Annotated in this window: 55 protein-coding genes (1 of these 55 running past the window's edge); 33 read left to right on the top strand and 22 right to left on the bottom strand. The window is 72.1% G+C overall.

Features of this window, described 5'->3' with window-relative positions:
- Both AMK29_RS00275 and ypfJ read right to left on the bottom strand, forming a co-directional pair.
- On the bottom strand, positions 1–325 hold the 5' portion of the coding sequence (locus AMK29_RS00275; protein ID WP_073806557.1) for a VOC family protein. Its footprint begins 77 nt before the window's first position; the window shows 325 of its 402 coding nt (coding positions 1–325); it begins with the start codon at positions 323–325; the stop codon falls past the left edge of the window.
- A 68-nt stretch (positions 326–393) separates the two neighbouring features.
- Entirely contained in the window at positions 394–1,284 is an 891-nt protein-coding gene (ypfJ, locus tag AMK29_RS00270) for a KPN_02809 family neutral zinc metallopeptidase (RefSeq protein ID WP_073806556.1), read from the bottom strand.
- A gap of 265 nt (positions 1,285–1,549) precedes the next feature.
- On the opposite strand from ypfJ, the gene AMK29_RS00265 reads away from it, so the two are divergent.
- From AMK29_RS00265 to AMK29_RS00255, 3 genes are all read left to right on the top strand, one after another.
- A complete protein-coding gene (locus AMK29_RS00265) occupies positions 1,550–3,148 on the top strand; it encodes an ABC-F family ATP-binding cassette domain-containing protein (protein WP_073806555.1) in 1,599 nt (532 codons plus the stop codon).
- Between the two features lie 343 nt (positions 3,149–3,491).
- Positions 3,492–3,713, top strand: a complete 222-nt coding sequence (locus AMK29_RS00260; RefSeq protein ID WP_005477683.1) for a helix-turn-helix domain-containing protein — start codon at positions 3,492–3,494, stop codon at positions 3,711–3,713.
- Positions 3,714–3,841: 128 nt separating this feature from the next.
- Positions 3,842–4,642, top strand: a complete 801-nt coding sequence (locus tag AMK29_RS00255) for an enoyl-CoA hydratase/isomerase family protein (RefSeq protein WP_073806554.1) — start codon at positions 3,842–3,844, stop codon at positions 4,640–4,642.
- A 21-nt stretch (positions 4,643–4,663) separates the two neighbouring features.
- Here the strand turns inward: AMK29_RS00255 and AMK29_RS00250 are convergent, their stop codons facing one another.
- Entirely contained in the window at positions 4,664–5,308 is a 645-nt protein-coding gene (locus AMK29_RS00250) for a hypothetical protein (RefSeq protein ID WP_073806553.1), read from the bottom strand.
- Positions 5,309–5,401: 93 nt separating this feature from the next.
- On the opposite strand from AMK29_RS00250, the gene AMK29_RS00245 reads away from it, so the two are divergent.
- From AMK29_RS00245 to amaP, 5 genes are read left to right on the top strand one after another with little or no spacing between them, the layout of a single operon-like run.
- The gene (locus tag AMK29_RS00245; RefSeq protein ID WP_073806552.1) at positions 5,402–5,878 is read left to right on the top strand and encodes an Asp23/Gls24 family envelope stress response protein; all 477 of its coding nucleotides are present in this window, start codon (positions 5,402–5,404) and stop codon (positions 5,876–5,878) included.
- A 52-nt stretch (positions 5,879–5,930) separates the two neighbouring features.
- Positions 5,931–6,122, top strand: coding sequence for a hypothetical protein (locus AMK29_RS00240; RefSeq protein WP_073806551.1), 192 nt, complete (start codon positions 5,931–5,933; stop codon positions 6,120–6,122).
- Positions 6,123–6,125: 3 nt separating this feature from the next.
- On the top strand, positions 6,126–6,482 hold the full coding sequence (locus AMK29_RS00235; RefSeq protein ID WP_073806550.1) for an Asp23/Gls24 family envelope stress response protein: 357 nt from the start codon (positions 6,126–6,128) through the stop codon (positions 6,480–6,482).
- Positions 6,479–7,108 carry a DUF6286 domain-containing protein gene (locus AMK29_RS00230; RefSeq protein ID WP_073806549.1) on the top strand — a complete coding sequence of 210 codons (630 nt, stop codon included), beginning with the start codon at positions 6,479–6,481 and terminating at the stop codon, positions 7,106–7,108. The genes AMK29_RS00235 and AMK29_RS00230 overlap by 4 nt, the downstream gene beginning before the upstream one ends.
- A gap of 5 nt (positions 7,109–7,113) precedes the next feature.
- Positions 7,114–7,701: an alkaline shock response membrane anchor protein AmaP gene (gene amaP, locus AMK29_RS00225; RefSeq protein WP_073808093.1), complete on the top strand. Its 588-nt coding sequence runs from the start codon at positions 7,114–7,116 to the stop codon at positions 7,699–7,701.
- 22 nt (positions 7,702–7,723) lie between these two features.
- Here amaP and AMK29_RS00220 read toward each other — a convergent pair whose 3' ends face one another.
- The 5 genes from AMK29_RS00220 to AMK29_RS00200 all read right to left on the bottom strand — a co-directional run bounded on the left by AMK29_RS00220 (position 7,724) and on the right by AMK29_RS00200 (position 12,535).
- Positions 7,724–8,479 carry an SDR family oxidoreductase gene (locus AMK29_RS00220; protein WP_073806548.1) on the bottom strand — a complete coding sequence of 252 codons (756 nt, stop codon included), beginning with the start codon at positions 8,477–8,479 and terminating at the stop codon, positions 7,724–7,726.
- Positions 8,480–8,483: 4 nt separating this feature from the next.
- Entirely contained in the window at positions 8,484–10,274 is a 1,791-nt protein-coding gene (locus tag AMK29_RS00215; protein WP_073806547.1) for a glycoside hydrolase family 15 protein, read from the bottom strand.
- A gap of 34 nt (positions 10,275–10,308) precedes the next feature.
- Complete coding sequence (locus tag AMK29_RS00210; RefSeq protein WP_073806546.1) at positions 10,309–11,124, bottom strand: SURF1 family cytochrome oxidase biogenesis protein; 816 nt, start codon at positions 11,122–11,124, stop codon at positions 10,309–10,311.
- Between the two features lie 126 nt (positions 11,125–11,250).
- On the bottom strand, positions 11,251–11,484 hold the full coding sequence (locus AMK29_RS00205; protein WP_073806545.1) for a hypothetical protein: 234 nt from the start codon (positions 11,482–11,484) through the stop codon (positions 11,251–11,253).
- Between the two features lie 64 nt (positions 11,485–11,548).
- Positions 11,549–12,535 carry a DEDDh family exonuclease gene (locus AMK29_RS00200; RefSeq protein ID WP_073806544.1) on the bottom strand — a complete coding sequence of 329 codons (987 nt, stop codon included), beginning with the start codon at positions 12,533–12,535 and terminating at the stop codon, positions 11,549–11,551.
- A gap of 351 nt (positions 12,536–12,886) precedes the next feature.
- On the opposite strand from AMK29_RS00200, the gene AMK29_RS00195 reads away from it, so the two are divergent.
- Genes AMK29_RS00195 through AMK29_RS00185 form a run of 3 tightly spaced genes read left to right on the top strand, consistent with a single transcriptional unit; the run spans position 12,887 to position 15,531 of the window.
- On the top strand, positions 12,887–13,783 hold the full coding sequence (locus tag AMK29_RS00195) for a sterol desaturase family protein (RefSeq protein ID WP_073806543.1): 897 nt from the start codon (positions 12,887–12,889) through the stop codon (positions 13,781–13,783).
- A complete protein-coding gene (locus tag AMK29_RS00190) occupies positions 13,780–14,469 on the top strand; it encodes a lysoplasmalogenase (RefSeq protein ID WP_079196704.1) in 690 nt (229 codons plus the stop codon). Before AMK29_RS00195 ends, AMK29_RS00190 begins: the two co-directional genes overlap by 4 nt.
- Positions 14,470–14,487: 18 nt before the next feature.
- The gene (locus tag AMK29_RS00185; RefSeq protein ID WP_073806542.1) at positions 14,488–15,531 is read left to right on the top strand and encodes a zinc-dependent alcohol dehydrogenase family protein; all 1,044 of its coding nucleotides are present in this window, start codon (positions 14,488–14,490) and stop codon (positions 15,529–15,531) included.
- 13 nt (positions 15,532–15,544) lie between these two features.
- On the opposite strand, the gene AMK29_RS00180 is transcribed toward AMK29_RS00185, so the two are convergent.
- Positions 15,545–16,846, bottom strand: coding sequence for a CoA transferase (locus tag AMK29_RS00180; RefSeq protein ID WP_073806541.1), 1,302 nt, complete (start codon positions 16,844–16,846; stop codon positions 15,545–15,547).
- An 85-nt stretch (positions 16,847–16,931) separates the two neighbouring features.
- Positions 16,932–18,470: a S8 family peptidase gene (locus tag AMK29_RS00175; protein WP_073806540.1), complete on the bottom strand. Its 1,539-nt coding sequence runs from the start codon at positions 18,468–18,470 to the stop codon at positions 16,932–16,934.
- 273 nt (positions 18,471–18,743) lie between these two features.
- On the opposite strand from AMK29_RS00175, the gene AMK29_RS00170 reads away from it, so the two are divergent.
- From AMK29_RS00170 to moaA, 3 genes are all read left to right on the top strand, one after another.
- Positions 18,744–19,118 carry a DUF485 domain-containing protein gene (locus AMK29_RS00170; RefSeq protein WP_073806539.1) on the top strand — a complete coding sequence of 125 codons (375 nt, stop codon included), beginning with the start codon at positions 18,744–18,746 and terminating at the stop codon, positions 19,116–19,118.
- Complete coding sequence (locus AMK29_RS00165; RefSeq protein ID WP_073806538.1) at positions 19,115–20,755, top strand: solute symporter family protein; 1,641 nt, start codon at positions 19,115–19,117, stop codon at positions 20,753–20,755. The genes AMK29_RS00170 and AMK29_RS00165 overlap by 4 nt, the downstream gene beginning before the upstream one ends.
- A 165-nt stretch (positions 20,756–20,920) precedes the next feature.
- Positions 20,921–21,910 (top strand): GTP 3',8-cyclase MoaA, encoded by a 990-nt coding sequence (gene moaA, locus AMK29_RS00160; protein ID WP_073806537.1) that lies wholly within the window; start codon positions 20,921–20,923, stop codon positions 21,908–21,910.
- A 12-nt stretch (positions 21,911–21,922) separates the two neighbouring features.
- On the opposite strand, the gene AMK29_RS00155 is transcribed toward moaA, so the two are convergent.
- Together AMK29_RS00155 and AMK29_RS00150 are read right to left on the bottom strand one after the other, a co-directional pair.
- Complete coding sequence (locus tag AMK29_RS00155; protein WP_073806536.1) at positions 21,923–22,153, bottom strand: hypothetical protein; 231 nt, start codon at positions 22,151–22,153, stop codon at positions 21,923–21,925.
- A 134-nt stretch (positions 22,154–22,287) separates the two neighbouring features.
- Complete coding sequence (locus AMK29_RS00150) at positions 22,288–22,614, bottom strand: DUF3099 domain-containing protein (protein ID WP_073806535.1); 327 nt, start codon at positions 22,612–22,614, stop codon at positions 22,288–22,290.
- A 168-nt stretch (positions 22,615–22,782) separates the two neighbouring features.
- Here AMK29_RS00150 and AMK29_RS00145 point away from each other — a divergent pair, with 168 nt between their 5' ends.
- Positions 22,783–23,058 carry a GlsB/YeaQ/YmgE family stress response membrane protein gene (locus AMK29_RS00145; protein ID WP_073806534.1) on the top strand — a complete coding sequence of 92 codons (276 nt, stop codon included), beginning with the start codon at positions 22,783–22,785 and terminating at the stop codon, positions 23,056–23,058.
- A 79-nt stretch (positions 23,059–23,137) separates the two neighbouring features.
- Here AMK29_RS00145 and tyrS read toward each other — a convergent pair whose 3' ends face one another.
- Genes tyrS through AMK29_RS00130 form a run of 3 tightly spaced genes read right to left on the bottom strand, consistent with a single transcriptional unit; the run spans position 23,138 to position 27,378 of the window.
- Positions 23,138–24,412, bottom strand: coding sequence for a tyrosine--tRNA ligase (gene tyrS / locus AMK29_RS00140; protein ID WP_073806533.1), 1,275 nt, complete (start codon positions 24,410–24,412; stop codon positions 23,138–23,140).
- A gap of 54 nt (positions 24,413–24,466) precedes the next feature.
- Entirely contained in the window at positions 24,467–25,858 is a 1,392-nt protein-coding gene (locus AMK29_RS00135) for a metallopeptidase TldD-related protein (RefSeq protein WP_073806532.1), read from the bottom strand.
- Positions 25,855–27,378, bottom strand: a complete 1,524-nt coding sequence (locus AMK29_RS00130; protein WP_073806531.1) for a TldD/PmbA family protein — start codon at positions 27,376–27,378, stop codon at positions 25,855–25,857. The genes AMK29_RS00135 and AMK29_RS00130 overlap by 4 nt, the downstream gene beginning before the upstream one ends.
- Before the next feature lie 213 nt (positions 27,379–27,591).
- Here AMK29_RS00130 and AMK29_RS00125 point away from each other — a divergent pair, with 213 nt between their 5' ends.
- The 5 genes from AMK29_RS00125 (at position 27,592) to AMK29_RS00105 (ending at position 37,672) form a co-directional block, all read left to right on the top strand.
- Positions 27,592–33,723, top strand: a complete 6,132-nt coding sequence (locus tag AMK29_RS00125) for a hypothetical protein (protein ID WP_143202876.1) — start codon at positions 27,592–27,594, stop codon at positions 33,721–33,723.
- A gap of 1 nt (position 33,724) precedes the next feature.
- Positions 33,725–35,407: a hypothetical protein gene (locus tag AMK29_RS00120; RefSeq protein ID WP_073806529.1), complete on the top strand. Its 1,683-nt coding sequence runs from the start codon at positions 33,725–33,727 to the stop codon at positions 35,405–35,407.
- Between the two features lie 190 nt (positions 35,408–35,597).
- Entirely contained in the window at positions 35,598–36,302 is a 705-nt protein-coding gene (fabG, locus tag AMK29_RS00115) for a 3-oxoacyl-[acyl-carrier-protein] reductase (protein ID WP_073806528.1), read from the top strand.
- A gap of 5 nt (positions 36,303–36,307) precedes the next feature.
- Positions 36,308–37,084, top strand: a complete 777-nt coding sequence (gene fabI, locus AMK29_RS00110; protein WP_073806527.1) for an enoyl-ACP reductase FabI — start codon at positions 36,308–36,310, stop codon at positions 37,082–37,084.
- Between the two features lie 177 nt (positions 37,085–37,261).
- Positions 37,262–37,672, top strand: a complete 411-nt coding sequence (locus AMK29_RS00105; protein ID WP_073806526.1) for a hypothetical protein — start codon at positions 37,262–37,264, stop codon at positions 37,670–37,672.
- On the opposite strand, the gene AMK29_RS00100 is transcribed toward AMK29_RS00105, so the two are convergent.
- Positions 37,617–38,378: a FadR/GntR family transcriptional regulator gene (locus AMK29_RS00100; protein WP_241845041.1), complete on the bottom strand. Its 762-nt coding sequence runs from the start codon at positions 38,376–38,378 to the stop codon at positions 37,617–37,619. The genes AMK29_RS00105 and AMK29_RS00100 overlap by 56 nt on opposite strands.
- A 62-nt stretch (positions 38,379–38,440) precedes the next feature.
- Between AMK29_RS00100 and AMK29_RS00095 the strand changes: the two genes are divergently transcribed.
- The 4 genes from AMK29_RS00095 (at position 38,441) to AMK29_RS00080 (ending at position 41,025) form a co-directional block, all read left to right on the top strand.
- Positions 38,441–39,907, top strand: coding sequence for a CynX/NimT family MFS transporter (locus AMK29_RS00095; protein ID WP_073806525.1), 1,467 nt, complete (start codon positions 38,441–38,443; stop codon positions 39,905–39,907).
- Positions 39,908–39,924: 17 nt separating this feature from the next.
- Positions 39,925–40,041, top strand: a complete 117-nt coding sequence (locus AMK29_RS37565; protein ID WP_260461994.1) for an SGM_5486 family transporter-associated protein — start codon at positions 39,925–39,927, stop codon at positions 40,039–40,041.
- A gap of 223 nt (positions 40,042–40,264) precedes the next feature.
- A complete protein-coding gene (locus AMK29_RS00085) occupies positions 40,265–40,471 on the top strand; it encodes a hypothetical protein (protein ID WP_073806523.1) in 207 nt (68 codons plus the stop codon).
- Between the two features lie 35 nt (positions 40,472–40,506).
- Positions 40,507–41,025 carry a SixA phosphatase family protein gene (locus tag AMK29_RS00080; protein ID WP_073806522.1) on the top strand — a complete coding sequence of 173 codons (519 nt, stop codon included), beginning with the start codon at positions 40,507–40,509 and terminating at the stop codon, positions 41,023–41,025.
- Between the two features lie 121 nt (positions 41,026–41,146).
- Here the strand turns inward: AMK29_RS00080 and serB are convergent, their stop codons facing one another.
- Positions 41,147–42,361, bottom strand: coding sequence for a phosphoserine phosphatase SerB (gene serB, locus AMK29_RS00075; RefSeq protein WP_073806521.1), 1,215 nt, complete (start codon positions 42,359–42,361; stop codon positions 41,147–41,149).
- Positions 42,362–42,627: 266 nt separating this feature from the next.
- Here serB and AMK29_RS00070 point away from each other — a divergent pair, with 266 nt between their 5' ends.
- Positions 42,628–45,186: an ABC transporter ATP-binding protein/permease gene (locus tag AMK29_RS00070; RefSeq protein ID WP_073806520.1), complete on the top strand. Its 2,559-nt coding sequence runs from the start codon at positions 42,628–42,630 to the stop codon at positions 45,184–45,186.
- An 81-nt stretch (positions 45,187–45,267) separates the two neighbouring features.
- On the opposite strand, the gene AMK29_RS00065 is transcribed toward AMK29_RS00070, so the two are convergent.
- Entirely contained in the window at positions 45,268–46,053 is a 786-nt protein-coding gene (locus tag AMK29_RS00065; protein ID WP_073806519.1) for a transglycosylase SLT domain-containing protein, read from the bottom strand.
- A 428-nt stretch (positions 46,054–46,481) separates the two neighbouring features.
- Between AMK29_RS00065 and AMK29_RS00060 the strand changes: the two genes are divergently transcribed.
- The 3 genes from AMK29_RS00060 to AMK29_RS00050 all read left to right on the top strand — a co-directional run bounded on the left by AMK29_RS00060 (position 46,482) and on the right by AMK29_RS00050 (position 48,660).
- Positions 46,482–47,627 (top strand): GAF domain-containing sensor histidine kinase, encoded by a 1,146-nt coding sequence (locus AMK29_RS00060; protein ID WP_073806518.1) that lies wholly within the window; start codon positions 46,482–46,484, stop codon positions 47,625–47,627.
- Complete coding sequence (locus tag AMK29_RS00055) at positions 47,620–48,264, top strand: response regulator (protein WP_073806517.1); 645 nt, start codon at positions 47,620–47,622, stop codon at positions 48,262–48,264. Before AMK29_RS00060 ends, AMK29_RS00055 begins: the two co-directional genes overlap by 8 nt.
- 153 nt (positions 48,265–48,417) lie before the next feature.
- Positions 48,418–48,660 (top strand): chaplin, encoded by a 243-nt coding sequence (locus AMK29_RS00050; protein ID WP_073806516.1) that lies wholly within the window; start codon positions 48,418–48,420, stop codon positions 48,658–48,660.
- A gap of 105 nt (positions 48,661–48,765) precedes the next feature.
- On the opposite strand, the gene AMK29_RS00045 is transcribed toward AMK29_RS00050, so the two are convergent.
- Positions 48,766–49,557, bottom strand: coding sequence for a hypothetical protein (locus AMK29_RS00045; RefSeq protein WP_073806515.1), 792 nt, complete (start codon positions 49,555–49,557; stop codon positions 48,766–48,768).
- A 135-nt stretch (positions 49,558–49,692) separates the two neighbouring features.
- On the opposite strand from AMK29_RS00045, the gene AMK29_RS00040 reads away from it, so the two are divergent.
- The 4 genes from AMK29_RS00040 (at position 49,693) to AMK29_RS00025 (ending at position 52,903) form a co-directional block, all read left to right on the top strand.
- Positions 49,693–50,490, top strand: coding sequence for an ABC transporter ATP-binding protein (locus tag AMK29_RS00040; RefSeq protein WP_073806514.1), 798 nt, complete (start codon positions 49,693–49,695; stop codon positions 50,488–50,490).
- Between the two features lie 76 nt (positions 50,491–50,566).
- Positions 50,567–50,998 (top strand): NfeD family protein, encoded by a 432-nt coding sequence (locus tag AMK29_RS00035; protein WP_073806513.1) that lies wholly within the window; start codon positions 50,567–50,569, stop codon positions 50,996–50,998.
- Positions 50,999–51,092: 94 nt separating this feature from the next.
- Positions 51,093–52,037 (top strand): SPFH domain-containing protein, encoded by a 945-nt coding sequence (locus AMK29_RS00030; RefSeq protein ID WP_073806512.1) that lies wholly within the window; start codon positions 51,093–51,095, stop codon positions 52,035–52,037.
- A gap of 92 nt (positions 52,038–52,129) precedes the next feature.
- Positions 52,130–52,903, top strand: a complete 774-nt coding sequence (locus tag AMK29_RS00025) for a sulfite exporter TauE/SafE family protein (RefSeq protein WP_198942158.1) — start codon at positions 52,130–52,132, stop codon at positions 52,901–52,903.
- 81 nt (positions 52,904–52,984) lie between these two features.
- Here the strand turns inward: AMK29_RS00025 and AMK29_RS00020 are convergent, their stop codons facing one another.
- From AMK29_RS00020 to AMK29_RS00010, 3 genes are all read right to left on the bottom strand, one after another.
- The gene (locus tag AMK29_RS00020; protein WP_073806510.1) at positions 52,985–53,491 is read right to left on the bottom strand and encodes an HNH endonuclease; all 507 of its coding nucleotides are present in this window, start codon (positions 53,489–53,491) and stop codon (positions 52,985–52,987) included.
- Positions 53,492–53,655: 164 nt separating this feature from the next.
- Positions 53,656–54,195 (bottom strand): YbhB/YbcL family Raf kinase inhibitor-like protein, encoded by a 540-nt coding sequence (locus AMK29_RS00015; RefSeq protein WP_073806509.1) that lies wholly within the window; start codon positions 54,193–54,195, stop codon positions 53,656–53,658.
- Positions 54,196–54,248: 53 nt separating this feature from the next.
- A complete protein-coding gene (locus tag AMK29_RS00010) occupies positions 54,249–55,031 on the bottom strand; it encodes a sporulation protein (protein ID WP_073806508.1) in 783 nt (260 codons plus the stop codon).
- Between the two features lie 87 nt (positions 55,032–55,118).
- On the opposite strand from AMK29_RS00010, the gene AMK29_RS00005 reads away from it, so the two are divergent.
- Positions 55,119–55,781, top strand: coding sequence for a DNA-3-methyladenine glycosylase (locus AMK29_RS00005; RefSeq protein ID WP_073806507.1), 663 nt, complete (start codon positions 55,119–55,121; stop codon positions 55,779–55,781).
- Positions 55,782–56,087: the final 306 nt, after the last annotated feature.

The following is a 56,087-nucleotide window of genomic DNA, read 5'->3' as shown; positions in this document are numbered from 1 at the left end:
AGCCGTACTCCTGGTCCGTGGGCGGCATCACGATCTCGACGCCGTGGGCGACCGCCCGCGCGTGGTGCTCGTCGACGTCGGCGACGTGCACGAAGACCCCCACCGGGCCCGCGTCCGTCATCAGCTTGTCGAACTCGCTCCCGGTGCCCTTGCTGCCCAGCATCACCATGCCGTTCCCGTACGACAGCTCGGCGTGCGCGATCCGCCCGTCCTCCGCCTCGTACACGGCGGTCGCGGCGAAGCCGAAGCCCTCCGTGAGGAGGGTGATCGCCGCCTTCGCGTCCTCGTACGTCAGCGTCGGACAGATGTGGGGGGCCTCAGCCATCCCGATCACTTCCCTTCGATGCAGCCGCATGTGACCTGGGTCTCAGTCTGGCAGTCGGGACCGACAACTCAGCGGAAGGTGTCGCACCGGGCCATGTCACCGGTCCGGTACCCCTCGTGGAACCACCGCTGCCGCTGGGCCGCCGAGCCGTGCGTCCAGCTCTCCGGAGTGACCCGGCCCTGGAACCTCTCCTGGATCCGGTCGTCGCCCACCGCGGCCGCCGCGTCCAGGCCGTCCCGGATGTCCGCCTCCGTGAGCGTGGTCAGCAGCGGTCGGCCCGTCCGGTCGTCGGGTGTGGTCGTGGCGTGCCGGGCCCACACGCCCGCGTAGCAGTCGGCCTGGAGCTCGACCCGCACGGCGCCGGAGCCCGCGCCGGTCCGCCCGTCCTGGGCGCGGCTCAGGGTCCCCATGAGGTTCTGGACGTGGTGCCCGTACTCGTGCGCCACCACGTACGCCTGCGCGAACGGCCCGCCGCCGGCTCCGAACGTGGTCCGCAGTTCCTCGAAGAAGCCCAGGTCCAGATAGACCTGCCGGTCACCCGGGCAGTAGAAGGGCCCCACGGCCGAGGTCGCGGTGCCGCATGCGGTCCCGACCTGCCGGCTGAACATCACGGTGGCGGCGCTCCCGTAGGTGCCGCCGCGGCGCGCGTACTCGGTCCGCCAGAAGTCCTGGACGCTGTTGACGACGGCGACGATCCGGCAGTCCTCGCGCGTGTTGGCGTCCGAGCCCTTCCGGCAGGCCTGGTTCACCTGCGCCGCGGAGGAGGAGCGCGCGGCGGGCTCCTCGCCGCCCGAGGAGAGTCCCAGCTGATCGGGCCCCACCCCGAAGAGCACGCCCAGGACCAGCGCGATGAGGCCGACGAGTCCGCCGCCGACGGTCGCCCTGCCACCCGGGACGCGGCTGCCGCGGACGTCCCGTACCTCCGAGGTGTCCAGATCGGCGTCGTCGTCGAACTGCACGGTCCACCACCCTCCGCGTCACCGCCGCGGCAGTGGCCGCCGCCCTGCGCCGAGTATCGAACCATCCCTCCGCGTTCGCCCCTTTTGCTGAGCATCGGAAGGAATGTGAGAAAAGTCCGATCTGGCCTTCAGGGACCGCGTGGCCGAAAAGCAGTTGCAGGGGCCCGTTAGACTGGCCGTATGGCCATTCTCCCCGTGCACTAGCGGCGTCGAAGCCCTCCACCCGTCGTCCTTCCGCCGTTTCCCACCGCCCTGGAGTCTGTCCGTGATCACCGCTTCCGGCATCGAGCTGCGCGCCGGCGCCCGTGTCCTCATCGAGTCCGCATCCTTCCGCGTCGCCAAGGGCGACCGCATCGGCCTCGTCGGTCGCAACGGAGCGGGCAAGACCACCCTCACCAAGTGCCTCGCGGGCGAAGGCGTCCCCGCCGGCGGCTCCATCGCGCGCTCCGGCGAGGTCGGCTACCTCCCGCAGGACCCGCGCACCGGCGACCTCGACGTCCTGGCCCGCGACCGCATCCTCTCCGCCCGCGGCCTCGACGTCCTCCTCAAGAAGATGCGGATGAACGAGGAGCGCATCGCCACCGGCTCCGGCGGCACCCGCGACAAGGCGATGAAGCAGTACGAGCGCCAGGAGACCGAGTTCCTGACCAAGGGCGGGTACGCGGCCGAGGCCGAGGCCTCCACCATCGCCGCCGCCCTCGGCCTCCCCGACCGGGTCCTCGGCCAGCCGCTGCACACCCTCTCCGGAGGTCAGCGCCGCCGGGTCGAGCTCGCCCGCATCCTCTTCTCGGACGCCGACACGCTCCTCCTCGACGAGCCGACGAACCACCTCGACGCCGACTCCATCGTCTGGCTGCGCGACTACCTGAAGACCTACCGCGGCGGCTTCATCGTGATCTCCCACGACGTCGACCTCGTCGAGACCGTGGTCAACAAGGTCTTCTACCTGGACGCCAACCGCTCCACGATCGACGTCTACAACATGGGCTGGAAGCTCTACCAGCAGCAGCGCGAGGCCGACGAGAAGCGCCGCAAGCGCGAGCGCCAGAACGCCGAGAAGAAGGCCGCCGCCCTCAACTCGCAGGCCGACAAGATGCGCGCCAAGGCCACCAAGACGGTCGCCGCGCAGAACATGGCCAAGCGCGCCGAGCGGCTGCTCTCCGGTCTGGAGGCGGTGCGCGCCTCCGACAAGGTCGCCAAGCTCCGCTTCCCGGACCCGGCGCCCTGCGGCAAGACGCCCCTGACGGCCGAGGGGCTCTCCAAGTCCTACGGCTCGCTCGAGATCTTCACCGATGTGGACCTCGCCATCGACAAGGGATCCCGCGTCGTCATCCTCGGCCTCAACGGCGCGGGCAAGACGACGCTGCTCCGGCTGCTCGCCGGCGCCGAGAAGCCCGACACGGGCGAGGTGACCCCGGGCCACGGCCTCAAGCTCGGCTACTACGCCCAGGAGCACGAGACCCTCGACCCCGAGCGCAGCGTCCTGGAGAACATGCGCTCGGCCGCGCCCGACCTGGACCTCGTGCAGGTCCGCAAGACGCTCGGCTCCTTCCTCTTCTCGGGCGACGACGTCGACAAGCCGGCCGGGGTCCTCTCCGGTGGCGAGAAGACCCGGCTCGCCCTGGCGACCCTGGTCGTCTCCTCGGCGAACGTGCTGCTCCTGGACGAGCCGACCAACAACCTGGACCCGGCGAGCCGCGAGGAGATCCTCGGGGCCCTGCGCACCTACAAGGGCGCCGTCGTCCTCGTCACCCACGACGAGGGCGCGGTCGACGCGCTGGAGCCGGAGCGGATCATCCTGCTCCCCGACGGCGTCGAGGACCTGTGGGGCCCGGACTACGCGGACCTCGTGGCGCTCGCCTGACCCGGAGAACGCCCGGGTGATCATTCCGGGCTGGATCATTCGGCTCATGCGTGATCCTTCATCTGAGTGAGGGCGTCTCGTACCTCCCGGCGCGGTGCTCTGCCGAATCCTTCCGGCAGACCCGCGCCGTACCCGTGTTCCCGGCGCGTCGCTGACCTGGCACTTCCCGCGCCGAGCGCCGTGGAGCCGCCTTTCCGGCACACCGGAATCAGAGGTTCCGGTCGTGACGGCGCCGCACCTGTTCCCGAACCCGGCGGCATGGACCTTGTCGAATGGGTGGCCAGGACGGACGGGAGGGGTGATCATGAGAAGTCCAGAGCGCACTTCCCATGAGGAGGCACGGGTGGCCGAGACTCTGAAGAAGGGCAGCCGGGTGACCGGCGCCGCGCGCGACAAGCTCGCGGCAGACCTGAAGAAGAAGTACGACTCCGGTGCGAGCATCCGGGCGCTGGCCGAGGAAACGGGCCGCTCCTACGGATTCGTCCACCGGATGCTCAGCGAGTCCGGAGTCACGCTGCGCGGACGCGGCGGAGCGACCCGGGGCAAGAAGACAGCCTCGGCCTGACATCGGGGCGGCTCGACCGGCCACCGGGACTCTCGGTGGCCACCCGGTCGGTCCCGCGACGGGCCAGGTGGTTACTGTGCAGTCACTTAGCATCGGATGCAGTGCTGCACCGGAACCGGAGGCGCCCCATGACTACGCTCGAAGACTCTGAGCTCGTATTCGACAAGGACGGTGTACGGCTCACCGTCGAGGACGCCGTTGCCACGGTGACCCTGACCAATCCGGCGAAGCGCAACGCTCAGTCTCCCGCTCTGTGGCGGGCGTTGACGGAAGCCGGACGGTCGTTGCCCGGCAGCGTGCGGGTCGTCGTCCTGCGCGGCGAGGGCAAGTCCTTCTCCGCCGGTCTCGACCGGCAGGCGTTCACGCCCGAGGGCTTCGACGGAGAGCCGTCCTTCATCGATCTCGCGCGCGGTTCCGACGAGGACCTCGACGCGGAGATCGCCGAGTACCAGGAGGCGTTCACCTGGTGGCGCCGTGGCGACCTCGTGTCGATCGCGGCCGTCCAGGGGCACGCCATCGGCGCGGGCTTCCAGCTCGCCCTCGCGTGCGACCTGCGGGTCGTCGCCGAGGACGTGCAGTTCGCCATGCGCGAGACCAGCCTGGGCCTCGTCCCGGACCTGACCGGGACGCACCCGCTCGTCTCGCTCGTCGGCTACGCCCGCGCGCTCGAGATCTGCGCCACCGGCCGCTTCGTCCACGCGGACGAGGCCGAGCGCATCGGTCTCGCCAACCTGTCCGTGCCCGCCGACGAGCTCGACGCGGCGGTACGTGACCTCGCCGCCGCCCTGGTCGCGGCGCCGCGTGACGCGGTCATCGAGACCAAGGGGCTGCTCCAGGGCGCCGTCGGCCGCTCGTACGAGGAGCAGCGCGTCGCCGAGCGCGCCGCCCAGGCCCGCCGCCTGCGCGACCTCGCGGGCCTCGGCGACTGACGCCTGCCCGCGAGACACCTCCTAGCGCAGTTCCGACACCACGACCGTGACCGCCGCCGCCTCCGGGACGGCGGCGGTCACCGCCGTGCGTACGGCACGGGTCACGTCCAGGGGACGGTGGCCGGCCGTCACGGCCAGTTCGACCCGTACCCCGTCGGCGTCCCGGCGCACCGGCGGGCCGACCGTGTCCGTCATCGCCGCGACGCCCGCCACGCCGAGCGCCGCGAGGGCCACCGGGTCGTCCGTCGCCGGGGAGGTCGCGCCCGGCGGGGGAGCGGCCGGGCCCGCCTCCGGCGGCGCCGCGTCGAGGAGATCCGTCACCCGCAGGTCCACGGCCGCCGTCACCAGCCCGAGTTCGTCCTCGGCCGCCGTGAGCAGAGCCGCCCGGAGCGCCTCGGTGAGTGCGGGCAGCGGGTGCCCGGCCACCGCGCCGAACGAGGCCGAGACCCGCAGGGCCGCCTCCTCCCCGGACTCCGCCTCCCGGTCCGGGCGGATCCGCAGGGCGCCCGGCACCACACCCCGTACGGCCGAAGCGGCCCGGCCCAATACCTCCCGCGCCGCTCGCTCCGTGATCCATGCCCCGTCCGCCGCCGTCCCGAGCGGCAACAGCCTGCCCGGGGCGAGGCGGTCCCGTACCGCTGCGGCCCAACCGTCGTTCGTCGTCATTACCCCAGCCTGCCGTATCCCTGGGGCGAGACCGGGTAACCGCCCTTAGTGTGGGCGAAGAACCCCGAATTAACCCAGAAGGGGCGAAACGTAATGACGGACACCAGTAACTTCGGCGCCGGCTCCGGTGACGAATCGCGCCGCACCTCGGTCACCAAGCGCGGCGGCGGCGACCCGGCCTCCCGGGGCCGCACCACCATCGCCGACGGAGTCGTCGAGAAGATCGCCGGCCTCGCCGCCCGGGACGTCGACGGCGTCCACGCCATGGGCAGCGGGCTCTCCCGCACCTTCGGCGCGGTCCGGGACCGGGTACCCGGCACCGGCGGCGGCAAGTCGAACGCCACCCGAGGGGTGAAGGCCGAGGTCGGCGAGGTACAGACCGCCCTCGACCTGGAGATCGTGGTCGTCTACGGCGTCTCCATCGCGGACGTCGCCGGTGACGTCCGGGAGAACGTCATCACGGCCGTCGAGCGCATGACGGGCCTCGAGGTCGTGGAGGTCAACATCGCGGTCAGCGACGTGAAGCTGCCCGACGACGAGGAGGAGGAGTCGGAGCAGCGGCTCCAGTAGCCGCTGACGGCTGGGCACAGGGGGCCGGAAGTTCCTCAGGAAGGGGTCAGGAATGACTATGGCTGTGGTCGGCCTGTTGGCCGGCATGGCGCTCGGCTTCGCCGGATACTTCGGCGGCTTCGGAGCGTTCGTGCTGGTCGCGGCCTTGGGATTGGTCGGTTTCGTGGCGGGCCGCTTCCTCGACGGCGACCTCGAACCCGGCGACCTGTTCCGGAGTCGCGAACGCGGCGACCGGCGGCGGTGACGGATGGCAGCGGAATCGGCCCCGGACCCCGTTCGGGGCCGGGGAGCGACCAACATCGCCGACCGGGTCGTCGCGAAGATCGCCGCCCAGGCGGCCGGAGAAGCCCTTGAAGCCGTCCCCGAGGGCGGCTCACGCCCGCACGCCTCGGTCGTCGTCCACCGGGACGTCGCACGGGTCTCCGTGAGCCTCGAACTCGACTATCCCTCGGACGTCGGCCGCCGGTGCGGCGCCGTCCGGGGCCGGGTACGCGCGCGGGTGGAGGAGCTCGTCGGCATGGAGGTCCACGAGGTCACCGTCCACGTCGAGCGCCTCCACTCCCCGCTGACCCGGCAGGCCACGCGGAGGGACAGGCTGTCATGACGACCGCAACGGATCCGAACCCCGCGCCCGCCCCGGACCCGGGGCGCGACGACGTCCCCGTCCTGGCCGACGCCCCCGCCTCCCCGGTCCGGCGCTTCTGGGCCGTACGCCGGATCCCGGCCGCCCTGGTCGCGGCCCTGGTCCTCGCCGGAGCGGGACTGCTCCTGTACGACGTGGCGTCCGTGCGTGCCGACCGCTCCGCGATGGCCTGGCGGCGCGAACTCGCCGACGGCCTCGCGACCCGGCCGCTCGACGACACCTTCGTCATCGGCGGAGCCGTCCTGGCGGTCCTCCTCGGCCTCTGGCTCCTGGTCCTGGCGCTGACCCCGGGCCTGCGCCAGATCCTCCCGATGCGCCGCGCCCACGCCGACGTACGGGCCGGGCTCGACCGGGAGGCCGCCGGCCTCGCCCTGCGCGACCGCGCCATGGAGGTCTCCGGGGTGCAGTCCGCCAAGGTGCGCGTGGGCCGATCCAAGGTGGCCGTCAAGGCCGTCTCGCACTTCCGGGCGCTCGACGAGGTCCGCGCCGACCTGGAGACGGCCCTCGCCACCGGCGTCGACGAACTGGCCCTCGCCCACCCGCCCGCACTGAACGTACGGGTGGCCCGGCCGCCCAGGAAGGGGTGAGCGCGGTGACGGTCGTCCTCCGGCGCGTCAACCGCGTCCTGCTCGCCCTCGTCGGGCTGCTCCTCGTCCTCGTCGGCGGGGGAGTCCTCGCCGCCGCCCTCGACCTGGCCGTACCGACCTGGTGGCCCTGGTCGGGCCCCGCGGACGTCCTGCTCACCGCCGCCGACCGGCAGCGCTGGCGGGACGAGGGCTGGTGGTGGCCGGTGGTCATCGCCGTGCTCGCGCTGATCGTCCTGCTCGCCCTGTGGTGGCTGCTCGCCCAGTTCCGGCGGGCCCGCCTCGCCGAGGTCGCCGTCGACAGCGGCGACGGCGAGGAGGCCGTCCTGCGCGGCCGGGCCCTGGAAGGCGTCATCGAGGCGGACGCGGCCGCTCAGGAAGGCGTGGCTCGGGCCCGGATCGCCCTCACCGGACGCCGGCACACTCCACGCGCCCGGGTCGCGCTCCTCCTGGAGCCGTACGCCTCCCCGGGGGACGCCCTGGACACCCTCGGGTCCCGGGCCCTCGCCCACGCCCGGACGTCCACCGGCCTGTCCGCCCTGCCCACCGAGGCCCGCCTGCGTGCGGTGAAGCACCGGGCCAAGCGGGTGACCTGACGGCGGACCGGGACACGGGCCCTCAGAATCCGCTGCGGGCCCCGCCGTCCACCGGGAGCATCAGCCCCGTCAGGTAGGAGGCGGCCGGGGACAGTACGAAGGCCGCCGTCCGCCCGAACTCCTCCGGGGTGCCGTAGCGGCGCAGCGGGATGGTGGCTTCGTTGGCCGCGCGGGCCGCGTCCGCGTCGCCGGAGAGCGCGTCCAGGGACCGCACCCGGTCCGTGTCGATCCGGCTGGGCAGCAGTCCGACGACCCGCACCCCGCGCGGACCGAGGTCGTTGGCGAGGGACTTCGCGAAGCCGGCCAGGCCCGGGCGCAGCCCGTTGGAGATGGTCAGTCCGGCGATCGGCTCGTGGACCGAGGCGGACAGGACGAAGCCGATGACCCCGCCCTCGCCGAGGGTCTCGGCGGCGGCCCTGGCCAGCCGCACGGCCCCGAGGAAGACGGTGTCGAAGGCCGTCGCCCACTGTTCGTCGGTGTTGTCCGCCGCGAAGCCGGGGGCGGGACCGCCCACGCTGATCAGGATGCCGTCGAAGCCGCCGAAGCGGGCCCGCGCCTCGGCGATGAGCCGCGTCGGCGTCTCGGGGTCGGTGTTGTCGGCGGCGATCCCGGCCGCGCCCGGCCCCAGCTCGGCCGCCGCCTCGGCGACGGTCTTCTCGTCGCGCCCGGTGACCAGCACCTTGGCGCCCTCGGCGAGCAGCGCCTCGGCGGAGGCCCGCCCGAGCCCCCGCGTCGCCCCGGTCACCACGTACACGCGGTCCTTCAGTCCAAGATCCATGGACCTATCCTGCCGGGTCCTGATCCTCCCGGGCCAGCGCGAGTGCCGTGCCCACGAGGCCGATGTGGCTGAAGGCCTGGGGGAAGTTGCCCAGCTGGCGTCCCGTCACCGGGTCGTACTCCTCCGCGAGGAGGCCGACGTCGTTGCACAGGGTCACGAGGCGCTCGAAGAGCTCGCGGGCCTCGTCCTTCCTGCCGGTCAGCAGGAGCGCGTCCGCCAGCCAGAACGAGCAGACCAGGAAGGTGCCCTCGTGGCCCGGCAGGCCGTCGATCGCCCCTGATTCGGTGCTGTACCGGCGCAGGAAGCCCTCGTGCATCAGCTCCGCCTGGACCGCCTCGACCGTTCCCACCACCCGGGGGTCGTCCGGCGGCAGGAAGCCGACCTGCGGGATGAGGAGGGTCGCCGCGTCCAGTTCCAGCGAGCCGTACGACTGGGTGAAGGTGTTCCGGACGGGGTCGTAGGACCTGGCGCACACCTGCGCGTGGATGTCGTCCCGCATCGCCCGCCACCGGGCCACGTCCCCCGGCAGCGAGGGGTCCGCCTCCAGGGTGCGCACCGCCCGGTCGGCGGCCACCCAGGCCATCACCTTCGAGTGGGTGAAGTGGCGGCGCGGCCCGCGTACCTCCCACAGGCCCTCGTCGGGCTCGCGCCAGGTCGACTCCAGGAAGCCGAGCAGGCTCAGCTGGAGGTTCCAGGCGTGCCGCTCCGCCGGGATCCCGGCCTTGCCCGCCCGGTAGAGCGAGTCCATGACCTCGCCGTACACGTCGAGCTGGAACTGGTCCACCGCCGCGTTCCCGGTGCGGACCGGCGCCGAGTCGGCGTACCCCCGCAGCCACGGCAGGGTGGTCTCGGGGAGCCGGCGCTCCCCGGCGGGCCCGTACATGATCTGCAGGTCGGCCGGGTTGCCCGCGACCGAGCGGAGGAGCCAGTCCCGCCAGGCGGCGGCCTCCTCGACGTAGCCGGCGGAGAGCAGCGCGCCGAGGGTGAGGGAGGAGTCGCGCAGCCAGCAGGCCCGGTAGTCCCAGTTCCGTACGCCGCCGACCTCCTCCGGCAGGGAGGTGGTCGGGGCGGCCACGATGCCGCCGGTCGGGCCGTAGGTCAGCGCCTTCAGGGTGATCAGGGAGCGCAGGACCGCCTCCCGGTGCGGCCCCTGGTAGGTGCAGAGCGCCGTCCACTCCCGCCAGTCCGTGAGGGACTGCTCCAGCGCCTCGTACGGGTCGACGAGCGCGGGCCGCGGCTCGTGCGAGGGGTGCCAGGTCATGACGAAGGCCACCTTCTCGCCGGCGGCGACGGTGAAGGAGGAACAGGTGGAGAACTGCTGGCCCCAGGTCTTCACGGGCGGCTCGCTGCGCAGCCAGACCGAGTCGGGCCCGGCGACCGCGACGCGGTGGCCGTCGGTGCGGCGCATCCAGGGCACGACCGAGCCGTAGTCGAACCGGAGCCGCAGGACGGAGCTCATCTCGACGCTGCCGCTGACGCCCTCCACGATCCGCATCAGGTCGGGGGCCCTGTCCCGCTGGGGCATGAAGTCGACGACCTTCACGGTGCCGGTACGGGTCTCCCAGTAGGTCTCCAGGACGAGGGAGTCCTCGGCGTACCGGCGCGTGGCGCAGGTCGTGGCGCCCTTGGGGGCGATCCGCCAGTGGCCGTTGTCCTCGTCGCCGAGGATCGCGGCGAAGCAGGCGGCCGAGTCGAAGCGGGGCAGACACAGCCAGTCGACCGATCCGTCGCGGCCGACGAGCGCGGCCGTCTGGAGATCACCGATGAGGGCGTAGTCGTCGATACGTTGCGTCACGCTCTGCCCTGTTCCCGCAAGCGGCGACGGTCAATCAGCGGGAGGGGGTGGCCTTGATCGCTTCGGCGTCGCGCTCCGGTTCCGCGGGGGTCCCGGCGGAGGCCGCCGCCATCCGGTCGCGCCTCTCCCGGCGGACCAGGATCACCCAGCCGACGGGCACGCCGGCCGCGAAGAGCCACCACTGCACCGCGTACGCCATGTGGGCGCCGATCGAGTCGTGGTCGGGCTCGGGGATCTGCTCCGGGGTGTTCCCGGCCGGTTCGGGCGCGATCTGTTCGAGGTAGCCGCCGAGCACCTCGCGCCCGATGAGCTGGGACTGCTGCTCGCTGTCGATCAGCATGACCTGGCGGTCCGGCAGACCCTTCAGGTCTTTGATGCCGCTGGCGCCGGTCGTCTCGTCGGCCTTGAGGCGGCCGGTGATCGTGACCTCGCCCCTGGGGGCGGGCGGTACCGGTGGGAAGGAGTGCTGGTCGGCGGCGGCCGGGACCCAGCCGCGGTTGACCAGGACGACCCGGCCGTCCCGGAGGACCATCGGGGTCAGGACGTGCACGCCGACCCGGTCGTCGGAGTTGGTGCGGCGGCGGACGACGACCTCATGGGCGGTGTCGAAGGTGCCGGTCGCGGTGGCGGGCCGCCAGTAGTCGGAGCGCGGGACGGTGTGGCCGGGGGAGGTGAGCTCCTCGACCGGGACCGGCTTCGCCGCGACGCTGTCCGCGATCAGGGCGTTCTGGGCGACCCGGCGTTCGTGCCGGTGGAACTGCCAGAAGCCCAGCTCGATCATCGTCGGGATGAGGACGAGGGCGACGAGGGTGAGGATCACCCACTGCCGGGACAACAGGAAGCGGTACACCCCATGACCGTACAACTCGGTCCATGGGGTGCACGCAGGGGGGTTCGGCTCGCCCGGCGCCGGGCCCAGGATCGTTTCCTCGGATCCCGGCCTCCGCACGACCCGGACTCCTCGTCCCCGACTTCCTCAGACCCTGTCGACGATGCCCACCTTTCCCTCCGCGCGGGCGCAGTGGCCGCCGCAGTACCAGCTGCCGTCGACCTCGACGCCCTGTCCGATGATCTGGACCCGGCAGTGCTCGCAGATGGGCGCCATGCGGTGGATGGCGCAGGCGAAGCAATCGAAGACGTGGACCGCGCCCTGCGCGTGGACTTCGAAGGACATGCCGTAATCGTTTCCGCAGACCTCACAACGTGCCATGCGCCACAGGGTGGGGGCTCCCGGCGGGCGTGCGCAGCTCGGCACGCCCGCAGGCCCGGGGGTGTCACCCGTCTGCCGGGGTCACGTCCCGCAGCAGCTGGGTGTAGGCGGCCTCGTCGACGATCGGCGTGCCGAAGGACTTGGCCTTGACCGTCTTGGAGGTGGCGGCGTCCGGGTCGTTGGTGACCAGCAGGCTCGTCAGCCGGGAGACGCTGCCGGCGACGTGGAGGCCGGCGTCGACGGTGCGGTCCTCCAGGAGTTCGCGGTCGACGGAGGTGTCCCCGGAGAAGGCCACCCGCATGCCCTGCTTGAGAGGTTTGTCCGTCTCGTACCGACCGGGGTTGGGGTGCGGGCACGGCGGACGCTTCCGCGAGGGGCGCCAGCTGTTCATCCGGTACGAGGACGGGCCCGTGGCCTGATGGCCGATCCGGGGCCGCTCCGGGGACGAGGCCCACTCGGTCAGCGGCCGGCACTCCAGGAGCGGCAGTCGTACGCCCCGCTCCGCCGCCGCGTGCAGGCTCGGCCGGAACGCCTCGGCGAGCACCCGCGCGTCGTCGAGCGCGTTGTGCGCGCGCTGCTGCACGACGCCGAAGTGCGCGGCGAGCGACTCCAGCTTGTGGTTGGGCAGCGGCAGCGACAGCTCCTTGGCGAGCGCGATCGTGCACAGCCGCTGCCGCACCGGCGCGGCCGACTCGGCGCGCGCGTACTCCCGGGCGATCATCTGCCAGTCGAACATGGCGTTGTGCGCGACGAGGACCCGCCCGTCGAGCCGGGCCGCGAACTCCGCCGCGATCTCCGGGAAGAGCGGCGCGCCCTCCAGGACGTCCGTGGTCAGCCCGTGGATCCAGACCGGGCCCGGATCGCGCTCGGGGTTGACGAGGGTGTACCAGTGGTCCTCGACGTTCCCCTGGGCGTCCAGCCGGTAGACGGCAGCCGACACTATCCGGTCGTCGCGGGCGAGTCCGGTGGTCTCCACGTCGACGACCGCGTACCCCTCCGGGTAGGCGGCCGGCCACGTCGCTGCTGTCGTACGGTCGTCAAGCACGGTCACTGAGAATACGGCCCGCTGCCGACAACTCCGTCCAGGGTCTCCCCGCGGACCCGGCGAGGCGGCCGTCGACGGCGGTGTGCGAGGAGTCGGCGAACCGCCGCCCGGTGCCGCTTCCCTCAACTCCGCCGCGTGCGCGCCCCCTTGTCCTTCGGGTCCCGGGCACCACGGTATGACGGTGTGACAGGCCGGCGGTCCCGGCGGGCCCGAGCGGCGACATCCGGTGGATCTCAGGACGCCAGGGGGGCGTACCGCCTTGTCGGAAGGTGCCAAAGCTTGCTGACAAGTCGTCTCGCATACTTGTTGGTAACCACGTCTAGCCGTGCCCCGCCCCCCGCCCCTACCGTCGACGGCATGCCGAACCTGCCCGATGTCGTGCTCTGGTCCATACCGGCGTTCGTCCTGCTCACCGTCGTGGAGATGATCAGCCACCGGATCCACCCCGACGAGGACGCCGCCGGGTACGAGACCAAGGACGCCGCCACCAGCATCGGCATGGGTCTCGGGAGCCTGGCCTTCGACGCGCTGTGGAAGATCCCCGTGGTCGCGATCTACACCGCGGTCTACGAGCTGACGCCGCTCCGCGTCCCCGTCCTCTGGTGGACGATCCCGCTCATGCTGGTCGCGCAGGACTTCCTCTACTACTGGCAGCACCGCGGACACCACGTCATCCGCATCCTCTGGGCCTGCCACGTCGTCCACCACAGCAGCCGCAGGTTCAACCTCACCACCGCCCTGCGCCAGCCCTGGACCAGCGTGACCTCCTGGCCGTTCTACCTGCCGATGATCGCCCTCGGCGTCCACCCGGCGGCCGTCGCCTTCTGCTACTCGGTCAATCTCGTCTACCAGTTCTGGATCCACACCGAGCGCGTCGGCAGGCTGCCCCGGCCCTTCGAGTACGTCCTCAACACGCCCTCGCACCACCGCGTCCACCACGCCTCCCAGGGCGGCTACCTGGACCGGAACTTCGGTGGGATCCTCATCGTCTGGGACCGGATGTTCGGCTCCTGGGTCGGCGAGACCGACCGGCCCGTCTACGGGCTCACCAAGAACATCGAGACGTACAACCCGCTCCGGGTCGCCACCCACGAGTACGCCGCCATCGCCCGCGACCTCCGGGCCGCGCGCGACTGGCGCGAGCGGGCCGGCCGGGTCTTCCGCGGCCCCGGCTGGCAACCCGGCCCGCCGACCGCCGAGGCGCCGAAGACCACCGGGACCGCCCCGGGACCCGCCGCGGAGCCCGTCGCGTGAGCGCCGCCCCCGCACCCGCCCCGGTGCCCGCCCGCGCCGTCCCGGCCGCCTCGCCGTCGCGCTCCTCCCGCGCGCTCCTCGCCGCCTTCGGGCTCGCGGCCGCCGTCGACCTGATCTCCCTGCTCGCCGCCGCCGAGCTCGGCCACCAGCTCGCCAAGCCGCTCCTGATGCCGCTGCTCGCCGCGTACGCCGTCACCAGGGGCGCCCCCAGGCTGCTGACCGCCGCGCTCCTGTTCGGCTGGGGCGGCGACGTCTTCCTGCTCTCCGACGCCGACTGGGCCTTCCTCGTCGGCATGGGGTCCTTCGCCGCGGGTCACGTCTGTTACCTGGTCCTCTTCGGGCGGCGCCGTACGTCCGTCCCCCTGGCGGCCGCGTACACCGCCGCCCTCGTCGGCACCGTCGCGCTCCTCTGGCCCGACCTCCCCGCCGAGCTGAGGATCCCGGTCGCCGGCTACTCGCTGCTGCTCACCGCCATGGCGTACCGCGCCAGTTCCCTCGGCCTCCTGGCCGGACTCGGCGGCGGCCTCTTCCTGCTGTCCGACACCCTGATCGCCACCGGGGTCGCCGAGTGGCCCCAGCTGCCCGCCCCGGACTTCTGGGTCATGCTGACCTATATCGGGGCGCAGTACCTGTTGACGACGGGAGCGCTCCGCTCGATGTACGGTGAACGTCGTACAACCGTCTGACAGCAAGGACCGTCCGCCATGCGCGCCACCACCATCCACGCCCCGTTCGACATGCGCGTGGAGGACGTGCCCGACCCGGTGGTGCAGGACCCCACCGACGTCGTCGTCCGCGTCCTGCGCGCCTGCGTCTGCGGCAGCGACCTGTGGGCCTACCGCGGCGAGTCGGCCCGGCAGCCCGGCCAGCGCATCGGCCACGAGTTCCTCGGCGTCGTGGAGGCCGCGGGATCCGAGGTCACGGGCTTCACCGCAGGAGACCTCGTCGTCGCCCCCTTCGTCTGGTCCGACGGCACCTGCGACCACTGCGCCGAGGGCCTCCAGACCTCCTGCCCGCGCGGCGGCTTCTGGGGCTCGGTCGGCTCCGACGGCGGCCAGGGCGAGGCCGTCCGCGTCCCCTTCGCCGACGGCACCCTCGTCAAGCTCCCCGCCGACGCCGCCTCCGACGACCGTCTCCTGACCGCGCTGCTCGCCCTCTCCGACGTCATGGGCACCGGCCACCACGCGGCCCTCGGCGCCGGCGTGCGGCCCGGCTCCACCGTCGCGGTCGTCGGCGACGGCGCCGTCGGCCTCTGCGGCGTCCTCGCGGCCAAGCGGCTCGGCGCCGAGCGGATCATCGCCCTCGGCCGGCACACCGCCCGCACCGACATCGCCCGCCTCTTCGGCGCCACCGACGTCGTCGCCGAGCGCGGCGAGGCCGCCGAGGCCGCCGTCCGCGAACTCACCGGCGGCCAGGGCGCCCACGGCGTCATCGAGGCCGTCGGCACCGAGCAGTCCATGCGGACCGCCGTCGCCATCGCCCGCGACGGCGGCTCCATCGGCTACGTCGGCGTCCCCCACGGCAGCGGCACCGGACTCGACCTGTCCGTCATGTTCGACCGGAACATCGCCCTGCGCGGCGGCGTCGCCCCCGTGCGCGCGTACATCCCGGAACTCCTCGCGGACGTCCTCGACGGCACCATCGACCCGTCCCCGGTCTTCGACCTGACCGTCGGCCTCGACGGCGTCCCCGGCGGCTACAAGGCGATGGACGAGCGCACGGCCCTGAAGGTCCTCGTCAAGCCGTGACCGGCGCCGTGGCTCATCGCGGGAGCCACGCGGGCGCGTCCGCGCCCGCCACGCCCGGCGGCCGCGACCAGCCCGCCGGGCCGCCCTCGTACGCGACCGGCGACAGCGCGTGCCGCAGCCGCCCGAGCGGGCCCTCCGACTCGGTGAGGTGGCCGTCGGGCTCGTACCGGGGCAGGGCGTGCGTCAGCCAGTGCCCCGTCTGCGCCAGCGCCAGCCGCACGAGCCGCGTGCCGCCGTCCCGGTCCTGCTCGGTCAGCGACCGGAGGACGGCCGCCGCGAGGAGATAACCCGTGCCGTGGTCCAGGACCTGCGCGGGCAGCGCGCCCGGCTCCCCGGCCGAGCCCTCGGTCACCGCGATCCCGGTCGCCGCCTGGACCAGGGAGTCGAAGCCGCGCCGCCCGCCCCACGGCCCGTAGTCCCCCCAGGCGGAGAGCCGGGCCGTGACGAGCCCCGGGCGGTGGAGGTCGAAGCGGTCGAGGGCACCCGGGCGGTAGCCGGTGACCAGGACGTCGGCGGAGTCCAGCAGACCGTCGAAGGTGCGCCGGTCGGACGGACGCTCCAGATCGAGCGCGGCGGTCCGCTTCCCCACGTCCGTGTCCGCGTGCTGGTCGGGCAGTTCGGGGTTGGCCGGCGGGTCGATCCGCAGCACGTCCGCGCCGAGCAGCGCGAGCGTCCGGGTCGCGACCGGCCCCGCGAGCACCCGGGTCAGGTCCAGGACCCGCAGCGGCCCCGCACGGCGCCGGGGCGGCGCCTCGTCGAGCCGCTCCCGGGTCAGCAGCGGCCGCGCCGCCACCTCCCGGCCCTGCTCGTGCGCCGCCCACTCCCCGGGCGTGCGCAGGGCGACGGCCAGGCCCCCGGCCGCGTACACCGCCGTCTCGACCTCCACGGCGCCGCGCCCGCCGATCGCCGCCGCGACCGCCTCCACCGACTCCTCCCGCACGTCGAGAGCGGCGAGCAGCGCCGCCCGGTGGTGCGGATAGTTGGCGTGGGTGCGGACCCAGCCGTCGGCCGTACGCCAGAACCGGGAGAGCGGCGCGAAGCTCACCGGAGCCCGGCCGTCGACCCGCAGGTGACGCTCGCTCACGAAGGCGGTGGCGACGGCGCCGTCGTCCACCCGCACCGGCCCCGGCAGCCCCGCCCGCTCGACGGCGGCGAGCGAGCAGGCCGCCACCGTCGCCCGCGCCAGGTCCATCACCGGCAGCCGGGCCGCCAGCAGCCCGGACGGCCCGGTGTACGACACCCGGTCGACCAGGGCGGGATCGCCGCCGAGCGCCGACCACACCAACTCCGTACCGGTGCGCACCGTGTTGTCCATGACGACAGTGTGGCACTCCGTGCCATGCGAAAGGGTCCCCGTGTGGCACGCCACACGGGGACCCTCCCTCACCGGACCTCCGCGACTAGCGGCGGACGGCGTCCAGCGCGTCGATCAGACCGGCCCCGTAGAAGCCGTTCTTGTTCTTGCCACCCTCGCAGACGGCGTCGATCTTGCCGTCGCCCTCGATGTCGTACGGGTTCGTGCAGGCGCGGTCGTCGGCCTGCGCGTACAGCAGCGCCTTCAGCGCCGCCGGGCTCGCGTGCGGGTGCGTCGACTTGATGAGCGCGAGGACGCCCGCCGCGTGCGGAGCGGCCATCGACGTGCCCGCCTTGTAGTTGTAGCCGCCGTTGACCGTGGTCGACAGGATGCGGCCGTTGACCGCCGGGGCGTCCGGGGTCTGGTACTCGGTACGGTCGCCGCCGGGGGCGGAGACGTCGATGACGCCGAGACCGTAGTTGGAGTAGGACGCCTTCAGGTCCTTGGCACCGGTCGCGGAGACGGTCACGATGCCCGGCAGCATGGCCGGGTAGTCGAGGCACTCCTTCGGGTCGATGACCCGGTCGCCCGGCGTGGTGTCGTTCGGGCTGCTGTTGTCGAGGATCTCGTCGGCCGCCAGGTCGAACTTGGAGTTTCCGGCCGCCGCCACGTTGACCGTGCCCTTGCGCTCCGCGTAGCGGCTCGCACGGGTGACCGCCTCGATGAGGGCCTTCTGGTCCTCGTCGTTCTTGCAGGCGAACATCCACGGGTCGGTGTAGTAGCTGTTGTTCGTGACCTCGACACCCTGCTCGGCCGCCCACATGAAGCCGCAGACCACGGCCTCGGTGTAGAAGAAGCCGTCCGGGGTGGACACCTTGATGCCGGAGACCTTCACGCCCGGGGCGACCCCCGTGACGCCGACGCCGTTCTTCGCGGCGGCGATCGTACCGGCGACGTGCGTGCCGTGGTCGCTCTCGCCCGGGTTGGGGCGCCACGAGCCGGCGGTGGTGTCCGGCTTGCCGGTCACGCAGTTGGCGGACGCCTTGACGTCGAAGTTCGGCGCCAGGTCCGGGTGGGTGTCGTCGACACCCGTGTCGATGACGGCGACCGTGACGCGCTTGCTGCCGAGCGTCTTCTGGTGCGCCTTGTCCGCCTTGATGGCCGGCAGGTCCCACTGCAGGGGCTCCAGCGGGTCCTGCTCGTCCGTCGCCTTGGCCGCGGCGGCCTTGGCCTCGGCCGCGGACAGCGACTGGGCGCCCTCGTCGACGGCGGTGTCCGTCTGGGCGGACAGCGGGGCGGTACGGGTCGCACCGGCCGACACCACACCACGCGCCGTACGGATCGTCTTCGCGAACTCCGGGTTCTGCGAGTGGACGACGATCACGCCTATCTGGTCGTACGAGACGACCACCTCGCCGCCGGCGGCGGCTATCGCCTTCTTCACCGACGCGGCGGTCCAGCGACCACCCGCGACGTTGACGACGTACGTCAGCTTCGGCCCGTTCGTCGCCACGGCGGAGGTCGGTGCGTCACTCAGTTCCGCGGCGGAGGCGGCGCCGGAGGGAAGGAAGCCGAGCGAAGCCGTGAGCGCGAGACCAACCGGCAGAGCGAGAGCTCGGCCGCGCCTCGATCCCAGATGAGCCATGGGTTCTCCACATCATCCGTATGTACTGCCCTCGCGCGGGTTTGCGCGCGGACAGGTGCATGACGAGTGAAGCTATCGCTGATCTTCCCGGCGCTTCAATGAGTTGAGAAGACTTCATGAAGATCTGTACGAATAAATCCCTCGGCGTGAACCGCTTCGCATCCCGCTCCGTGCCGTTGTGCAGGGGAGGTGCTCCGTGAGGAGTTCCGTTCCCGCACCCCTGGTGAGGCCCCCTTGACCGTGCCCTCCGTCCCCGCGTCACGAGGAGATTCCGTGGCTACCGAAGCACCGCCGCCGCCCAGAAACGGGACGGAGGCCGCATCCGCTCCCGTATCACCCACGACGGAACAGTTCGTCGAGGTCCAGGAGGGCGCGGAGTTCGTCGAACTGCGCCGTACGTACCGCTCCTTCGCCTTCCCCCTGACCCTCGCCTTCATCGCCTGGTACCTGCTGTACGTGCTGCTCTCCAACTACGCGGGCGGCTTCATGGGGACCAAGGTCTTCGGCAACATCAACGTGGCGCTCGTCCTGGGCCTCGGCCAGTTCCTCACCACCTTCCTCATCGCCTGGCTCTACTCACGGCACGCGGCGAACCGGCTCGACCCCAAGGCCGAGGCCATCAGGCACCGTATGGAGGGCGACGCATGAGCACCCCCGTCCTGCTCGCGGCGGACAGCGCCACCAGCGAGCACCGGCCGCTGATCATCGCCCTGTTCGGCGCCTTCGTCATCGCGACCCTGATCATCACCGTCTGGGCCGGCCGGCAGACCCGCAGCGCCGCCGACTTCTACGCGGGCGGAGGCCAGTTCACCGGCTTCCAGAACGGCCTCGCGATCTCCGGCGACTACATGTCCGCCGCGTCCTTCCTCGGCATCAGCGGCGCCATCGCCCTCTTCGGCTACGACGGCTTCCTCTACTCGATCGGCTTCCTCGTCGCCTGGCTCGTCGCCCTGCTCCTGGTCGCCGAACCGCTGCGCAACTCCGGCCGGTTCACCATGGGCGACGTCCTCGCCTACCGGATGCGCCAGCGCCCCGTCCGCACCGCCGCCGGCACCTCCACCATCGTCGTCTCGATCTTCTACCTGCTCGCCCAGATGGCCGGCGCCGGCGTCCTCGTCTCGCTGCTCCTCGGCATCACCAGCGACGGCGGCAAGATCGCGATCGTCGCCCTCGTCGGCGTCCTGATGATCGTCTACGTGACGATCGGCGGCATGAAGGGCACCACCTGGGTGCAGATGGTGAAGGCCGTCCTGCTCATCGCGGGCACGCTCCTCATCACCTTCCTCATCCTGCTCAAGTTCGACTTCAACCTCTCGCAGCTGCTCGGCGCCGCCGCCACCAACAGCGGCAAGGGCGACGCCTTCCTGGAGCCCGGCCTCAAGTACGGCACCACCGCCATCTCGAAGCTGGACTTCATCTCCCTCGGCATCGCCCTGGTCCTCGGCACCGCCGGCCTGCCCCACATCCTGATCCGCTTCTACACGGTGCCGACCGCCAAGGCCGCCCGGAAGTCGGTCAACTGGGCCATCGGCATCATCGGCGCCTTCTACCTGATGACGATCGTCCTCGGCTTCGGCGCCGCCGCACTCCTCAGCGGCGACACCATCAGGGCATCCAACAAGGCGGGCAACACGGCGGCCCCGCTGACCGCCCTGGAGGTCGGCGGCGGAGCCGGCTCCACCGGCGGCGCGATCCTCCTCGCCGTCATCTCCGCCGTCGCCTTCGCCACCATCCTGGCCGTGGTCGCCGGTCTGACCCTCGCCTCCTCCTCGTCCTTCGCGCACGACATCTACGCGAACGTGATCAAGCGCGGGAAGGCCACCGAGAAGGAGGAGATGCGGGCCGCCCGCTGGTCCACCGTCCTCATCGGCATCGTGTCGATCGCCCTCGGCGCCCTCGCCCGCGACCTCAACGTCGCCGGCCTGGTCGCCCTCGCCTTCGCGGTCGCCGCCTCGGCCAACCTGCCGACGATCCTCTACTCGCTCTTCTGGAAGCGGTTCACCACCCAGGGCGCGCTCTGGTCGATCTACGGCGGACTGGTCTCCTCCGTCGTCCTCGTCCTCTTCTCGCCCGTCGTCTCCGGCGGACCGGCCTCCATGTTCAAGGGCGTGGACTTCCACTGGTTCCCGCTGGAGAACCCCGGCCTCGTCTCGATCCCGCTCGGCTTCCTCCTCGGCTGGCTCGGCTCGCTCCTCTCCAAGGAGGAGCCGGACGCGGGCAAGTACGCGGAGCTGGAGGTCAAGTCCCTCACCGGCGTCGGCGTCGCCAAGGCCGTCGAGCACTGACCGGAGCGCAGCGGGCCGTATACGTTCCGCGACCCCCGGGCGGCCGCGTCGTAGAGTTCTACGACGCGGCCGCGTCGGTCCTCGTGACAATCTGCCCTGCTCGATGTCGCCGGGCTCACGTAGGCTCGAACCACACGCAACCGCAAGACGGGGAGGGGGCCCACAGTGCTCATCGACACCTATGGCCGGGTGGCCACCGACCTGCGCGTCTCGCTCACGGACCGGTGCAACCTGCGCTGCACCTACTGCATGCCCGAAGAGGGTCTGCAGTGGCTCGCGAAGCCGGACCTGCTCACCGACGACGAGATCGTCCGCCTGATCCGCATCGCGGTCACCGACCTCGGCGTCACCGAGGTCCGCTTCACCGGCGGTGAGCCGCTGCTCCGCCCCGGCCTCGTCGGCATCGTCGAGCGCTGCGCGGCCCTGGAGCCCCGCCCCCGGATGTCCCTCACCACCAACGGCATCGGACTGAAGCGCACGGCCGCCGCCCTCAAGGCCGCCGGGCTCGACCGGGTCAACGTCTCCCTGGACACCCTGCGCCCCGAGGTCTTCAAGACCCTCACCCGGCGCGACCGCCACCAGGACGTCCTCGACGGCATGGCCGCCGCCCGGGACGCCGGCCTCACCCCGGTGAAGGTCAACGCCGTCCTGATGCCCGGGCTCAACGCCGACGAGGCACCCGACCTCCTCGCCTGGGCGGTGGAGCAGGAGTACGAGCTCCGCTTCATCGAGCAGATGCCCCTCGACGCCCAGCACGGCTGGAAGCGCGACGGCATGATCACCGCCGGCGACATCCTGGAGTCCCTGCGCACCCGCTTCACCCTGACGCCCGAAGGCGCCGACGAGCGCGGTTCGGCGCCCGCCGAGCGCTGGGTCGTCGACGGCGGACCGCACACGGTCGGGGTGATCGCCTCCGTCACCCGCCCGTTCTGCCGGGCCTGCGACCGCACCCGGCTCACCGCCGACGGCCAGGTGCGGACCTGTCTGTTCGCCACCGAGGAGACGGACCTGCGGGCCGCGCTCCGCTCGGATGCGCCCGACAGCGAGGTCGCGGCGATCTGGAAGCAGGCCATGTGGGGCAAGAAGGCCGGCTCCGGCCTCGACGACCCGAGCTTCCTCCAGCCCGACCGCCCGATGTCGGCGATCGGCGGCTGAGCGAGGCGGGCCTCAGGCCTCGGCGGACTCCCAGTCGGCCAGCGGCACGACGTCCTTGAGGAATCCCCGTACACCGAGGAACTGGGAGAGGTGTTCGCGGTGCTCCTCGCACGCGAGCCAGGTCTTGCGACGCTCGGGCGTGTGCAGCGCGGGGTTGTTCCACGCGAGCACCCAGACGGCGTCGGCGCGGCACCCCTTCGCGGAGCAGATCGGCTTCTCTTCGCTCACCGGACCATTGATCATCGGATCATTGTCCAGCAAGGGCGATGCCGAGCAGCCACGGGGGGAGCTGCCCGGCATCGGTCCGTCGCTCCGACGGGGGATGCGGAGCGCGTAGGCAGTATGTCACGGCACATGGGGTGCGGTGCACTGGAACTTCATGATTGATCTGAGCTTTTCCTGAGCTTTCCGGGCTCCAGTTCGGGGCGCTCCGGAGGGGGGACGAACGTGGAGGGAAGGGACGGCGCGGACTCCCGTCCCGCGTTCGCGATGACCACGGCGACATAGGGGAGCAGGATGCCCAGGGCGAGAGCCACGATCGCCACGTGCCGCTCGACGTTCCACAGCACCGCGGCCGCGATCACGGAGAGCGTCCGGACCGTCATCGAGATGACATAACGCCGCTGTCTCCCGCGCACGTCGTCGGCGAGCCCCTGTCGGGCTCCCGTGATCCGGAAGACCTCGGTCCCGCCACGCTTAGGCATCGCCGTCCACCACCCACCGTCGCGCCGGACTCTCCCGGTCCGGACCTCCCCTCCACGGTACGCCCGCCCTCGGCCGCCGACGAGGCCGGGGCCCGGATGGCGCTGTCCGACATGCGGCGTATGGCCGGTCGGAAGAGACTGGGCCCACATGCGTACTAGGAGGCGACGATGAGTTGGTTGTGGGCGATCATCGTGGGACTGGTCCTCGGTCTGATCGCGAAGGCGATCCTGCCGGGCAAGCAGCAGATCCCCCTGTGGCTGACGACCGTGTTCGGCATTCTCGGCAGCGTGCTCGGCAACGCGGTCGCGACCTGGATCGGGGTCAACGACACCAAGGGCATCGACTGGACCCGCCACCTGCTCCAGCTGATCGGTGCCGTCGCCGTGGTCGGGGTGGGTGACATGCTCTGGGCCTCGCTGAAGGGCAACCGGCGACGGGCCTGACCCGGCGCGGAACGACCGGAGGCCCGGTACGGCACATCACGTGCCGTACCGGGCCTCCCGGCGTACGCGGGGGAGGGCCTCAGCCCTCCGCGCCGGCGAACTCGATCGCCGCCAGGTTCTTCTTGCCGCGCCTCAGCACCAGCCACCGGCCGTGCAGCAGCTCCTCCGCCGACACCTCGGCGTCCTCGGCGGTCACCTTCACGTTGTTCACGTAGGCCCCGCCCTCCTTCACCGTGCGGCGCGCGCCCGACCTGCTCGGCGCGAGACCGACCTCGGTGAACAGGTCCACGACCTGGCCGAGCGCGGTCACCCGGGCGTGCGGCAGCTCCGACAGGGCGGCGGCCAGCGTCGCCTCGTCCAGCTCGGCCAGGTCACCCTGCCCGAACAGCGCCTTGGAGGCGTCGATGACGGCCGCGCACTGGTCGGCGCCGTGCACCAGGGTGGTGAGCTCCTCCGCGAGCGCCCGCTGCGCGGCACGCGCCTGCGGCCGCTCGGCGGTCTGCCGCTCCAGCTCCTCCAGCTCCTCGCGGGACCTGAAGGAAAGGATCCGCATGTACGTCGAGATGTCCCGGTCGTCCACGTTCAGCCAGAACTGGTAGAACGCGTACGGCGTCGTCATCTCCGGGTCGAGCCAGACGGCCCCGCTCTCGGTCTTGCCGAACTTGGTGCCGTCGGCCTTGACCATCAGCGGGGTGGCGAGCGCGTGCACCTCCGCACCCGGCTCCAGGCGGTGGATCAGGTCGAGCCCCGCCACCAGGTTGCCCCACTGGTCCGAGCCGCCCTGCTGGAGGACGCAGCCGTGGCGGCGGTACAGCTCCAGGAAGTCCATGGCCTGGAGCAGCTGGTAGCTGAACTCGGTGTAGCTGATGCCCTGCTCGGACTCCAGGCGGCGGGCGACGGAGTCCTTGGTCAGCATCTTGTTGACCCGGAAGTGCTTGCCGATGTCCCGCAGGAACTCGATCGCCGACAGTCCGGCGGTCCAGTCCAGGTTGTTCACCATGATCGCCGCGTTCTCCCCCTCGAAGGAGAGGAACGGCTCGATCTGCGTCCGCAGCCGGTTCACCCAGTTCGCGACCGTCTCGGGGTCGTTCAGGGTGCGCTCGGCCGTCGGCCGCGGGTCGCCGATCTGGCCGGTGGCCCCGCCGACCAGCGCCAGCGGCCGGTGCCCGGCCCGCTGGAGCCGGCGGACGGTGAGGACCTGGACCAGGTGGCCGACGTGGAGACTGGCCGCGGTCGGGTCGAAACCGCAATAGAAGGTGACGGGACCGTCCGCGAGAGCCTTGCGCAGTGCGTCCTCATCGGTGGACTGGGCGAAGAGCCCACGCCACTTCAGCTCGTCGACGATGTCCGTCACGGTCGTCCGTCTCCTTGATCGATTGCGGTGATGCCGTGGCCCAGTCTAGGTGGGTCAGACCCCCTTGCTGACCGAGCTCATGTTGAAGTCGGGCACCCGCAGGGCGGGCATCGCGGCCCGGGTGAACCAGTCGCTCCACTCGCGCGGCAGCGTCTTCTCCGTCCGTCCCACCTCCGAGGCCCGCGACAGCAGGTCCACCGGCGACTCGTTGAACCGGAAGTTGTTCACCTCGCCGACCACCTCGCCGTTCTCCACGAGGTAGACGCCGTCCCGGGTCAGTCCGGTGAGCAGCAGCGTCGCCGGGTCGACCTCGCGGATGTACCAGAGGCAGGTCAGCAGCAGGCCTCGCTGCGTCGAGGCGACCATCTCCTCCAGGGAGCGCTCGCCGCCGCCGTCCAGGATCAGGTTCCCCGCTCCGGGTGCCACGGGCAAGCGAGTAAGTTCCGCCGTGTGCCGGGTGGTGATCAGGCGCTCCAGCTTCCCGTCCCGCATCCAGTCCGTCGGCGCGATCGGCAGACCGTTGTCGAAGACCGAGGAGTCGTCGCCCGAGGAGTGCGCGATCACGAACGGCGCGGACTCCAGACCCGGCTCGTTCGGGTCGCTGCGCAGGGTCAGCGGCAGCGGGGACAGGGTCTCGCCGAGCCGGGTGCCGCCGCCGGGCTTGGAGAAGACCGTACGGCCCTCCACCGCGTCCCGGGCCGTCGAGGACCACAGCTGGTAGATCAGCAGGTCGGCCACGGCGGTCGGCGGCAGCAGCGTCTCGTACCGCCCCGCGGGAAGCTCGATCCGCCGCTCCGCCCAGCCGAGGCGGGTCGCCAGCTCGGCGTCCAGCGCGGCCGGGTCGACGTCCTTGAAGTCCCGGGTCGAGCGGCCGGCCCAGGCGGAGCGCGAGCGGTCGGGGGACTTGGCGTTCAGCTCCAGGGTCCCGTTGGGCTGGTCGTGGCGCAGCCGCAGACCCGTGGACGTCCCCACGTAGCTGGAGGTCAGCTCGTGGTTCGCGAAGCCGTACAGCTCACGGCCGCCGGCCCGGGCGCGGGCGAAGGCCTCGCCGAGCGCCGGGGCGAAGTCGGTGAAGACGGCGGAGGAGGTCTCGGCCGGCGCGTCCGTGAAGTCGGGGGAGGAGGGCACACCCTCGACCAGCGGCTGGGCGTCCTCCGCCGGTCCGGCGGCACGCGCGGCGGCCTCGGCGGCCCGGACCAGGGGCTCCAGGTCGTCCGCGGTCACGGCGGACCGGGACACGACACCGGAGGCCGTGCCCTGTCCGCCGTCGACGGTCGCGATGACGGTGAGGGTCCGGCCCCGGGTGACACCGTTCGTCGTGAGCGCGTTGCCCGCCCAGCGCAGATTGGCCGAGGACTCCTCGTCGGCGATGACGACACACCCGTCGGCGCGGGACAGTTCGAGGGCCCGCTCGACGATCTCGTACGGCTTGCTGACGCGGCTCATCGTCCGGCCTCCTGCGTCGTGTTCAGAATGTTGACGCCCCGGAAGAGGGCGGACGGGCAGCCGTGGGAGACCGCGGCGACCTGGCCCGGCTGGGCCTTGCCGCAGTTGAACGCGCCGCCGAGGACATACGTCTGCGGGCCGCCGACCTGCTCCATCGAGCCCCAGAACTCCGTGGTCGTCGCCTGGTACGCGACGTCCCTCAGCTGCCCGGCGAGCCGCCCGTTCTCGATGCGGAAGAACCGCTGACCGGTGAACTGGAAGTTGTAGCGCTGCATGTCGATCGACCAGGACCGGTCACCGACCACGTAGATGCCCCGCTCCACGCCCCCGATCAGGTCCTCGGTCGACAGGCCGCCCGGGTCCGGCTGGAGGGAGACGTTCGCCATCCGCTGCACCGGCACGTGCGCGGGGGAGTCGGCGAAGGCGCAGCCGTTCGACCGGCCGAGGCCCGTGAGCTTCGCGATCCGCCGGTCCAGCTGGTAGCCGACGAGCGTGCCGTCCTTCACCAGGTCCCAGCTCTGCGCCTCGACGCCCTCGTCGTCGAACCCGACCGTCGCGAGCCCGTGCTCGGCGGTCCTGTCACCCGTCACGTTCATGATCGAGGAGCCGTACGCCAGCTTGCCCAGCTGGTCGAAGGTCGCGAAGGAGGTGCCCGCGTACGCCGCCTCGTAGCCCAGCGCCCGGTCCAGCTCGGTGGCGTGCCCGATCGACTCGTGGATCGTCAGCCAGAGGTTCGACGGGTCCACGACCAGGTCGTACCGCCCCGCCTCCACGCTCGGCGCCCGCATCTTCTCGGCGAGCAGCCCCGGGATCTCGTCCAGCTCCTTGTCCCAGTCCCAGCCGGTACCCGTCAGGTACTCCCAGCCCCGTCCGACCGGCGGCGCGATCGTCCGCATCGAGTCGAACTCACCGGTCGTCTCGTCGACGGCGACCGCCGTGAGCTGCGGGTGCAGCCGGACCCGCTGCTGCGTGGTGACGGTGCCCGCCGTGTCCGCGTAGAACTTGTTCTCGTGGACGGTGAGCAGCGAGGCGTCCACGTGCGCCACGCCGTCCGCCCGCAGCAGCCGCGCGCTCCAGTCGGCGAGCAGCGCGCTCTTCTCCTCGCCGGGGATGGAGAAGGGGTCGATCTCGTACGAGGAGACCCAGGTGCGCTCCTCGTGCACCGGCTCCTCGGCCAGCTCGACCCTCTCGTCGGACCCCGCCGCCGCGATGACCTTCGCCGACAGCTTGGCCATGGCCACCGCCTGCGAGGCGACCCGCGCGGCCCCGTCCATGGTCAGGTCGACGCCCGACGCGAACCCCCAGGCCCCGCCGTGCACCACCCGCACCGCGTAGCCGAGGTCCGTGGTGTCCGAGGAACCGGACGGTTTGGCGTCACGCAGCCGCCAGGAGGCGCTGCGCACCCGCTCCAGACGGAAGTCGGCGTGCTCGGCGCCGAGCGCGCGCGCTCGGGCGAGCGCCGCGTCGGCGAGCGCCCGTAGGGGCAGCGCGACGAACGTAGGGTCGATCTGATGGACCACGAGCGGCCTCGCTCTCGGCGATCGGAAGACGGGGGTCGGAAAGTGGGGTCCTACTGTCCCGGAAGTCAATCACGGGACGGGCCGGGGAGTCGGCGCATTGAGGTGCGCCCGCGGCGTGACCCGCGCCAACCCGCCTTCCGTGGGGGCCCGTTGAGGGGCCGGAATAGAGCACGGGCATAGCACCCGCGTCGATGGGATGAGATGATCGACGTCATGCACGGGTGGGTGAACGGAGTCAGGTCCTGGCTGTCGTCGCTGGACGAGGACGCACTCAGATCCCTGCTGACCTGGCATCACTGCTTACGGGGCGACAAGCACGCCCATGCGTCGGACCGGCCGCCGTCCCCACCCTCCCGGCGGGAACTGCACGCGGCCCGGGTCCGGCTCGCCAAGGCGCAGCAGGGGCAGTTGACGAGCATCGCCGCCTGCGGGCTCGTCTGGGCGGTGAAGGCGCTCCACGCGGAGTACGGGTTCTCGCACCGCGCCCTGACGGACCCCACCTTCGACGAACTCCACGCCATGCTCAGCGTGCTCGACCCGCCGCTCGCCCGGTGCGCCCTCTACGGGATGCTCCTGCCGGGGACGAGCCGGCTCCCGGTGGGGCCGCTGGCGACGCGGCACGAGGCCGCGTTACAGACGGCCGCGGACAGCAGCCCGCCGCCGGACGCACACGAGATAGGCCCGCGTCTGGAGGCCGCGTCGGACGACGACGGCTCGTGCGAGGCCGAGGCTGGTGCCGGAGCCGGTTCTGAGGCCGGTGCCGGTGCCGAGGGAGGTTCCGGTCCGTCGCCCGGTTCCGTCACTGGCCCTCCGACGACGAACCCCGAGTGTGAGGATGCCGCTCCCGTGTCCGGACCCCCGCCCCTGGCCGACCTCCCCGCGTCGCTCGACCTCCTGAAGCGGTCCGGCGCACGGCTGGCCGTCGTCCTGCGCGGTGCGGCGGACGCCGTCGAAGCGGGGCTCTTCCCCGAGGACGCCCCCGGCGACGGGCTCGCCCACTGGACGCGGGAGCGCGAGCGTCTCGCCGCCGCGCTCGCCTCCGAAGGGGTCACCTGGGGGCCGGGCCTCGGATACGCCGAGGCGGGCGCCGAGCTGACCCGGCTGCGGGAGGCGCGGGCGGAGCAGGCCGACGCCCTGCGCCGCAAGGCGGGCCGGTACGCCGAACTCCTGGAGTGGGCCGACGACGAGGAGGAGGCGGCCGACCTCCGCCGTCACCTCGAACGGACCGAGGCGCAACTGCGCGAACTGGGCGTTCCTGTACGGGAGGAGGCCGCCGCGCCGGCGCCGGAGCCCGGGTCCGTCAGCCCGGCGGAGCCGGTGAGCCACGACCAGGGCCTGCCCCTGCCCCCGACCCCGGCCCCGGACCTCGTGCAGGAACTCCCGTCGGGGCGGACCGAGCACGGCACCGGAGACGCCACGGCGATGACGGGCCGGGTCCGGGTGGGCGCCTCCGCCATCGAGGCCGTCCGCCGCGCGGTGGAACCGCCGCCCCCGGCCCTCCTGCCCGCCCCGACGACGGCGCCCACCACGGCCCCGGCCCCCGGCCCGGCACCCGACCCCGACCCGGCCCCCGCGCCCGCCGCCGGACAGGCCCCGCCTCCGGTACCGGCCCCGGCCCCCGCGCCCGACCACGCCCCGGCCCCGGCCCCGGCCCCCGCGCCCGACCACGCCTCGACCCTCGTACCGGCCCCCGCGCCCGCCGCCGGACAGGCCCCGCCTCCGGTACCGGCCCCGGCCCCCGCGCCCGACCACGCCCCGGCCCCGGCCCCGGCCCCCGCGCCCGAACTCGCGCAGGCCCCGCCCCCCGCCCCCGTACCGCCTCAGGTCCCGGCCCCCGCCCCCGTACCCGCGCAAGCCCCCGCCCCCGTGCCCCGCCCCGTCGAGGACGAGCCCTGGCCGGCCGGGCTCGACGCGCCCGACTGGGACCCGTACGCGCCCTGGGAGACCGGCTGCGAGCCGCCCGTCGGCACCCTGCTGCGGGACGGCCGGATCGCCGAGGCGTACTGGATGACCGTGGCCTCCCGCGAGGGCGACGTCCGGGCACGGACCCTCGCCTTCGCCGCCGCCGCGTTCAGCTGTGTCTCGGACAGCGAGGCCACCCCCGTCCAGATGGCGCACGAGCTCGACCCCGCGCTCGCCGCGCAGGACCGCGAGGCCCATCTCGTGGCCCTCGCGGCCGCCCTCCGCACCGGACTCACCGCACGGTGGCCGCACGGCCTGGTCAGCGGCTTCGTCATGCCGTCCGGACTCACCGCGCCCTGGCAGCAACTGCTCACCCTGCTCGTCGCCGCCGTCAGGGACGGGCGCGCGTTCGAGCCCGGCATGCTCCAGGGCAGCGCCGAGGGCCAGGAGGCCGCCACCCGCGAGGAGATCGGGCTCACCGCCCGGCAGCTGCTCGACGACCTGCCGCGCCGCAAGATGAAGTACCAGCGGGCGTCCCAGGTGCTCCAGTACCTCGTCGGCCCGTCGGGCCCGGTGCGGCACGCGCTGAACGAGGTCATCGAGTGGTCCGGCCAGAGCCCCGCGCAGTACACCGGCACGCCCGGCTTCCGCGCCCTGGGGGAGGAGCTGTGGCGGGCGGAGGACATCGACCGGCTCATCGAGGACACCGACGCCCTGTTCCGTACGTCCAAGCAGGCCAAGGAGCCGATCACCGCCGGCGCCCTCCGGCAGCTGCACACCGCCTGCCGCTCCGTCGGCGAGCTCCTCATGCGCGCCGAGGCCGCCCACGCCGCCGCCCGGCCGCACCAGGGCGTGAGCGACCGCGGCATCCCCGAACTGGCCTCCGTCCTCCGGGACGTCGCCGACGAGCCCGCCCCGGCCGGCACCGGAGGCGCGGCGCTGGCGCTGCTGCGCGCCTGGCTCACCGGCGAGCACGTACGGTCCGAGGACGCGGTGGCCGACCAGCTCCGTGAGAACGGCGGCCCCGTCCCGCCCGCCGACTCCCTCCTCCGGCTGCCCGACCTGCCCCGGGACGCCCTCGGCGACGCCGACCTGACCGACCCCAGGGCGGCCCGCCGGATCGCCGCCCTGCTGACGCCCCCCGACGCCGAGTACGCCCTCGTGCGCTACCTCGGCGACGGCGACCTGCACCTCGCGAGGGCGCTGATAGCCGCCGTCGAGAGCGAGCCCGAGAAGTACGGCTGCACCGACCCCGAGTGGACGGAGTCGGCGGCCCGGCGGCTCGCCCAGAGCCAGGAGGACTGGCGGCGCGAGGTCGCCGAACGCCACCGCGCGGCGGCCGGGCTGCTCGCCCAGATGCGGACGCTCAACCAGCTGGCCGAGAACGAGGAACGGGAGTTCGTGGGCCGCCTCCAGGAGTTCGTCGACGGCGAGGACTCGGGCCGCTACCGGTTCGCCGTGGACTCGCTGCGCACCCTTGAGGCGGAGCTCGTCACCCTCGTCGAGGACTACACCCGGCAGCTCCGCGAGAACCTCGCCCTGCTGCGCTCCCGCCCGGACCGGCCGCTGTCCGCCGAGGACCACGACCGGATCGCCCGCCTCATCGACGAGGGGGACACGGTCACGGCACAGGAGTTCCTCGCCCTGGCGACGAGCCACAAGCCGCTGCCGGCGCGGCCCGCCGACGACGGCTCCGAACTGGCCGCGTTCCTCGGCGGCGTCACCGCGCCCGACGCGCCGAAGGCCGGCGGCGAGGGCGTCGACGCCGACTGGTGGGCGAACCACTACAGCGACCCGGACGCCTCCCTCACCCCCGCGGCGGGCAACGGCCTGGAGTCCTGGGCGGCCCTCTGCAGCCCGCAGGGCCGGCGCGGCGAACTCCCGCAGCACCTCTCCCAGCTGCTGCGGGTCCTCGGCCTCGACGTCTCCCCGGGCCAGGTGTCCGCCGAGCGGGCCGCCCTCGGCCAGGGCATGCGCCGCTTCAAGGTGCGCGCCCGGGTCGCCGAACGCGCCGGGTACGTCGCCGCGCTCGGCTCCCGGGCCTCCTCGTACACCGTCCTGCTCATCTGGGAGGAGCAGCCCGCCGACGGACCGCTCGCCCACCTGGAGGACGCCGACGTCGGTGCCAACATCGTGCTCTACCTCCACCCGCTCGGCCTGGAGGGGCGGCGCGGCCTCGCCGAGTCCGCCCGCTCCTTCGCCCAGCAGGCGCTGGTGGTCGACTCCGCGGTGATGGGCTGGATGGCCGCCCGCGCCCCCGGCTCCTTCCGCTCGCTCCAGCGCGTGACCCTGCCCTGGGCCGCATACAACCCCTACACCCCGTTCGTCGCCGGCCTCGTCCCGCCCGAGGTGTTCTACGGCCGCGACGAGGAGATGCGGGAGGTCATGGGCCGCGAGGGCGGCATGTTCCTCTACGGGGGCCGCCAGCTCGGCAAGTCCGCGCTGCTGCGCCGGGTCGCGGAGATCTTCCCCAGCCGGGCCGACGCCCACGTCGCCGTCTACCTCGACCTGCTGAAGGCGGAGATCGGTCACGCGGAGGCGCCCGACCGGATCTGGAGCCGACTGGTCGAGGACCTCAAACGCAAGGGCGTCTTCAACAACAAGATGTCGGAACAGGCCAACCCCGATGTCGTCGTCCGCAACATCCAGGCATGGCTCGACGAGGACGACACGCGGCGGATCCTGGTCCTCGCGGACGAGGCGGACGCCTTCCTCAACACCGACTCGCGGCGCGCCTACCGCGTCGGCAGCGAGTCGACGTTCCCCAACGTCATGCACTTCCAGCGCCTGATGGAGCAGACCGAACGACGCTTCAAGATCGTCTTCGCGGGTCTCCACCAGGTCCAGCGCTTCGGCCACCTCTCCAACGTCTCCACCGTGCACGGCGGCCCCGACGTCCTCGTCGGCCCGCTCGGCACCCAGGCCGCCGTCCGGCTCGTCACCGAGCCGATGGCCGCTCTCGGCTACTTCTTCGAACGGCCCGAGCTGGTCTGGCGGATCCTCGCCATCACCAACTACCAGGCCAACCTGGTGCAGATCTTCTGCCGCGAACTCGTCCGGGTGCTCCACGACCGCCCGTACACCTGGTCCGGGAGCCCGGTCCGGATCACCGAGGACGACGTCCAGAAGGTCGCCGCGTCGGAGACCGTACGCCGCCAGATCGCCGAGCGGCTCCGCTTCACCATCAACCTGGAGGACCGCTACCGGGTCCTCGCCCTCGTCATCGCCCTGCGCAGCCTCAAGGACAGCTACCGCGGCGACTACTCCGCGAGCGAACTGCTCCAGGAGGCCCGGGAGGCGTGGCCGGAGGGCTTCGAGATGCTCAGCGCCAAGCAGGCGCAGATCTTCCTCACCGAGATGGTCGGCCTCGGCCTCCTCATCCAGCTCGGCGACCGTTCCCGCTTCGCCGTCCGCAGCCCCAACGTCGTCAACATGCTCGGCACCCGTGAGGAACTCGAACTCGAACTCCGCGAGACCGAGTTCGGCCTGCCCTACGACTACAACCCGCACGCCGCCCGGCGCATCCTCGGCCGCGACGCCCGGCACGTGCAGACCTACAGCCCGCTCACCGAGGAACAACTCCACGAGACCGCGCAGTCCGGCGTCAGCCTCATCGGCACCACCGCGCTGCACCGGCCCGAGCTCGTCCGTCAGGCGGTCACCGCCTTCGCCGTGAACCGGGGCGTCGACGTCGTCCCGTACACCCACGGGGAGGACCTCGCCGCCCTCCTCAAGAGCCGCCGCCGCAAGGCCCATGTGATCGTCGCGGACCTGCGCGGCGCCGCCACCGCCGAGCTGCGCGAGACGGTCCGCTCCCTCCTCGTCCACGCCGGTCCCGCCGCCGACCGCCTCGTCCGGCAGACCGAGCGGCGCAGCGGCGGCAACGAGAACCGGTCCGTCGTGGTCCTCGCCGACGCGGCCGGCCTCGCCGAACTCGCCGCCGACGACGGGCACGAGGAGCTGGCCGTGCGGTGGCTCCGCCCCGAGCGGTGGACGGCCGACGCCCTGCGCGCCTGGTCGGAATGCCCCTTCGTCTCCCGCGAGGACCGGGACCGGCTCGTCGCCGCGACCGGTGGCTGGCCCCGCTGGATGGAGGCCGCCGTGACGGACGTGTCCGTGCACGGGGCGACCCTCGACAACGCCGTCGAGCGGATACGCGCCCTCATCGCCGGCCCCCGCAACATCGAGGAGCATCTGCGCCTGTCCGGGCTCGACGCACGGGACCTGGACCTCCTGACGGCCTGGACGGGCTATGTGGAGGAGGGCCAGGGAGTGCCGCGCGACGACGTGGCGGCTGCGGTCGAGCTCTCCGACGCCGACACCGACGCCTGGCTGCAGCACCTGGGCCAGTTCGGCGTCCTCGACGAGACGCCCGAGGGCTTCGCGGTGGAACCGGTGACGTACCGAGCGGTGCGGTCCCGGGCGGCCGCCGGGGAGAAGTGAGGTGACGGAGGCGGAGGCCCGTACGGCCGGGCGCGCCGTGAACCCCGGCGACCTGCCCGGCGTGCGGGCGCAGTTGCGCGGGGTCGCCGCCGACCTCGCGGCCGGGCTCAACTGCCTCTGGCTGGTCACCGACGCCATGGTGGAGTCGGGGCTCGCGGACGAGCTGTACCGCGGGGCGCTGTTCGGCAGTCCGGTCCGCGTCGACGTGCCGGCCCCGGCGTCCGCACGCGCGCGCGAGGCGGAGCCCGAGCCGGAGCCCGGGTGGGGCCCCGCCCCGGTCGCGGAGGAGACGGCGGCGGAGGGGGAGTGGTGGGCGGACCCGGACGAACTGCCCTATCTCGACCTGCCCGACGACGGCTTCGATCTCGACCTCGGCTGGTCCCTGGAGGCCCGCCCGCCCCGCGTACCGGCACCCCGGAAGGAGCAGGCCGGCCCCCGGCACGACCCGCACGGACTCCTCGCCCGCCTCGGCAAGGAGCTCTCGGTCGGCGCGGACGAGGCCGTCGCCGCCCTGGTCGCACCCGGCCGTGACCGCCGCCCGGTCGTCGGCATCCGCGCGTGGGCGGAGAACGACGGCGGTACGGGGACGGGTACGGGCGCGGGGACGGGTGCCGGTACGAGCACGGGTGCCGGTACGAGCACGAGCACGGGCGCGGGGACGGGCGCGCGTGCGGGAGGCGGCACCGACTCGGGCACGCCAGGAGGTCCGCGCGGTGCCGGCGTCGAGCGTCTTTTCCGCCTCCTCGCCGCCGCCGTCCGGGCGGCCGGCCTCCCGCCGGGCGAACGCCCCCGCCTCCTGGTCGTCGCCCGCCTCCGCGACCTGCCGGACTCGCTCCCCGACGAACTCAGGAAGGGCGTCGGCGACACGGCCGTGCACTGGTGGTGGGGCGCCCTCGGCCGGCTCGACACGGCCACCGCGATCGCGCCGATCCTCGACCACGGGCCCGACACCTCCGGGCGCGACCGCGACCCGCTGCGGGAGCGGATCCACCGCGCGCTGCGGACCGAGACCGTGGTCGAGATCTGCGGCCCCGACCTGGAGCTCGCCCGGTCGCTCGCCCTGGAATGGGACGGCTCGCAGCACGCCCTCGGCGCCGCACTCGGGCGCTGCCTCGCCCGGACGCCCGTCCCCGCCCCGGCCGACTGCCCGCCGCTGCGGAGGATCGGAGCCCTGCTGCGACCGGGCGCGGAACTGCGCCAGGCGTGGGCCGCGGGCGCCGTCGTCTCCTGGGAGGGCCGGCTCCGCGCCCATGTGGCCGTCTGGCACCCGGCGGCGCCGACGGCCGGACCGGGCGACGCCGACGCTCGGGCCCGGCTCACCGCCCTGGTCTCGCAGGCGCAGCAGCGGGTCCTGGCGCCCTGGATCGAGGAGGCCCGGCAGCGTCTCGCCGCACGGGCGCTCGGCCACCTCAACCGGCCGGTCGCCGCCCTCGTCGCCGACCACGCCGACCGGCCCCCCGCCCACCTGGGCGCCACCCCGGAGCGGGCCTTCCTGGAACTGCAGGTGGGCGAACTGCTCCGGGCCCACGTCGGCGGAGCGCTCGCGCTGCCCCCGGACGACGCGCGGCTGCTGCGGCTCCTCGTCACCGCGAGGAACGTGCTCGCGCACCGGTCCGTGCTGTACGACCGGACACTCGACGAGCTGTGCGCCGAACTCTCCCGGGCGGACCTCCGGGCCCCGTAGGGACACGGAGGCCCACGTCAGGGGCGGCGTACGGCTCCGTCGGGGGCGGCGGGCGGCCGCCTCGTACCGCCTCCGAGCTGTAGAGACCCGACAGTGACGCCCCGACGCCACTGTCGGAGGTCGATTCCTCATGTCGGGGGCGATACCGATAGGTTTTCGGCTACCAGACCGCTATCGAAAGGGTGATCCGTTGAGCCGCTCGGTTCTCGTCACCGGAGGAAACCGGGGCATCGGCCTCGCCATCGCCCGCGCGTTCGCCGAGGCCGGCGACAAGGTCGCGATCACGTACCGCTCCGGCGAGCCGCCCGAGGGCTTCCTGGCCGTCAGGTGCGACATCACCGACGGCGAGCAGGTCGAGCAGGCGTACAAGGAGATCGAGGAGAAGAACGGTCCGGTGGAGGTCCTCGTGGCCAACGCCGGCGTGACGAAGGACCAGCTTCTCCTGCGCATGTCCGAGGACGACTTCACGTCCGTCGTCGACACCAACCTCACCGGCACCTTCCGGGTCGTCAAGCGTGCCAACCGGGCGATGCTGCGGGCCAAGAAGGGCCGTGTCGTCCTGATCTCCTCGGTCGTCGGTCTGCTGGGCTCCGCGGGTCAGGCCAACTACGCCGCCTCCAAGGCCGGCCTCGTCGGCTTCGCCCGTTCTCTCGCGCGTGAGCTGGGCTCCCGCAACATCACCTTCAACGTCGTCGCCCCCGGCTTCGTCGACACCGACATGACCGCGGTGCTCACCGACGAGCAGCGCGCGGGCATCGTGTCCCAGGTGCCGCTGGGCCGCTACGCGCAGCCCGAGGAGATCGCCGCCACGGTGAAGTTCCTCGCCTCGGACGACGCCTCGTACATCACTGGAGCCGTCATCCCGGTTGACGGCGGATTGGGCATGGGTCACTGATCACCATGAGCGGAATTCTCGAGGGCAAGCGCATCCTCATCACGGGTGTGCTGATGGAGTCCTCCATCGCCTTCCACGCCGCGAAGCTGGCCCAGGAGCAGGGTGCGGAGATCATCCTCACCGCCTGGCCGCGGCCCACGCTGACCGAGCGCATCGCCAGGAAGCTCCCCCGGCCCGAGGACGTCAAGGTCCTCGAACTGGACGTCTCCAACGACGAGCACCTGGCGCGTCTCGAGGGCCAGGTCCGCGAGCACCTCGGTGACCGTCTCGACGGCGTCGTGCACTCGATCGGCTTCGCCCCGCAGGACGCGCTCGGCGGCAACTTCCTCAACACGCCGTTCGAGTCCGTGGCCACCGCCATGCACGTCTCCGCCTTCTCCCTGAAGTCGCTGACCATGGCGGTGCTGCCGCTGATGACCGAGGGCGGCTCCGTCGTCGGCCTCACCTTCGACGCGCAGTACGCCTGGCCGCAGTACGACTGGATGGGCCCGACCAAGGCCGCCCTGGAGGCCACCAGCCGCTACATGGCGCGTGACCTGGGCAAGCAGAACATCCGCTGCAACCTGATCTCGGCCGGGCCGCTCGGCTCGATGGCCGCCAAGTCCATCCCGGGCTTCAGCGAGCTGGCCTCGGTCTGGGACAGCCGCTCCCCGCTGGAGTGGACCCTCTCCGACCCCGAGCCGGCGGGCCGCGGCATCGTCGCGCTGCTCTCCGACTGGTTCCCGAAGACCACGGGCGAGATCATCCACGTCGACGGCGGTCTGCACGCGATCGGCGCCTGACGACACCGCGCAGCCGAAGAGGGCCGTGGGCCCGCCCCCCCCGGGGGCGGCCCACGGCCCTCGCGTTTCCGCAACTGCTGCCCGACTCGAAAAGTAGCGCGAATCACCCCAGACTGGGGCAGAGCGTGAAGTTCCTGCTACTGCGGTTCCTTTGACGGACGGGGAGGAGGTACGGGTATGCACGCCATACGCAACGGGCTCGGAGCCTTCGCCTCCGTCGCCGTCCTGCTGACCGGGATAGCCGTGGCCGCCGAGGTACGGGCCGCCCCCGCCCCGGTCGACGAGCCTCCCGTCACCGCCCCCGCGGCCGAGGAGCCGGAGAACTTCGGCGCCTCCTGCCACACCGTCGTCCAGGGCTCCCACGTCACGGCCCACTGCCGCAACCCGTACCCGGAGACCGACCGGGTCCGCCTCCACGTCGAGTGCGAGCGCTGGTGGGACGTCGACAGCGACAGCGCCCCCGTGGACGTCGGCCCGGCCGCCCACGCCCAGGTCACCGGCCGCTGCTGGAAAGAGGTCCGCTCCGCCTGGGTCACGCACCAGCCGGCGGACCGGCCGGCGGACCAGGCTCTGCGACCGGCCCCGTGACCGGCTCGGCGACGGGCTCCGCGGCCGGCTCCGGCCCCGGGCTCCGCAGGCACATGAAGGGATAGCCGGCCGCCTCGGTACCGGCCCGCTCCGCGTCGCCGTCCCGGATCGCCTCCACCAGGCGCGCGTGGTCCATGTGGTTCTCGGGCCGCAGCACCTGCCCCACGTCGTCGCGCAGCCACTCCCGCAGCACGTCGCCCAGGTCCGCGTAGAGCTCCGTGAGCACCTCGTTGCCCGAGGCGGCGACGACCGCGTGGTGGAAGGCCGCGTCGACGGTCACGAACCGCTCCGCGTCGCCGGACTCCCACGCCTCCTCCCGCCGTACGAGCAGGGCGTCGAGCTGCTTCAGATCCCGCTCGGTGCGCCGCTCCGCCGCGAGCCGCGCCGCCGACGACTCCAGGGTCGAGCGCAGTTCGGCGACGTGCCGGGGGTCGGAGCCGGCGAAGCGCCGGTGCATGACGCCGGCCAGTTCACTGGTGGCGATGACGTACGTGCCGGAGCCCTGGCGGATGTCGAGCAGCCCGTTGTGGGCGAGCGCCCGCACCGCCTCGCGCACGGTGTTGCGGGCCACGCCCAGCTGCTCGACCAGCTCGGGTTCCGTCGGGATGCGGGACCCGACCGGCCACTCGCCCGAGGTGATCTGGTTCCGCAGCTCGGCGATCACCTGATCGGAGAGGCCTGCGCGCCGCGGATGACCGAGGGCCATGGAACACCTTCCATTCGTTCGAGATTGGACAACCAATCATCCCATGATTCTATGATGGCCCCATGCCTGACGAGTCCAAGACCCTCGACCCCGCCGTACGACCGGCCGCGGCCACCGCGACACCTTCCGGAACGACCGCCACCGCGACGCCTTCCGGAGCCACCGCCACAGCCGGCGATTCTCCCGTACCGGCGCGGGCACACCGCTGGACCCTCGGCCTCGTCACCGTCGGACTCGTCCTCGCCGCGCTGAACCTGCGCCCCGCCATCACCAGCCTCGGCGCCCTCCTCGAAGAGGTCAGCGAGGGCCTCCACATGAGCGGCAGCGTCGCCGGCGTCCTCACCTCGGTGCCCCCGCTCTGCTTCGCGGTCTTCGGCATCACGGCCCCGCGCCTCGCCCGCCGCTTTGGCCCCGTCGCCGTCGTCTGCGCCGGCATGGCCGCGATCTTCTCTGGCCTCCTCCTCCGGCCCTTCGCGAGCGGCACCGCGGGCTTCCTCGCCGCCAGCGCCCTCGCCCTCATGGGCATCGCCGTCAGCAACGTCCTGATGCCCGTCATCGTCAAGCGGTACTTCCCCGACCGCGTCGGCAGCATGACCGGCCTCTACTCCATGGCGCTCGCCCTCGGCACCTCCGTGGCCGCCGCCGCGACCGTGCCGATGACCGAGGCCCTCGGCGGGGACTGGCGCATCGGACTCGGCGTCTGGGCGGCCGTCGCCGCCCTCGCCGTCCTGCCCTGGATCCCCCTCCTGCGCGACCGCTCCGACGCGGGTCGCCCGGGGGAGCGCGCGGCCACGAACCCGAGCGCGCCCGGCACGAGCGCGCCTGCCACCGCGCCGAGCGCCGCCACGCGTGCGCCCGCCACGGGCACCGGCTCCGCGGCCCCGGGCGCCGCCACGCGTGCGCCCGCCACGGGCACCGGCTCCGCGGCCCCGGCCGAGGCCGCCGCCCCGCCGCGCGTCACCCGGAGCCGTACCGCCTGGGCCCTCGGCTGCTTCTTCGGACTCCAGGCCACCGGCGCCTACATCACCATGGGCTGGATGCCGCAGATCTTCCGCGACGCGGGCGTCCCCGCCTCCACCGCGGGCGTGCTCCTCGCCGTCACCATGGTCATGGGCGTCCCCCTCGCCTTCGTCATCCCCCGGCTCGCCACCCGGATGAGGAACCAGGGCCCGATCGTCGTCGCCCTCGGTCTCTGCGGCCTCGGCGGGTACACCGGCCTCTTCCTCGCCCCGGCCGCCGGAGCATGGGCCTGGGCGCTGCTCCTCGGCGTCTCCAACTGCGCCTTCCCGCTCGCCCTCACCATGATCGGCATGCGTTCGCGCACCGGCGCGGGAGTCGTGCGGCTCTCCGCCTTCGCGCAGAGCGTCGGCTACCTCATCTCCATCCCCGGGCCGCTCCTCGTCGGTGTGCTCTACCAGCACAGCGGCGGCTGGGGGCTGCCGATCGCGCTCATGGGCGGGCTCATGGTGCCGCAGATGATCGTCGGAACCCTGGCGGGCAGGGACCGGACGGTCGAGGACGAATGCTGAGATGCGAGACTGTCGCCATGCCAGTCCTCGAACCCAATCCCCCCAACGGCCAGAAGAAGCTGCTCCTCGTGCTCGGCGCGATGCTCGGCATCTCGGTGGTCATCGCCGTCATCGCCACGTTCGCCTCCCCGTGAGCCCCAGGAACCTGGTGAGCCCGTGAGCCCGTCGGCCCCGTGGGCCCCGTGGGCCCCAGGAGCCCGGTGAGTCCCGTGGGCGCCGGGGGTGGGGACAACCCCCGCATCCCCTAGGGGGTGAGTGTCAGGGTGAACTGGGTGGATCACCTGATGGGCCGGAGGCGACCCGCTCCGTAGGTTGGAGACCACGCGGAAAACGGTTCCCCATCCCTCGGAGGCGGCCATGTCGGCCCGATCGCACACCAGCACCCGGCCCCTGCCGACCGGCGTCGCCGACACCCGCCTGCCCTGGTGGGCGCTCGTCCTCCCCGTGGCCGCCTTCACCGCTCTGCTGCTCCTGATGGCCGGTCCCGGCGGGGCTCACGCCACCGCGGGTGACCCGGGGGTCGGCCGGGTCCTGGAGCAGATCCAGCAAACGCTCTCACCCTGAGTCGACGCGAGCCGTTTCATGCGAAGCTGAGGAGCATGAGCGTCGATACATCCCGCAGGATCGTGCTGCTCCGACACGCGAAGGCGGACTGGAACCAGGAGTCCGACCACGAGCGCCCCCTCGCCGACCGAGGCCGCGCGGACGCCCCGGTGGCGGGCCGAAGGCTCGCCGAGACGGGCATCGGCTTCGATCTGGCCCTCTGCTCGACCGCCGTCAGAACGCGCGAGACCTGGAAGCTGGCCGTACACGAACTGCCGGAGCGCCCCAGGACCGTGTACGAGGAGCGGCTGTACGAGGCCTCGCTCGGCGAGCTCATCGCCCTGCTCAGCGAGACCCCGGACGAGGTCGGCGACCTCCTGGTCATCGGCCACAACCCCGGCATGCACGCGCTCGCCGACGCCCTGGCCGGCGAGTCCGAGGGTGACGTCCTGCCCCGGATGAACCGCAGCGGCTTCCCGACCTCCGCCTTCGCCGTGCTCACCTTCAGCGGCGACTGGAAGTCCCTGGAGCACGGCGCCGCCAAGCTCGTCGACTTCTGGACCCCGCACGCCTGACCCGCGCGCCCGGTGCGTGCGCCGACCCGTACGCCTGCCGCGTGCGCCCGACCCGTACGCCGAAGGGGCCCGGCCGTCATCCGACGACCGGGCCCCTTCGGTGTACGCGCGCCGCCCCCGCTCAGTGCAGCTGGTCCTCGGGGCCGTCCGCCGCCTCCACCTCTTCGCGGGTGATGCCCAGCAGATACAGCACGGTGTCCAGGAACGGCACGTTCACCGCGGTGTCGGCGGCCCGGCGCACCACCGGCTTCGCGTTGAACGCGACGCCGAGCCCGGCCGCGTTCAGCATGTCCAGGTCGTTCGCCCCGTCGCCGATCGCCACGGTCTGCGCCAGCGGCACCCCGGCCTCCGCCGCGAACCGGCGCAGCAGCCGCGCCTTGCCCGCCCGGTCCACGATCTCGCCGGTCACCCGCCCGGTGAGCTTGCCGTCGACGATCTCCAGCGTGTTGGCGGAGGCGAAGTCCAGTCCGAGCCGCTCCTTCAGATCGTCGGTGACCTGCGTGAAGCCGCCGGAGACGACTCCCACCTGGTAGCCGAGCCGCTTGAGCGTACGGATCAGGGTCCGGGCCCCGGGCGTCAACCGCACCTCGGCGCGGACCTTGTCGACCACCGAGGCGTCGAGCCCGGCGAGCAGCTCCACCCGCGCGTGCAGCGACTGCTCGAAGTCCAGCTCTCCGCGCATCGCGGCCGCCGTCACCTCGGCGACCTTGTCCTCGCAGCCCGCGTGCGCCGCGAAGAGCTCGATCACCTCGTCCTGGATCAGCGTCGAGTCGACGTCCATGACGACGAGCCGCTGGGCGCGCCGGTGGAGTCCGGCCGAGACCACGGCCACGTCGACGCCGATGGTGTGCGCCTCGGGGGCCAGCGCGGTCCGCAGCGGCTCGGTCTCGCAGCCGGACACGGCGAACTCGACGGCCGTGACCGGATACTTCGCCAGCCGGAAGATGCGGTCGATGTTGCCGCCGGTCTCCGCGATCCTGGCCGCTATGGCCGCCGTCTGCTCCGCGGTCAGCGGGTGCCCGAGCACGGTCACATGGGAGCGCCCACTGCCGCGCGGCCGGTTGTCACCCGTACCGGAGAGGATCTCGGCCTGGAGCTTCTGGGACTCGGCCCAGCTGTGCACGGTGGCCCGGAGCTCGCCCTGCGACGCGACGGTCGGCTCGGTGACGAGCGCGCACAGGACGAGGCGGCCGCGGGAGACGACCTGCTCGATGTCCACGACGTCGACGGAGTAGGCGGCGAGGGTGTCGAAGAGTCCCGCGGTGATCCCGGGACGGTCCTTCCCGAAGATCTTGACGAGAAGGGTGGGAACGTCTGAGGTCTGCGATGCGCTCATGGTGCTTCCACCGTATCGGGCACCGCGCGCGGCCCGACCCCCCGTCCCGCGTAGCGGACACCCGAGTGGCCGCCGGCCCACCCGCCGGGTCACTCACCGGCCACCCGTCGGCCCACCCGTCGCCCCCCGTCGACCCACCCGTCGGGCCCCTCCCCGGGGTCTTCACCGTGCCCGACTTTCGGAGAGGGGACCGGGCCTGAAATAGTTCCCCCCGATGTTCGCCATCCCTAGACTCCCTGCGACGGGGGTACATCGGGGGACAAGTAGTGGGGCATGGAGTGCCAGAACTCGTACTGGAATTGAACGGAAGGACCTGGACGCTCGACCCGTCCAGGTCGTACACCCTTGGCCGCGATCCGCAGGGTGACCTGGTGATCGACGACGCCAGGGTCTCGTGGCGCCACGCCACCATCAGCTGGAGCGGCCGCAGTTGGGTCATCGAGGACCACGGCTCCACCAACGGCACGTTCCTGCACGGCCAGCGGATCCACCAGGTGGAGATCGGCCCCGGCTCGGCCGTCCACCTCGGCAACGCGACCGACGGCCCCCGGCTGAATCTCGCCGGAACCCAGGGCGCGCAGCAGGCCCGTCAGCCGCAGGCCCAGGCGGCCCAGCCGGTCCCGGCGCACCAGGCCGCGGAGCAGGCCGAATGGCTGACGCACCAGGCTCCGCCGCAGCACCAGGCGCCGCAGCAGCAGGGCTGGCAGCAGTCCCCGCCGCCGCACGTGCCGCAGCAGCAGGTCCCGCACCAGGGACACGGGCAGCAGGGACCCGGCCAGCACGGCGCCGCCGCGGGGGCGTCGTCGGCCTACGCCGACCGCAGCCCCACCACGTTCCACCAGCTGGCCCTCGGCCACGTCATGCGCATCGGCCGTGCCCTCGAGAACGAGCTGGTCGTCTCCGACCTCCAGGTCTCGCGGCACCACGCCGAGTTCCACGCGACGCCCGACGGCCGCTTCGAGATCCGTGACCTCGGCTCCCACAACGGCACGTACGTCAACGGTCAGCCGATCACCAAGGGCGGCACGGCCCTCCTCGGCCCGCAGGACATCGTCGGCGTCGGCCACTCGACCTTCCGGCTGGTCGGCGGCCAGCTCGAGGAGTTCGTCGACACCGGTTCGGTCTCGTTCTCGGCCCGCCACCTCACGGTCACGGTCGACGGCGGCAAGCAGATCCTCAAGGACGTCTCCTTCGGCGTCCCGGAGAAGTCGCTGATCGGTGTCATCGGCCCGTCGGGCTCCGGAAAGTCGACCCTGCTCAAGGCGCTGACCGGTTACCGCCCCGCCAACGAGGGCGATGTCCTCTACGACAACCGGAGCCTCTACAAGCAGTTCGCCGAGCTGCGCCAGCGCATCGGTCTGGTCCCGCAGGACGACATCCTGCACAAGGAGCTGACCGTCCAGAAGGCGCTGCGCTACGCCGCCAAGCTCCGCTTCCCCGGCGACACCGCCGCCGCCGAGCGCGAGGCCCGGATCGACGAGGTGCTGCGCGAGCTCAAGCTCGACATCCACAAGGAGAAGAAGGTCACCTCCCTCTCGGGTGGTCAGCGCAAGCGCGTCTCGGTCGCCCTGGAGCTCCTCACCAAGCCCTCGCTGATCTTCCTGGACGAGCCGACCTCCGGCCTCGACCCGGGCATGGACCGCGACGTCATGCAGCTGCTCCGGGGCCTCGCGGACGACGGCCGCACGGTCCTCGTCGTCACCCACTCGGTGGCCGAGCTGGGCCTGTGCGACAAGCTCTTGGTCATGGCGCCCGGCGGCTCCGTGGCGTACTTCGGCCCGCCGGACGAGGCGCTGAACTTCTTCGGCTACTCCACCTGGGCCGACGTCTTCTCCGCCTTCGAGAACTACCGCGACTACGACTGGGCGGGCCGCTGGAAGGGCTCGCAGCACTACCAGCTCTACGCCGCGGACATCGACGCCGTCGCCGCCCAGCCCGTCCAGATGCCGCAGCAGTCCGCCGCCAGGCCGCCCAAGCCTCAGGGCTGGGGCTCCCAGCTGTGGACCCTGATGCGCCGCTACGTCTCGGTGATCGCCTCCGACAAGGGCTTCCTCGGCCTGATGGTGATCCTGCCGGCCGTCCTCGGCGCGGTCTCCGTCGTCATCCCCGCCGACTTCGGCCTGGGATCGCCCACGCCGCCGTCCCGTTTCAACGGCGACGCCGGCACGATCATGCTGATCCTCGCGGTCGGCATGTGCTTCAGCGGCGCGGCGAACTCCGTCCGAGAGCTGATCAAGGAACGGGTCATCTACGAGCGGGAGCGCGCCACCGGCCTGTCCCGCTCCGCGTACCTGATGTCCAAGGTCATCGTCCTCGGCCTGATCACGGCCTTCCAGGGCGTGATCATCTGCGGGATCGGCTTCTCCACCCGGGCGCTCCCCGCGGAGGGCCTCTTCATGCCGCCGGCCGTCGAGCTCTGCATCCAGGTCATCGCCCTCGGCCTCACCTCGATGATGTTCGGCCTGGTCATCTCCGCGCTGGTGAAGACCGCCGAGAAGACCATGCCGCTGCTGGTCATGTTCGCGATCATCCAGGTCGTGTTCACCGGCATCCTCTTCCAGGTGTACGGTTCGCCCGGCCTGGAGCAGTTCGCCTGGCTGATGCCCTCCCGCTGGGGCATCGCGGGCGCCGGCACCACCCTCGACCTGGCCCGCCTCATGCCGCCGTGGGACCCGAAGAACCCCACGAACACCGACCCGCTGTGGGAGCACTCGGTCGGCCAGTGGAGCCTGGACCTCGGGGTCCAGCTGGTCATGGCCGTCGTCTGCTGCGTGGTCGTGGCGCGGCTGCTGCGCCGGCACGAGCCCGAGGTCATGCGCAAGTAGGCACGGCACGGCAGGACGCCGAAGGGCGGCACCCCGCACGGGGGTGCCGCCCTTCGGCGTACGACGGCGTCCTGACCGGGATCAGTAGGCGCTGTTGACGTTGTCGATCGAGCCGTAGCGGTCGGCCGCGTAGTTGGCGGCGGCGACGAGGTTGGCGACCGGGTCGTACTGGTCGAACTTGGTGCCCGGAATGTGGTAGGCCTTGAAGGTCGGGTAGATCACCTGGAGCAGGCCCTTGGACGGGACGCCGTTGATGGCGTTGATGTCCCAGTTGTTGATGGCCCGCGGGTTGCCGCTGGACTCACGCATGATGTTCTTGTGCAGGCCGTTGTAGGTGCCCGGGATGTTGTGCTTGTCCATGATGAACAGCGCCTCGCGGATCCAGCCGTCGAGGTTGTTCGCGAAGACCGGGGTACGGGCCACGGAACGGCTCGCGGCCGCCTTCTCCGCGGCGCGCTTCTTCGCCGCGGCCTTCGCGGCGGCAGCGGCCTTCGCCTTGGCGTCGGCCTTGGCCTTCGCCGCGGCCTTGGCCTTGGCGTCCGCCTTCGCCTTCGCGGCGGCGGCGGCCTTCGCCTTGGCCAGCGCGTCGGCCTTGGCCTTCGCCTCGGCCTCCTGCTTGGCCTTGAGACCGATCGTGGTCTGCTGCTCGGTGACGCTGGCGGCCAGGGCCTTCGCCTGCGGGCTGCTCGCGTTGTACGACCAGGCCACCTGCTGCGTACCGGAAAGAGCCACCGGCTCCGTTTCGGTGGAGCCGTTGCCGGGCACGAGGGACAGGGTGAGCGCCGCGGCGCCCAGGGCGGCGACGCCGGCGATCGTGGCCTTGTGGGTCTTCTTGAGGCCACGAGTGTTAGGGGTGTTCGCAGACATTCCGGACTACCTCTTCGAATCGCTGGGAGTCGCTCCGCCAGGAGTGGCGCTACGCCTGCTCGGCGGCGACGTCGGCAATTCTTAGCGGCAGCAAAATGCCCTGGCAAAGGTGTGACGTACGATCCCGGGTAGTGGATCAGGGGCCCGTGCACGAGCCACCTAGGGGCCCTTATGTCTGACTCACCCCACCCTGACCCCCACTCGGAGCCTCCACTAGGTGCCTTCGTAAGTGACCTGGGTCCTATGCCCGGCCTCACATCGGGCTCGTAGCAACCTCACCAGGCGTTGCGTGAGCAATGCGCACAGTGAGCCGCCTCATCCCTGCGGACGAGAGCGGGTACCGAGCCCTACGACCTAGGTCCCGGGGCCCCTCCACGGCCGTCTCCGGGCGGATACGCACGGTCACGGCCCGCCGGTACGGTGAAGCCATGAGCCATCGACCGAGCTCCGGCCTGGCCGCCGTGAGCACCGCCCTGCTGGCGATGAGCCGCCATCTGGAGGTCCGCGACGTCCTCAAGACGATCGTCGCCTCCGCCCGTGAGCTGCTCGACGCCGAGTACGCGGCCCTGGGCGTCCCCGACGATCACGGCGGCTTCGCCCAGTTCGTCGTCGACGGCGTCAGCGACGAACAGTGGAAGGCGATCGGCCCGCTGCCCCGGCAGCACGGCATCCTCGCGTCGATGCTCCACAAGGCCGAGCCCGAGCGGCTCGCCGACGTCCGCGAGGACCCCCGCTTCGAGGGCTGGCCCGACGCCCACCCCGAGCTGTCCGACTTCCTCGGCCTCCCCGTCAGGGACGGCGACGAGATCCTCGCCGCCCTCTTCCTCGCCAACAAGCGGTGCCCGAGCGAGACCGGCGGCTGCGGCTTCACCGCCGAGGACGAGGAACTGCTCGCGATCCTCGCCCAGCACGCGGCCATCGCCCTCACCAACGCCCGCCTCTACGAGCGCAGCCGCGAGCTCACCATCGCCGAGGAGCGCTCCCGCCTCGCCCATGAGCTGCACGACGCCGTCAGCCAGAAGCTCTTCTCCCTCCGACTGACCGCCCAGGCCGCCGCCGCCCTCGTCGACCGCGACCCCGGCCGCGCCAAGGACGAGCTCCAGCAGGTCGCCGCGCTCGCCGCCGAGGCCGCCGACGAGCTCCGCGCCGCCGTCGTCGAGCTCCGCCCCGCGGCCCTCGACGAGGACGGTCTCGTCCACACCCTCCGTACCCACGTCCAGGTCCTGGACCGCGCCCACTCCGCCCGCGTCACCTTCGAGAGCCCCGGCACCCGCGCGCTGCCCGCCGCGCAGGAGGAGGCCGTGCTCCGCGTCGCCCAGGAGGCCCTGCACAACGCGCTGCGGCACGCGGACGCCGAACGGGTCGCCGTCGCTCTCACCCGCAGCGGCCAGGGCGCCCGGCTGACGGTCACCGACGACGGCAAGGGCTTCGACCCGCGGACGGTCCGCAGCGCCGGGCGCCACCTGGGCCTGGTCTCCATGCGGGACCGGGCGAGCGGCGTCGGCGGGTCCCTCACCGTGACCTCGGCCCGGGGCGAGGGCACCACGATTGAGATGGAGGTTCCCGGTGGCTGACAAGCGCATCCGCGTCCTGCTGGTCGACGACCACCAGGTCGTCCGGCGAGGACTGCGCACCTTCCTGGAGGTGCAGGACGACATAGAGGTCGTGGGGGAGGCCTCCGACGGGGCCGAGGGCGTCGCCAGGGCCGAGGAGCTCCGCCCCGACGTCGTCCTCATGGACGTGAAGATGCCCGGTACGGACGGCATCGAGGCACTGAAGCGGCTTCGCGAGCTCGCCAACCCGGCCAGGGTCCTGATCGTCACCAGCTTCACCGAGCAGCGCACGGTGGTCCCCGCCCTCCGCGCCGGCGCCTCCGGGTACGTCTACAAGGACATCGACCCCGACGCGCTGGCCGGCGCGATCCGCTCCGTCCACGCGGGGCACATCCTGCTCCAGCCCGAGGTCGCGGGCGCGCTCCTGACCCAGGACGACTCCCCGGGAGGCACGGGGCGCGGCACGACGCTCACGGAACGGGAGCGCGAGGTCCTCGGCCTGATCGCGGACGGCCGGTCCAACCGTGAGATCGCCCGCGCGCTCGTCCTCTCCGAGAAGACGGTCAAGACCCATGTCTCGAACATCCTCATGAAGCTCGACCTCGCGGACCGCACCCAGGCGGCCCTCTGGGCGGTCCGGCACGGCCTCACCGACTGACGCGCCCCCTGCGCGCGCCGGGCGCACGACCGTTCAATCCTTCATACCGTCGTGTGTATGTCCCCCGTTCGGCGCAACCTGCCGGGGCGCACGCCGTTCTCCATGGCGTGCTGCGGCTGACCGGCCGCAGCGATGACCAGGAGGATGTACCAAGTGAAGAACCTCAAGAAGGCCGCCGCCCTCACCATGGTCGCCGGGGGCATCGTCGCCGCCGGCGCGGGTGTCGCCTCCGCCCACGGCGCCGAGGCCACGGGCCAGGCCCTCCACTCGCCGGGCGTCGCCTCCGGCAACCTGGTGCAGGTCCCGGTCCACGTCCCCGTGAACGTCTCCGGTAACACGGTCAACGTGATCGGCCTGCTCAACCCGGCCTTCGGCAACCACGCCGCCAACCTCTGAGCAGCCCCCGCACCACCGGCCCCCGGACGATCCCCCCGGGGGCCGGCCCCTTTCCTCCCCGCACGTCCGCCCCGGAAACCGACCCCGGAGCCCCGCGGCAGCGGCTCAGAACCCCCGCTCGCGCTCCCTCTCCTCCACATACGCGTTGTACGCCGCCACCTGCGCCCGCCGCGCCACCCGCTCCACCGGCCGCAGCGCCTCCCCCCGCGCCGCCATCTCCGAGGCGCTCACCGCGCCCCCGTGACCGTGGTCGTACGCCAGGTCCACGAGCAGCCCCACCCGCTGCGCCAGCTCCAGGACCCGGACCGCCCGCGGCGGATACCCGGGGGCCAGGACCTCCCGGCCCACCTCCGCCCGCGCCCGGTACGCCTCACGCACCGCGTCCGCCACCGGACCCGAGGCCGCGACGTCGAGCCGGGTCAGCACCGCCGTGGCGTCCCGCAGGGCCTCCGCCAGCTCCCGCTCGGCCTCGCCCAGCGACGGCACGTCCGCCGGCGGAGCCTCCCGTACCGCGAGACAGCGCCAGACCACCTCCACGTGCACGTCACCCACCGGGCCCGCCTCGGAGACCTCCGGTACGAGACCGTACGGAGCGCCGAAGCCCACCACCGCCTCCTCCGCCTCCAACGCGCGTGCGTTGAAGTCCGGCGGCCCGCTCAGCCCCAGCGGATGCCCCGGCGCGGGCAGCGCCACCCGCCACCCGGTCACCCCGAGCCGCCGCAGCCGGCCGAGCGCCAGTGTCAGCCCCACCGGCATCGCCTCACCCGGCAGCCCCTCCACGCGGTGCACCGCGTCCTCCCCGACAATGGCCAGCGCCGCCTCGTCCGGCGACACCGCCCCGGCCAGCAGGGCGTTGCCCCATGCCGCCAGGCGTCCTGAGCGTGGTTCCGAAAGCATCCCCCCAGACTAGGGACTCAAAGGAAGCCCTAGGGACGGCCCCGCTCCGTCGATAACGTAGGTTTTCCCCTGGACGCCGCGCCCATCGGCGCTAGGCGACGACACGACTCGACCGCAAGGGGAGACAACGCGCTCATGAGCGATGTACTGGAGCTGGTGGACGTATCCGTGGTCCGCGACGGACGGGCTCTGGTGGACGAGGTCTCCTGGTCGGTCAAGGAGGGCGAGCGCTGGGTGATCCTCGGACCCAACGGCGCCGGCAAGACCACCCTTCTGAACATCGCCTCCAGCTACCTCTTCCCCACCAAGGGCACCACCCACATCCTGGGTGAGCAGCTCGGCGGCGTCGGCACCGACGTGTTCGAGCTCCGGCCCCGCATCGGCATGGCCGGCATCGCGATGGCGGAGAAGCTCCCCAAGAGCCAGACGGTTCTGCAGACCGTGCTCACCGCCGCGTACGGCATGACCGCCACCTGGCACGAGGACTACGACCCGGTCGACGAGCAGCGTGCCAAGGCCTTCCTCGACCGGCTCGGGATGAACGACTACCTGGACCGGAAGTTCGGCACCCTCTCCGAGGGCGAGCGCAAGCGCACCCTGATCGCCCGCGCCATGATGACCGACCCCGAGCTCCTCCTCCTCGACGAGCCCGCCGCAGGCCTCGACCTCGGCGGCCGCGAGGACCTGGTCCGCCGCCTCGGCCGGCTCGCCCGCGACCCGTACGCCCCCTCCATGATCATGGTCACCCACCACGTCGAGGAGATCGCGCCCGGCTTCACCCACGTCCTGATGATCCGTCAGGGCAAGGTCCTCGCCGCGGGTCCCATCGAGATGGAGCTCACCTCCCGCAACCTCTCGCTCTGCTTCGGCCTGCCGCTCGTCGTCGAGCGCGTCGCCGACCGCTGGACCGCCCACGGCCTGCCCCTGAAGTGACCGGCCGGAGCGCCGGCGTCCCGCACAGCCGCCCGCGCCCTGTCCCCGAGGACCCCACCCGCCCTACCATGACCCCGTGGACATCGACGCGTGGGTCTGGTGGTTGATCGGCGCGGTGGGGCTCGGCATTCCGCTGGTCCTGACCGCGATGCCGGAGTTCGGCATGTTCTCCGTCGGAGCGGTCGCCGGGGCGGTGACCGCCGCCCTCGGCTTCACCGTCGTCCCCCAGGTGCTCGTCTTCGTCGTCGTCTCCGTGGCGCTCGTCGCGGTGGTACGCCCGATCGCGGCCCGCCACCGACACGGCGGACCCGGACTGGCCAGCGGCGTCGACGCCCTGAGGGGTCGTCAGGCCGTCGTGCTGGAACGGGTCGACGCCTCCGGCGGAGGCAGGATCAAGCTCGCGGGCGAGATCTGGTCGGCCCGCGCGCTCGACACCGGACAGACCTTCGAACCGGGCGACCAGGTCGACGTCGTCGAGATCGAGGGAGCGACCGCCGTCGTCATGTGACCGAACCTCGCCCATGACGTTCCGTCATCTGCGAAACTCGATCATGCAAGGCCAACCGGCCGTCAACCGGCAGCGAAGGGCTCGGGGGAACACGATGTCAGCAGTCATCATCGTCCTGATCATTCTGGTGGTGCTCGTCTTCATCGCCCTGATCAAGACGATCCAGGTCATCCCGCAGGCGAGCGCGGCGATCGTGGAGCGCTTCGGCCGCTACACCCGCACGCTCAACGCGGGACTGAACATCGTCGTCCCGTTCATCGACTCGATCCGCAACCGGATCGACCTCCGTGAGCAGGTCGTCCCGTTCCCGCCGCAGCCGGTGATCACCCAGGACAACCTCGTCGTCAACATCGACACCGTCATCTACTACCAGGTGACCGACGCCCGCGCCGCGACCTACGAGGTCGCCAGCTACATCCAGGCGATCGAGCAGCTCACCGTCACCACCCTGCGCAACATCATCGGCGGCATGGACCTGGAGCGGACCCTGACCTCCCGGGAGGAGATCAACGCGGCCCTGCGCGGCGTCCTCGACGAGGCCACCGGCAAGTGGGGCATCCGCGTCAACCGCGTCGAGCTCAAGGCGATCGAGCCGCCGACCTCCATCCAGGACTCGATGGAGAAGCAGATGCGCGCCGAGCGCGACAAGCGCGCCGCGATCCTCACCGCCGAGGGCACCCGCCAGTCCGCGATCCTCACCGCCGAGGGCGAGAAGCAGTCGGCGATCCTCCGCGCCGAGGGCGAGGCCAAGGCCGCGGCCCTCAAGGCCGAGGGCGAGGCCCAGGCCGTCCGCACGGTCTTCGAGGCCATCCACGCCGGCGACCCCGACCAGAAGCTCCTCTCGTACCAGTACCTCCAGATGCTCCCGAAGATCGCCGAGGGCGACGCCAACAAGCTCTGGATCGTGCCGAGCGAGATCGGCGACGCCCTCAAGGGCCTCTCCGGCGCCTTCGGCAACATCGGCGGCGGCACCCCCGGCTTCAACACCAAGGACGGCGGCGGCGTGCCCCACCGGCGAGAAGAACCCACGGTTGACTGACACGTACACGTAGTCCTCGTGCATGATCGGTGCGAGCCCCTCGACCCTGGCGACCCCAGGGCGGGGAGGCGACTCACTGACCATGTAAGGAGATGGCGTTGTCCATCTGGGAAGCACTGGCAGTCTTCGCCGCCGGCATCGGCGCCGGCACCATCAACACCATCGTCGGATCGGGAACGCTGATCACGTTCCCGGTCCTGCTCGCGACCGGACTCCCCCCGATCACCGCGAACGTCTCCAACGCCCTCGGGCTCGTCCCCGGTTCCATCAGCGGAGCCATCGGATACCGGCGCGAACTCAAGGGTCAGAAAGCCCGCGTCCTCCGCCTCGGCGGCGCCGCCCTCGTCGGCGGCCTCATCGGCGCGATCCTGCTCCTGGCCCTGCCGTCCGAGGCCTTCGACGCGATCGTCCCCGTCCTCATCGGCCTCGCGCTGATCCTGGTCATCCTCCAGCCCCGCATCGCCGCCGCCGTCCAGCGCCGCCGCGAACAGACCGGCACCGAGGCCCACCCCGACGGCGGCCCCGCCCTCCTCGTCGGCCTCTGCCTGGCCAGCATGTACGGCGGCTACTTCGGCGCCGCCCAGGGAGTGCTCTACCTCTCCCTCATGGGCCTGCTGCTCCATGACACCCTGCAGCGGATCAACGCCGTCAAGAACATCCTCGGCGCCCTCGTCAACGGCGTCGCCGCGGTCTTCTTCCTCTTCGTCGCCGAGTTCGACTGGACGGCCGTCCTGCTCATCGCCGTCGGCTCCACCATCGGCGGCCAGATCGGCGCCAAGGTCGGCCGCAGGCTGTCGCCCACGGTCCTGCGTGGAGTGATCATCGCGGTCGGCGTCGTCGCGATCCTTCAGCTGACGCTCAAGTAGCCGGTACGCGGCCGCCGGCACGACCGCGAGGGCCCGCCCCTCCCCATGGGGAGAGACGGGCCCACCGTGTACGGAACGGGGTTACGCGGCCGCCTTGGCCAGCCACTCCGGCAGCTCCGACCGCTCGCTCGCCCGCATCGCGAGCAGCATCGCGTCCGCCGGCGTCGGCTCGAACGGCTGGTGCAGGAGCGGCATCCCCGCCTGCTCCGGAGTCCGGTCGGCCTTGCGGTGGTTGTCCTCGGCGCAGGAGGCGACCGTGTTCAGCCAGCTGTCCCCACCACCCTGCGCACGCGGCACCACGTGATCGACGGTCGTGGCCCGCCGCCCGCAGTACGCGCACCGGTGCTGGTCCCGGACCAGCACCCCCCGTCTCGACCACGGCGCCTGTCTTCGGAAGGGCACCCGTACGTAACGGCAGAGCCTGATCACCCGCGGCACGGGAAGGTCCACCTCGGCACCGCGCACCCGCAGATCGGGATGGGCGTGCTCGACGACGGCCTTCGCCTGCAGGACAAGAACCACCGCACGGTTCAGAGTGACCGTCGACAGCGGCTCGAAGCTCGCGTTGAGTACCAGTGTGTCCCGCATTGTGCCCACCTCCCGTGTGCAGGCCCAACCCCGGACGGGGCTGTGGGGCCTGGATCAACGATGGCCGGGCCGGCCGGGGTCGGACAACGCAATTTCCCGCGCAACAAAAGATGCCCGCTTCTGATCTCTCCAAGACCAGAAGCGGGCAAACAACAAACGAACGATCAGACCGCCGCCGGAGCCGCGTACTCGGCGACCAGCTGGGCACGCCCCAGCGTGTGGAACCGCAGGTTGAACCCGACGGCCGCCGGTGAGGCGTCCGCGTCCGGACCGAGCTTCTCGCTGTCGACCGCGTACACCGTGAAGACGTACCGATGCGCCGGATCCCCCTCCGGGGGAGCCGCACCACCGAACTCCTTGGCGCCGTAGTCGTTCCGCGCGTGCACGGCCCCGGCCGGAAGACCCTCGAAGGCCCCCGACCCGGCACCCACGGGCAGCTCCGTCACCGACACCGGGATGTCGAACAGCACCCAGTGCCAGAACCCGCTGCCCGTCGGGGCGTCAGGGTCGAAGCAGGTGACGGCGAAGCTCTTCGTCTCCGCCGGGAACCCCTCCCAGCGCAGCTGCGGCGAGGTGTTCCCCTCCGCGTACACCTGAGCGTCCTTCAGGACCCCACCCGGCACGATGTCGTCGCTCACCACCGTGAACGCCGCCACCGGCGGATGGAAGTCGTGGGGGAGCGGCGCCCTCTTGCCTTCGGACACGTCGAAAACCTCCGTATCGCCCGTACTGCCTCAGCAGCCTTACGGGGCCGAGCCTAGAGCCAGTTGCGGCGGCCGCCGACCTCGGCGAGCCACTGGTTCAGGTAAGCCGCCCAGTCGGTCGTGTGGAAGTCGTGCAGACCCACCTTGAACGCGCGGAAGGAGTCGCTGCCCTCACCGAACAGACCCGGCTTCTTGTCCATCTCCAGGACGACGTCCATCTCGGCCTCGTCCGCGACGAAGCTGACCTCGACCTGGTTCAGCCCCCGGTACTGCTGCGGCGCGAAGAACTCGATCTCCTGGTAGAACGGCAGCTTCTGCCGCGTCCCCCGGATGTGCCCGCGCTCCATGTCCGCGCTCTTGAAACGGAAGCCCAGCTGGAGGAAGGCGTCCAGGATCGCCTGCTGCGCCGGCAGCGGGTGCACGTTGATCGGGTCCAGGTCACCGGAGTCCACCGCGCGGGCGATCTCCAGTTCGGTCGTCACACCGATGTTCATACCGCGCAGCTGCTGCCCGGCGACGGAGGTCACCGGCGTCTCCCACGGGATCTCCAGACCGAACGGCACCACGTGCACCGCGCCGGCCTTCACCTCGAAGGCACCGCCCAGACGGACCTTGGCGAACTCGACGTCCTGCTTGTGCTCCTGGTCGCCGCCCTCCACCTCGACCCGCGCCTGCAGCCCGACGGAGAGCCCTTCGATCTGCTGGTCGACACTGCCGCCCTGGATCCGCACCTCGCCCTGGACGACGCCGCCCGGAACCACGTTCGCCTCGACGAGCACCGTCTCCACGCTGGCCCCACCGGCACCCAGGCTCGCGAGCAGCTTCTTGAATCCCATGAATGTCTCTCCTTCTCGGTACTGACCCCTACATACGCGCGACGACCGTAGCCGGTTCCCCGGCGGACCCCATTACGCTCGGACGCCATGAGCGAGAGTCCCGACCGTACGCCGCTCCCGCGGACGTTCTTCGACCGCCCGGTCCTGGAGGTGGCCCCCGATCTCCTCGGCCGCACCCTCGTCCGCAACTCCGACGAGGGCCGGATGGAAGTGCGCCTCACGGAGGTGGAGGCGTACGCCGGCGCCATCGACCCCGGCTCGCACGCCTTCCGGGGCCGCACGGCACGCAACGCCGTCATGTTCGGCCCACCCGGACACGCGTACGTCTACTTCACGTACGGCATGTGGCACTGCCTGAACCTGGTGTGCGGCCCGGAGGGCGAGGCGAGCGGGGTCCTCCTGCGCGCGGGCGAGTTCCTCCACGGCGCGGACCACGCCCGCGCCCGCCGGCGCTCGGCCCGCTACGACCGCGAGCTGGCCAAGGGCCCGGCGCGCCTGGCCACGGCCCTCGACGTCGCCCTCTCCCTGAACGGCACGGACACGTGCGACGGCCCGGACGCCCCGCTGACCCTGCTCACCGGCACCCCACCCGACCCGGACCGTATCCGCACCGGCCCCCGCACCGGCGTCGGCGGCGACGGCGCCCCGCACCCCTGGCGCTTCTGGATCGACGAGGACCCGACGGTCAGCCCGTACCGGGCCCACACCCCCCGGAGGCGGAGACTTGACTCCGGCACACCGAGCGCCTAACGTAGCCCGAGCAGCTGGTTACGGGCCTGCTTGTTCAAGCACCCCGCAGCGGCCATCCACTACTGAACATGATGACCCCAACTGGGGTCTGTTCCGGCATGCCGGAATTCGAATTCGATTGACTCAATTATGAGTCGCCGAATGAATCAGCTAAAGTAGTGAACGCGCCGAGAGGCGAAAGGCAGCCAACAGGCCACCGGATGCGAACTCCGAACCGGAAACGGAACGGAAAACGATCTGGTAAGGTTGGAAACACGAAATACCGAAGGGAAGCCCGGAGGAAAACCCGAGAGGGTGAGTACAAAG

This window comes from Streptomyces sp. CB02261 (assembly GCF_001905665.1).
Classification (GTDB): Bacteria; Actinomycetota; Actinomycetes; order Streptomycetales; family Streptomycetaceae; genus Streptomyces.
This window is presented reverse-complemented; position numbering and strand designations above follow the sequence as displayed.

Excerpts from the sequence above, each read along its gene's own strand:
- AMK29_RS00010 (WP_073806508.1), bottom strand. The coding sequence starts at position 55,031 with ATGGGATTCAAGAAGCTGCTCGCGAGCCTGGGTGCCGGTGGGGCCAGC.
- AMK29_RS00255 (WP_073806554.1), top strand. The coding sequence starts at position 3,842 with ATGACTACGCTCGAAGACTCTGAGCTCGTATTCGACAAGGACGGTGTA.
- AMK29_RS00135 (WP_073806532.1), bottom strand. The coding sequence starts at position 25,858 with ATGAGCCGCGTCAGCAAGCCGTACGAGATCGTCGAGCGGGCCCTCGAA.
- AMK29_RS00185 (WP_073806542.1), top strand. The coding sequence starts at position 14,488 with ATGCGCGCCACCACCATCCACGCCCCGTTCGACATGCGCGTGGAGGAC.
- AMK29_RS00045 (WP_073806515.1), bottom strand. The coding sequence starts at position 49,557 with ATGCTTTCGGAACCACGCTCAGGACGCCTGGCGGCATGGGGCAACGCC.
- AMK29_RS00195 (WP_073806543.1), top strand. The coding sequence starts at position 12,887 with ATGCCGAACCTGCCCGATGTCGTGCTCTGGTCCATACCGGCGTTCGTC.
- AMK29_RS00145 (WP_073806534.1), top strand. The coding sequence starts at position 22,783 with ATGAGTTGGTTGTGGGCGATCATCGTGGGACTGGTCCTCGGTCTGATC.
- AMK29_RS00180 (WP_073806541.1), bottom strand. The coding sequence starts at position 16,846 with ATGGACAACACGGTGCGCACCGGTACGGAGTTGGTGTGGTCGGCGCTC.
- AMK29_RS00105 (WP_073806526.1), top strand. The coding sequence starts at position 37,262 with ATGCACGCCATACGCAACGGGCTCGGAGCCTTCGCCTCCGTCGCCGTC.
- AMK29_RS00175 (WP_073806540.1), bottom strand. The coding sequence starts at position 18,470 with ATGGCTCATCTGGGATCGAGGCGCGGCCGAGCTCTCGCTCTGCCGGTT.
- AMK29_RS00025 (WP_198942158.1), top strand. The coding sequence starts at position 52,130 with ATGGCGTTGTCCATCTGGGAAGCACTGGCAGTCTTCGCCGCCGGCATC.
- AMK29_RS00085 (WP_073806523.1), top strand. The coding sequence starts at position 40,265 with ATGTCGGCCCGATCGCACACCAGCACCCGGCCCCTGCCGACCGGCGTC.
- AMK29_RS00165 (WP_073806538.1), top strand. The coding sequence starts at position 19,115 with ATGAGCACCCCCGTCCTGCTCGCGGCGGACAGCGCCACCAGCGAGCAC.
- AMK29_RS00235 (WP_073806550.1), top strand. The coding sequence starts at position 6,126 with ATGGCAGCGGAATCGGCCCCGGACCCCGTTCGGGGCCGGGGAGCGACC.
- AMK29_RS00100 (WP_241845041.1), bottom strand. The coding sequence starts at position 38,378 with ATGGCCCTCGGTCATCCGCGGCGCGCAGGCCTCTCCGATCAGGTGATC.
- AMK29_RS00205 (WP_073806545.1), bottom strand. The coding sequence starts at position 11,484 with ATGGCACGTTGTGAGGTCTGCGGAAACGATTACGGCATGTCCTTCGAA.
- AMK29_RS00230 (WP_073806549.1), top strand. The coding sequence starts at position 6,479 with ATGACGACCGCAACGGATCCGAACCCCGCGCCCGCCCCGGACCCGGGG.
- AMK29_RS00020 (WP_073806510.1), bottom strand. The coding sequence starts at position 53,491 with ATGCGGGACACACTGGTACTCAACGCGAGCTTCGAGCCGCTGTCGACG.
- AMK29_RS37565 (WP_260461994.1), top strand. The coding sequence starts at position 39,925 with ATGCCAGTCCTCGAACCCAATCCCCCCAACGGCCAGAAGAAGCTGCTC.
- AMK29_RS00080 (WP_073806522.1), top strand. The coding sequence starts at position 40,507 with ATGAGCGTCGATACATCCCGCAGGATCGTGCTGCTCCGACACGCGAAG.
- AMK29_RS00155 (WP_073806536.1), bottom strand. The coding sequence starts at position 22,153 with ATGATCAATGGTCCGGTGAGCGAAGAGAAGCCGATCTGCTCCGCGAAG.
- AMK29_RS00150 (WP_073806535.1), bottom strand. The coding sequence starts at position 22,614 with ATGCCTAAGCGTGGCGGGACCGAGGTCTTCCGGATCACGGGAGCCCGA.
- AMK29_RS00250 (WP_073806553.1), bottom strand. The coding sequence starts at position 5,308 with ATGACGACGAACGACGGTTGGGCCGCAGCGGTACGGGACCGCCTCGCC.
- AMK29_RS00125 (WP_143202876.1), top strand. The coding sequence starts at position 27,592 with ATGCACGGGTGGGTGAACGGAGTCAGGTCCTGGCTGTCGTCGCTGGAC.
- fabI (WP_073806527.1), top strand. The coding sequence starts at position 36,308 with ATGAGCGGAATTCTCGAGGGCAAGCGCATCCTCATCACGGGTGTGCTG.
- AMK29_RS00005 (WP_073806507.1), top strand. The coding sequence starts at position 55,119 with ATGAGCGAGAGTCCCGACCGTACGCCGCTCCCGCGGACGTTCTTCGAC.
- serB (WP_073806521.1), bottom strand. The coding sequence starts at position 42,361 with ATGAGCGCATCGCAGACCTCAGACGTTCCCACCCTTCTCGTCAAGATC.
- AMK29_RS00095 (WP_073806525.1), top strand. The coding sequence starts at position 38,441 with ATGCCTGACGAGTCCAAGACCCTCGACCCCGCCGTACGACCGGCCGCG.
- AMK29_RS00220 (WP_073806548.1), bottom strand. The coding sequence starts at position 8,479 with ATGGATCTTGGACTGAAGGACCGCGTGTACGTGGTGACCGGGGCGACG.
- AMK29_RS00030 (WP_073806512.1), top strand. The coding sequence starts at position 51,093 with ATGTCAGCAGTCATCATCGTCCTGATCATTCTGGTGGTGCTCGTCTTC.
- AMK29_RS00245 (WP_073806552.1), top strand. The coding sequence starts at position 5,402 with ATGACGGACACCAGTAACTTCGGCGCCGGCTCCGGTGACGAATCGCGC.
- AMK29_RS00240 (WP_073806551.1), top strand. The coding sequence starts at position 5,931 with ATGACTATGGCTGTGGTCGGCCTGTTGGCCGGCATGGCGCTCGGCTTC.
- AMK29_RS00065 (WP_073806519.1), bottom strand. The coding sequence starts at position 46,053 with ATGTCTGCGAACACCCCTAACACTCGTGGCCTCAAGAAGACCCACAAG.
- AMK29_RS00040 (WP_073806514.1), top strand. The coding sequence starts at position 49,693 with ATGAGCGATGTACTGGAGCTGGTGGACGTATCCGTGGTCCGCGACGGA.
- AMK29_RS00060 (WP_073806518.1), top strand. The coding sequence starts at position 46,482 with ATGAGCCATCGACCGAGCTCCGGCCTGGCCGCCGTGAGCACCGCCCTG.